48 protein-coding genes (2 of these 48 cut by a window edge) are annotated in these 57,671 nt (G+C 66.2%); 17 read left to right on the forward strand and 31 right to left on the reverse strand.

The window, feature by feature from the left end; translation table 11 throughout:
* From ACSLGO_RS14090 to ACSLGO_RS14120, 7 genes are all read right to left on the reverse strand, one after another.
* A protein-coding gene (locus tag ACSLGO_RS14090; protein ID WP_433123052.1) for a hypothetical protein crosses the window boundary here: on the reverse strand, positions 1-475 show its 5' portion. 137 nt of this gene lie to the left of the window's left edge; 475 of the gene's 612 nt are visible here — the first part of the coding sequence; the start codon lies at positions 473-475; its stop codon lies off the left edge, out of view.
* Positions 476-520: 45 nt separating this feature from the next.
* Positions 521-1,498 (reverse strand): D-2-hydroxyacid dehydrogenase, encoded by a 978-nt coding sequence (locus ACSLGO_RS14095; protein ID WP_436401329.1) that lies wholly within the window; start codon positions 1,496-1,498, stop codon positions 521-523.
* A gap of 73 nt (positions 1,499-1,571) precedes the next feature.
* Positions 1,572-2,375: an ABC transporter ATP-binding protein gene (locus ACSLGO_RS14100; protein WP_091607296.1), complete on the reverse strand. Its 804-nt coding sequence runs from the start codon at positions 2,373-2,375 to the stop codon at positions 1,572-1,574.
* Positions 2,372-3,457: a FecCD family ABC transporter permease gene (locus ACSLGO_RS14105; protein ID WP_436401330.1), complete on the reverse strand. Its 1,086-nt coding sequence runs from the start codon at positions 3,455-3,457 to the stop codon at positions 2,372-2,374. The genes ACSLGO_RS14100 and ACSLGO_RS14105 overlap by 4 nt, the downstream gene beginning before the upstream one ends.
* The gene (locus tag ACSLGO_RS14110; protein ID WP_377956059.1) at positions 3,454-4,542 is read right to left on the reverse strand and encodes a FecCD family ABC transporter permease; all 1,089 of its coding nucleotides are present in this window, start codon (positions 4,540-4,542) and stop codon (positions 3,454-3,456) included. The genes ACSLGO_RS14105 and ACSLGO_RS14110 overlap by 4 nt, the downstream gene beginning before the upstream one ends.
* On the reverse strand, positions 4,539-5,561 hold the full coding sequence (locus ACSLGO_RS14115; protein ID WP_436401331.1) for an iron-siderophore ABC transporter substrate-binding protein: 1,023 nt from the start codon (positions 5,559-5,561) through the stop codon (positions 4,539-4,541). Before ACSLGO_RS14115 ends, ACSLGO_RS14110 begins: the two co-directional genes overlap by 4 nt.
* A 185-nt stretch (positions 5,562-5,746) precedes the next feature.
* Positions 5,747-6,730: a LacI family DNA-binding transcriptional regulator gene (locus tag ACSLGO_RS14120; RefSeq protein ID WP_436401332.1), complete on the reverse strand. Its 984-nt coding sequence runs from the start codon at positions 6,728-6,730 to the stop codon at positions 5,747-5,749.
* 160 nt (positions 6,731-6,890) lie between these two features.
* Between ACSLGO_RS14120 and ACSLGO_RS14125 the strand changes: the two genes are divergently transcribed.
* The 5 genes from ACSLGO_RS14125 to ACSLGO_RS14145 all read left to right on the forward strand — a co-directional run bounded on the left by ACSLGO_RS14125 (position 6,891) and on the right by ACSLGO_RS14145 (position 11,974).
* Positions 6,891-7,712 (forward strand): ABC transporter permease, encoded by an 822-nt coding sequence (locus ACSLGO_RS14125; protein WP_263128391.1) that lies wholly within the window; start codon positions 6,891-6,893, stop codon positions 7,710-7,712.
* A complete protein-coding gene (locus tag ACSLGO_RS14130; RefSeq protein WP_263128390.1) occupies positions 7,709-8,503 on the forward strand; it encodes an ABC transporter permease in 795 nt (264 codons plus the stop codon). The genes ACSLGO_RS14125 and ACSLGO_RS14130 overlap by 4 nt, the downstream gene beginning before the upstream one ends.
* Positions 8,500-9,525 (forward strand): ABC transporter ATP-binding protein, encoded by a 1,026-nt coding sequence (locus ACSLGO_RS14135; RefSeq protein ID WP_091607311.1) that lies wholly within the window; start codon positions 8,500-8,502, stop codon positions 9,523-9,525. Before ACSLGO_RS14130 ends, ACSLGO_RS14135 begins: the two co-directional genes overlap by 4 nt.
* A gap of 117 nt (positions 9,526-9,642) precedes the next feature.
* Positions 9,643-10,713: an extracellular solute-binding protein gene (locus tag ACSLGO_RS14140; RefSeq protein ID WP_436401333.1), complete on the forward strand. Its 1,071-nt coding sequence runs from the start codon at positions 9,643-9,645 to the stop codon at positions 10,711-10,713.
* A gap of 115 nt (positions 10,714-10,828) precedes the next feature.
* The gene (locus tag ACSLGO_RS14145; RefSeq protein WP_377956054.1) at positions 10,829-11,974 is read left to right on the forward strand and encodes an adenosine deaminase family protein; all 1,146 of its coding nucleotides are present in this window, start codon (positions 10,829-10,831) and stop codon (positions 11,972-11,974) included.
* Positions 11,975-12,020: 46 nt separating this feature from the next.
* Here ACSLGO_RS14145 and ACSLGO_RS14150 read toward each other — a convergent pair whose 3' ends face one another.
* The 7 genes from ACSLGO_RS14150 to ACSLGO_RS14180 form a co-directional block, all read right to left on the reverse strand.
* Complete coding sequence (locus ACSLGO_RS14150; RefSeq protein ID WP_436401334.1) at positions 12,021-13,283, reverse strand: arginine deiminase; 1,263 nt, start codon at positions 13,281-13,283, stop codon at positions 12,021-12,023.
* 80 nt (positions 13,284-13,363) lie between these two features.
* Positions 13,364-14,614, reverse strand: coding sequence for an alpha-hydroxy acid oxidase (locus ACSLGO_RS14155; protein ID WP_436401335.1), 1,251 nt, complete (start codon positions 14,612-14,614; stop codon positions 13,364-13,366).
* 22 nt (positions 14,615-14,636) lie between these two features.
* Positions 14,637-15,629, reverse strand: a complete 993-nt coding sequence (locus ACSLGO_RS14160) for an ABC transporter substrate-binding protein (protein WP_325786862.1) — start codon at positions 15,627-15,629, stop codon at positions 14,637-14,639.
* 61 nt (positions 15,630-15,690) lie between these two features.
* The gene (locus ACSLGO_RS14165; RefSeq protein ID WP_436401336.1) at positions 15,691-16,404 is read right to left on the reverse strand and encodes a GntR family transcriptional regulator; all 714 of its coding nucleotides are present in this window, start codon (positions 16,402-16,404) and stop codon (positions 15,691-15,693) included.
* A gap of 125 nt (positions 16,405-16,529) precedes the next feature.
* On the reverse strand, positions 16,530-18,641 hold the full coding sequence (locus tag ACSLGO_RS14170; RefSeq protein ID WP_436401337.1) for an FAD-dependent oxidoreductase: 2,112 nt from the start codon (positions 18,639-18,641) through the stop codon (positions 16,530-16,532).
* Positions 18,642-18,754: 113 nt separating this feature from the next.
* Positions 18,755-18,994: a hypothetical protein gene (locus ACSLGO_RS14175; protein WP_436401338.1), complete on the reverse strand. Its 240-nt coding sequence runs from the start codon at positions 18,992-18,994 to the stop codon at positions 18,755-18,757.
* A 104-nt stretch (positions 18,995-19,098) separates the two neighbouring features.
* Positions 19,099-20,565 carry a P-loop ATPase, Sll1717 family gene (locus ACSLGO_RS14180; protein ID WP_436401339.1) on the reverse strand — a complete coding sequence of 489 codons (1,467 nt, stop codon included), beginning with the start codon at positions 20,563-20,565 and terminating at the stop codon, positions 19,099-19,101.
* A gap of 952 nt (positions 20,566-21,517) precedes the next feature.
* Between ACSLGO_RS14180 and ACSLGO_RS14185 the strand changes: the two genes are divergently transcribed.
* Both ACSLGO_RS14185 and ACSLGO_RS14190 read left to right on the forward strand, forming a co-directional pair.
* Positions 21,518-22,699, forward strand: a complete 1,182-nt coding sequence (locus ACSLGO_RS14185; protein ID WP_436401363.1) for a DNA cytosine methyltransferase — start codon at positions 21,518-21,520, stop codon at positions 22,697-22,699.
* Between the two features lie 7 nt (positions 22,700-22,706).
* Entirely contained in the window at positions 22,707-23,606 is a 900-nt protein-coding gene (locus tag ACSLGO_RS14190) for a NotI family restriction endonuclease (RefSeq protein ID WP_436401340.1), read from the forward strand.
* A gap of 490 nt (positions 23,607-24,096) precedes the next feature.
* Here ACSLGO_RS14190 and mmsB read toward each other — a convergent pair whose 3' ends face one another.
* The 3 genes from mmsB to chvE form a co-directional block, all read right to left on the reverse strand.
* Positions 24,097-25,305 (reverse strand): multiple monosaccharide ABC transporter permease, encoded by a 1,209-nt coding sequence (mmsB, locus tag ACSLGO_RS14195; RefSeq protein ID WP_386886750.1) that lies wholly within the window; start codon positions 25,303-25,305, stop codon positions 24,097-24,099.
* On the reverse strand, positions 25,302-26,912 hold the full coding sequence (mmsA, locus tag ACSLGO_RS14200) for a multiple monosaccharide ABC transporter ATP-binding protein (RefSeq protein ID WP_436401341.1): 1,611 nt from the start codon (positions 26,910-26,912) through the stop codon (positions 25,302-25,304). Before mmsA ends, mmsB begins: the two co-directional genes overlap by 4 nt.
* Positions 26,913-26,987: 75 nt before the next feature.
* Positions 26,988-28,109: a multiple monosaccharide ABC transporter substrate-binding protein gene (chvE, locus tag ACSLGO_RS14205; RefSeq protein ID WP_152274906.1), complete on the reverse strand. Its 1,122-nt coding sequence runs from the start codon at positions 28,107-28,109 to the stop codon at positions 26,988-26,990.
* Between the two features lie 949 nt (positions 28,110-29,058).
* On the opposite strand from chvE, the gene ACSLGO_RS14210 reads away from it, so the two are divergent.
* Positions 29,059-29,670 carry a rhodanese-like domain-containing protein gene (locus ACSLGO_RS14210; RefSeq protein WP_436401342.1) on the forward strand — a complete coding sequence of 204 codons (612 nt, stop codon included), beginning with the start codon at positions 29,059-29,061 and terminating at the stop codon, positions 29,668-29,670.
* Positions 29,671-29,760: 90 nt separating this feature from the next.
* On the opposite strand, the gene ACSLGO_RS14215 is transcribed toward ACSLGO_RS14210, so the two are convergent.
* From ACSLGO_RS14215 to ACSLGO_RS14235, 5 genes are all read right to left on the reverse strand, one after another.
* The gene (locus ACSLGO_RS14215; protein ID WP_436401343.1) at positions 29,761-31,197 is read right to left on the reverse strand and encodes an amidase; all 1,437 of its coding nucleotides are present in this window, start codon (positions 31,195-31,197) and stop codon (positions 29,761-29,763) included.
* A 2-nt stretch (positions 31,198-31,199) separates the two neighbouring features.
* On the reverse strand, positions 31,200-32,480 hold the full coding sequence (locus tag ACSLGO_RS14220) for an amidohydrolase (protein ID WP_436401344.1): 1,281 nt from the start codon (positions 32,478-32,480) through the stop codon (positions 31,200-31,202).
* Positions 32,481-32,541: 61 nt separating this feature from the next.
* Positions 32,542-33,267, reverse strand: a complete 726-nt coding sequence (locus ACSLGO_RS14225) for a hypothetical protein (protein WP_436401345.1) — start codon at positions 33,265-33,267, stop codon at positions 32,542-32,544.
* 29 nt (positions 33,268-33,296) lie between these two features.
* Positions 33,297-34,040 (reverse strand): DUF5058 family protein, encoded by a 744-nt coding sequence (locus ACSLGO_RS14230; protein WP_091607419.1) that lies wholly within the window; start codon positions 34,038-34,040, stop codon positions 33,297-33,299.
* Positions 34,041-34,053: 13 nt separating this feature from the next.
* On the reverse strand, positions 34,054-35,331 hold the full coding sequence (locus ACSLGO_RS14235) for a M20 family metallo-hydrolase (protein ID WP_436401346.1): 1,278 nt from the start codon (positions 35,329-35,331) through the stop codon (positions 34,054-34,056).
* Between the two features lie 332 nt (positions 35,332-35,663).
* Between ACSLGO_RS14235 and ACSLGO_RS14240 the strand changes: the two genes are divergently transcribed.
* The 5 genes from ACSLGO_RS14240 (at position 35,664) to ACSLGO_RS14260 (ending at position 41,905) form a co-directional block, all read left to right on the forward strand.
* Complete coding sequence (locus ACSLGO_RS14240) at positions 35,664-36,671, forward strand: LacI family DNA-binding transcriptional regulator (RefSeq protein WP_436401364.1); 1,008 nt, start codon at positions 35,664-35,666, stop codon at positions 36,669-36,671.
* Between the two features lie 121 nt (positions 36,672-36,792).
* Positions 36,793-37,551 carry a LamB/YcsF family protein gene (locus tag ACSLGO_RS14245; protein ID WP_152274909.1) on the forward strand — a complete coding sequence of 253 codons (759 nt, stop codon included), beginning with the start codon at positions 36,793-36,795 and terminating at the stop codon, positions 37,549-37,551.
* Entirely contained in the window at positions 37,548-39,425 is a 1,878-nt protein-coding gene (locus ACSLGO_RS14250) for a 5-oxoprolinase/urea amidolyase family protein (protein ID WP_436401347.1), read from the forward strand. The genes ACSLGO_RS14245 and ACSLGO_RS14250 overlap by 4 nt, the downstream gene beginning before the upstream one ends.
* Before the next feature lie 8 nt (positions 39,426-39,433).
* Positions 39,434-41,167 carry an acetyl/propionyl/methylcrotonyl-CoA carboxylase subunit alpha gene (locus tag ACSLGO_RS14255; protein WP_436401365.1) on the forward strand — a complete coding sequence of 578 codons (1,734 nt, stop codon included), beginning with the start codon at positions 39,434-39,436 and terminating at the stop codon, positions 41,165-41,167.
* Positions 41,168-41,230: 63 nt separating this feature from the next.
* A complete protein-coding gene (locus tag ACSLGO_RS14260) occupies positions 41,231-41,905 on the forward strand; it encodes a GntR family transcriptional regulator (protein ID WP_386886771.1) in 675 nt (224 codons plus the stop codon).
* Positions 41,906-41,926: 21 nt separating this feature from the next.
* Here the strand turns inward: ACSLGO_RS14260 and ACSLGO_RS14265 are convergent, their stop codons facing one another.
* The 5 genes from ACSLGO_RS14265 to ACSLGO_RS14285 all read right to left on the reverse strand — a co-directional run bounded on the left by ACSLGO_RS14265 (position 41,927) and on the right by ACSLGO_RS14285 (position 48,088).
* Positions 41,927-42,736, reverse strand: a complete 810-nt coding sequence (locus ACSLGO_RS14265; protein WP_091607435.1) for a putative hydro-lyase — start codon at positions 42,734-42,736, stop codon at positions 41,927-41,929.
* A gap of 53 nt (positions 42,737-42,789) precedes the next feature.
* Positions 42,790-44,007, reverse strand: coding sequence for an NRAMP family divalent metal transporter (locus tag ACSLGO_RS14270; protein ID WP_436401348.1), 1,218 nt, complete (start codon positions 44,005-44,007; stop codon positions 42,790-42,792).
* 238 nt (positions 44,008-44,245) lie between these two features.
* Positions 44,246-45,415, reverse strand: a complete 1,170-nt coding sequence (locus ACSLGO_RS14275) for an ROK family transcriptional regulator (RefSeq protein WP_377956420.1) — start codon at positions 45,413-45,415, stop codon at positions 44,246-44,248.
* Positions 45,416-45,506: 91 nt separating this feature from the next.
* Positions 45,507-46,562, reverse strand: a complete 1,056-nt coding sequence (locus tag ACSLGO_RS14280; RefSeq protein WP_436401349.1) for an ABC transporter permease — start codon at positions 46,560-46,562, stop codon at positions 45,507-45,509.
* A complete protein-coding gene (locus ACSLGO_RS14285) occupies positions 46,559-48,088 on the reverse strand; it encodes a sugar ABC transporter ATP-binding protein (protein ID WP_436401350.1) in 1,530 nt (509 codons plus the stop codon). The genes ACSLGO_RS14280 and ACSLGO_RS14285 overlap by 4 nt, the downstream gene beginning before the upstream one ends.
* 159 nt (positions 48,089-48,247) lie before the next feature.
* On the opposite strand from ACSLGO_RS14285, the gene ACSLGO_RS14290 reads away from it, so the two are divergent.
* The 3 genes from ACSLGO_RS14290 to ACSLGO_RS14300 all read left to right on the forward strand — a co-directional run bounded on the left by ACSLGO_RS14290 (position 48,248) and on the right by ACSLGO_RS14300 (position 51,606).
* A complete protein-coding gene (locus tag ACSLGO_RS14290) occupies positions 48,248-49,294 on the forward strand; it encodes a substrate-binding domain-containing protein (protein WP_091607467.1) in 1,047 nt (348 codons plus the stop codon).
* Between the two features lie 93 nt (positions 49,295-49,387).
* Positions 49,388-50,569 (forward strand): Gfo/Idh/MocA family protein, encoded by a 1,182-nt coding sequence (locus tag ACSLGO_RS14295; protein WP_436401351.1) that lies wholly within the window; start codon positions 49,388-49,390, stop codon positions 50,567-50,569.
* A gap of 35 nt (positions 50,570-50,604) precedes the next feature.
* Positions 50,605-51,606, forward strand: coding sequence for a sugar phosphate isomerase/epimerase family protein (locus ACSLGO_RS14300; protein WP_263128342.1), 1,002 nt, complete (start codon positions 50,605-50,607; stop codon positions 51,604-51,606).
* A gap of 73 nt (positions 51,607-51,679) precedes the next feature.
* Here the strand turns inward: ACSLGO_RS14300 and ACSLGO_RS14305 are convergent, their stop codons facing one another.
* The 3 genes from ACSLGO_RS14305 to ACSLGO_RS14315 all read right to left on the reverse strand — a co-directional run bounded on the left by ACSLGO_RS14305 (position 51,680) and on the right by ACSLGO_RS14315 (position 54,967).
* Positions 51,680-53,227 (reverse strand): hypothetical protein, encoded by a 1,548-nt coding sequence (locus tag ACSLGO_RS14305; protein ID WP_436401352.1) that lies wholly within the window; start codon positions 53,225-53,227, stop codon positions 51,680-51,682.
* Positions 53,228-53,426: 199 nt separating this feature from the next.
* Complete coding sequence (gene tpx / locus ACSLGO_RS14310) at positions 53,427-53,924, reverse strand: thiol peroxidase (RefSeq protein ID WP_091607475.1); 498 nt, start codon at positions 53,922-53,924, stop codon at positions 53,427-53,429.
* Positions 53,925-54,184: 260 nt separating this feature from the next.
* Positions 54,185-54,967 (reverse strand): coniferyl-alcohol dehydrogenase, encoded by a 783-nt coding sequence (locus ACSLGO_RS14315; RefSeq protein ID WP_387005656.1) that lies wholly within the window; start codon positions 54,965-54,967, stop codon positions 54,185-54,187.
* A 176-nt stretch (positions 54,968-55,143) separates the two neighbouring features.
* On the opposite strand from ACSLGO_RS14315, the gene ACSLGO_RS14320 reads away from it, so the two are divergent.
* Positions 55,144-56,580, forward strand: coding sequence for an aldehyde dehydrogenase family protein (locus ACSLGO_RS14320; RefSeq protein ID WP_436401353.1), 1,437 nt, complete (start codon positions 55,144-55,146; stop codon positions 56,578-56,580).
* A 145-nt stretch (positions 56,581-56,725) separates the two neighbouring features.
* Here ACSLGO_RS14320 and ACSLGO_RS14325 read toward each other — a convergent pair whose 3' ends face one another.
* Positions 56,726-57,671, reverse strand: partial view of an MFS transporter gene (locus ACSLGO_RS14325; protein WP_325787766.1) — the 3' portion only. The gene runs 434 nt beyond the window's last position; the window shows 946 of its 1,380 coding nt (coding positions 435-1,380); its start codon lies beyond the right edge, outside the window; its stop codon occupies positions 56,726-56,728.

A 57,671-nucleotide genomic window follows, 5' to 3' on the forward strand; every position in this document is an offset into this window, starting at 1 on the left:
CGAACACCGGGACGGGTGCCAGCAGGGCCAGGCCCACGTAGGCCGCGACGGCGGAATGGACCGAGAGTTTCCACGCCAGGTTTGCTGCCATGCAGATCATCAGCCCAATGAAGACGCCGCCAATCTCGCCGAAGAGGCCGGCGGGGGCATCCAGCAGGAGCAGGACCAGCGCTCCCACGCCCAGGGACACCGCCGACGCCGCGAGGATCGGGGCACGCTGCGAGCGCACCCCCACGTGGTGGTCGGTGACGGATCCGCGGCCCTTGAGCCAGAGAACGAGGCAGAACGGCAGGCCCACGGTAAAGACAGCCGCCGTGATGGCCTGCAGCCAGGTCACGTCCGGGCTGAGCAGCGGCTGCAGCAGCAGGAGGATTCCCACCAGCACGGCAGGGGCCGTGGTTTCGGTGACGATGCGCGCCAGCCGGGAGGACGCCTGCGCGGACTGGCCGGCTGCGGCCTGCTGGGTTTCTGGCATCCGTCGATTCTACGGGGGACGCGTTCCGGTTCGGCGGTGGCCGGGTTACCGTCCCGCGGGGGCGGCCACGAATCCCAGCTGCTTGTCCACGACGTTCTCCAGCGGCTCCCCCGCCAGGTACGCCCGCAGGTTCGCTTCGAACTGCGCAGCCATTGCCGGCAGGTGCGAGCGGGAGTCCCCGGACAGGTGCGGAGTGATGAGCACGTTCTCCAGCCCCCACAGCGGGCTGGACTGGGGCAGCGGCTCGGGGCTGGTGACGTCCAGCACCGCCCCGCGGATGCGCCCGTCCCGCAGCATTCCCTCCAGGGCGCACTGCACCACCAGCTCACCGCGGCCCATGTTCACCAGGACGGCGGAGGATTTCATGGCGGTCAGAACCTCGGCGTTGAGCATGCCGCGGGTGTCCTCGGTCAGCGGCGCGACGAGCACAACCCAGTCATAGTTCCCGGCCACAGCGGCGAAGTCCGCGCTGGCGTGCACGGCGCCAAAGTCCGCATCGCCGTCGCGCGCTGTGCGTCCCAGCCCGTCCGCTTCAATGCCGACGGCGCGCAGCAGGCGGGCGGTCGCCCGTCCAATGCTTCCGGTTCCGGCGACCAGCGCCCGGGTCCCGGCTAGGTTGGAGGTGCCGAAGTGCTGCCAGCGCCGCTCCGCCTGGTTCAGGCGCGCCTGCGGGAAGTTCTTGGCGAAGTACAGGATCCCGGCCAGGGCATATTCGGCCATGGCGGCGTCGAAAATGCCGCGGGCGTTCGTGACGGTGACGTTGGAGGCGGCGAGTTCGGGGAACAGGAGCCGGTCCACACCGGCGGCGGGCAGGTGCACCCAGTTCAGGGCATCGGCGCTCTCCCAGCCCTGCTGGAGCCCGTCCGCAAAGTAGTTCCACAGGTACACAATCTCCGTGCCAGGCAGTGCGGCGGCCATCTCATCGGCGTCGGCGGCCAGCCGCACGTCGGCGAGCTGCCGCAGAGTGTCGAGTCCCGTGACTTCGCGGTTGCCGGTAAGGATGGTCAGCACTGGTTTAGCCATGCGCTCAGGCTAGGCGATTGGCGCCGTCCGTCCTGCATCCGTTACGGCGGTGCCGCTTCCCGGTGAGACCGGTTCAGGCAAGGACGTGGTGCCGGCCCAGCGGCAGGACCAGCGGCTTTCCGGAGGCCGGGTCGGTGATGACCCGGTTTTCCAGCCCGTAGACCGCGCGCACTGTGTCTTCGGTGAGTACTTCGGCGGGCGTGCCGGCGGCGAGGATTTTCCCATCCGCCATGGCCACCAGGTGGTCCGCGTAGCGGCCGGCCAGGTTGAGGTCGTGGAGCACCATGACAATCGTGGTGCCGCGGCTGCGGTTCAGGTCGGTGAGCAGGTCCAGGACTTCCACCTGGTGGCTGACGTCCAGGAACGTGGTGGGTTCATCGAGCAGCAGCAGGTCCGTCTGCTGGGCCAGGGCCATGGCGATCCAGACGCGCTGGCGCTGTCCGCCGGAGAGCTCGTCCACGGAGCGTTCGGCCAGCCCCGCCGTTTCGGTGGCGTCCAGCGCGGCGGCGACGGCGGCGTCGTCGTCCGCGTTCCACCGGGCCAGCAGCCGCTGGTGCGGGTGCCGTCCGCGGCCCACCAGGTCCGCAACCGTGATGCCTTCCGGCGCCACCGGGGACTGCGGCAGCAGGCCCAGCGTGCGGGCCAGCGCCTTGGGCGGCATGCGGTGCACCTCTTTGCCGTCCAGCAGCACATGCCCCTTTTTCGGGGCGAGCAGCCGGGACATGGAGCGCAGCAGCGTGGACTTGCCGCAGGCGTTGGCGCCGATGACAGCGGTGACCTGCCCGGGCGGCACCAGCAGGTCCAGGGACTCGATGACCGTGCGGTCTCCGTAGCCGAGGGTGAGGCCTTCGACGGCGAGGGTGTGGGCAGCGGTCACAGTGAGGCTCCTGCGCGGTTGACGCGGACAATGAGGTAAACGAGGTAGGGGGCGCCGAGCACGCCGGTCACCACTCCCACCGGGAAGCGCGAGCCGAAGGCGTACTGGCCGCAGAAGTCGGCCACGAGCACCAGTAGCGCTCCCACCAGGGCGGCGGGGACCAGCAGCGACGGGCCGGGGCCCACCAGCCGGGCGGCGATCGGCCCGGCGAGGAAGGCGACGAACGCGATGGGTCCGGTGGCCGCCGTCGCGAAGGAAATCAGCAGCACCGCGGCAACAATGATGACCAGCCGGGTGCGGCCCACGCGCACGCCCAGGGCGGAGGCGGTGTCATCGCCCAGCCGGGTGGCGCCGAGGTTGCGGGCCTGGCTGAGCAGCACCGGACCGCAGATGAGCAGCGCGGCGAGGACGGGCAGGGCCTGGTTCCAGGAGGCGCCGTTGAGGCTGCCGGTGAGCCAGCGCATGGCTTCCTGCAGTTCCCAGTCGGGCGCCTGGTTCAGGATGTACGCGGTGACGGATTCGAGCATCGCGGCGATGCCGATGCCCACCAGGATCAGCCGGGTATCCGCCACGCCCGCTTTATAGGAGAGGGCATAGACCACCAGCGCGACAGCAAGCCCGGCGGTGATCGCGAACAGTGAAACCGAGGCGCCGCCCAGGCCCAGCCCCACAATCGCGAAGGCCGCACCCGCTCCGGCGCCGGAGCTGATGCCAATGATGTCCGGGCTGGCCAGCGGGTTGCGCAGCATGGTCTGGAACGCGACGCCGGCCAGGCCGAAGCTGGCCCCGGCAAGCACGGCCATTGCCGCGCGGGGCAGGCGCAGGCGGCCGACGGCGAAGGAGGCACCGGGCACGTCCTCGCCGAACACGACCCGCAGCACGTCTCCGAGCGGATAGAAGGTACGCCCGGCCATCACGCTGAGCGCGAAGACCGCCAGGATCAGGAGGGCCAGGACAGTGACGACGGTGCGCAGGCGGACGCCGCGGTTACGGCGTCCGCGCACGACGGCGGCGATGGTCGTCCTGCTGCCTGTTTCCAGATCCGGGGCCACGTCCGCGGCTGGAGAGGAGGGAACGTTCACAGGGCTCGGACTTTCTGCCGGCGGACAATCCAGATGAAGAAGGGGGCGCCGATCAGCGCGGTGATGATGCCGACGTCGATCTCCGCCGGGCGGGCGATCACCCGGCCCAGCACATCCGCGGCCGTGACGAGCGCGGCTCCGGCGACGGCGGAGAAGGGCAGCAGCCAGCGGTGGTCCACCCCGGTGAGCAGCCGGCAGGCATGCGGCACCATGAGGCCAACGAAGGCAATCGGTCCGGTGACGGCGGTGGACGCGCCGCAGAGCAGCACGGCTCCCAGGGCGGCGGTGCCGCGGGCCAGCGCCACACGTTCGCCCAGGCCGGCGGCCAGTTCGTCACCGAGGGCCAGGGAGTTCAGCGACCGGGCCGTGACCAGGCAGACCAGGAATCCGACGGCGAGGAAGGGCAGCACCTGCCCGATTGCGTCGAAGGAACCGCCGCCCACGCCGCCAATCTGCCAGGACCGCACTCCCCCGGCGAGGTCATTCCGCGGGAGCACCACGGCGGAGATGAAGGAGGCCAGGGCCGCGGAGATCGCGGTGCCGGCCAGGGCGAGTTTCAGCGGGGTGGCGCCGCCGCGGCCCAGCGAGCCCACGGCGTAGACAAACAGCGCGGTGATGCCGGCGCCGAGGATCGCGGCCCAGACGAAGCTGTTGGCCGCGGTCAGGCCGAAGAATGCCATGCCCACCACCACGGCGAGGGATGCGCCCATGTTCACGCCCAGGATGCCCGGGTCCGCCAGCGGGTTGCGGGTGACGCCCTGCATCACCGCTCCGGCCACGCCCAGCGCAGCGCCGGCCAGCACGGCCAGCAGCGTGCGCGGAATCCGCTTGGCTACGGCGGCTTCGCTGAAGCCGTCCGCCGAGCCGCCCAGTGCGGCAAGAATGTCCGCCCACTCGACGTCGCGCGCCCCCACCGTCACGGAGGCAAGCATCAGCAGCCCCAGGATTACGACGGCGGTTGCGAGCCAGAGGGCGCGCAGCCGCCCCGGGCGCCGCGCCGCAGGCCCTGAGGTGAGGGACTCCGGGGAGTCCTTTCCGGGTGCGGGTGCAGCGGCCGGGGCGGCTGGGCGGGACGGGGGCGTCACTTGGCGGCGTCTGCGGCTTCTGCGAGCACCGTCAGGTAATCGTCCAGGACCCAGCTGATGGCCAGCGGGGTGGGGTTGGCTGCGGTGCCCAGCGGGTTGTCGCCGGGCAGGGTGACAATCGCGCCGTTGGCGACGGCGGGGATCTGGGAGAGCAGCGGATCCGACTCGAGGGCGGTGATCAGTTCCTCGCCGCCGTAGGTGACGATGATGTCCACGTCGGCGAAGGCGTCGGCCTGCTCGGCGCTCTGGGTGAGGGAGAACTTCTCGGTTTCGGCGGAGGCCTTGGCGATGCTGTCCCCCACGCTCATGCCCAGGTCTTCGAAGAAGAGGGTGCGCGGGTCATGCGTGGTGTAGAAGCTGACTTCGCTGAGGTCCGTGGTGTCCACGTGGGTCATGAACATGGCTGACTTGCCGGCCAGGGACGGGAACTTGGCGGCGGCGTCGGTCATTTCCTGTTCCAGGTCAGCTACCAGCTGCTCGCCTTCCTCGGCCAGGCCCAGGGCGGTGGAGTTGTACTCGATCATTTCGCGCCAGGAGGTGCCCCAGGCGGTTTCCGGGTAGGCAACCACGGGGGCGATTTCGCTCAGGGTGTCGTAGTCCTCCTGGGTCAGGCCGGAGTAGGCGGCCAGGATGACGTCCGGCTGGGTGTCGGCGACGGCTTCGAAGTCGATGCCGTCGTTCTCGTCGAAGAGCACCGGTGTTTCGCCGCCGAGTTCCTCGAGCTTTTCCTCGACCCACGGGAGGATGCCGTCGCCGTCGTCGTCGCCGAAGTTCGCGGCGGCCATGCCCACGGGCACAATGCCCAGGGCCAGCGGCACTTCCTGGTTGGCCCAGTTGACGGTGGCGACGCGCTCGGGCTTTTCATCAATCACGGTGGTGCCGAGGGCGTGTTCGATGGTGACGGTTTCCCAGTCGCCTTCGGGTGCGGCCTGGCTTTCCGCCGGAGTGGAGGCGCAGGCGGCGAGGGATGCGGTGAGCAGGGCGGCGGCTGAGAGCGCAGCGAGTTTGGAGGAGCGCAAGAGTCGTTTCCTTTGATGCAGGTGCGGGCCGGTCCCGGTTGGGCCGGCGGAAGCCTTCCTGCGACGCTCCGGATACGTGCTTAGGGCAGGCTAACCAAGGTAACCCTAAGCGACGTTTGTGGCTGGTGGGAAATTTGGTGACAGAAAGATGTCCTAATTAGCTGCTGGATGGATTTACCCTGCCGCTAGGACCAGTGCACCGGCACCGCGAGCCGGCGCTGTTCCGGGCCTGCCTGCGCGGACACCGGGAGGCCGCGCACCTCCAGGGCACGCAGTTCCAGCCTCCGCAGCAGCAGCTCAACCGCCTGCCGCCCCACCTGGGTCCCATCCACGTCCACCGAGGGCACACCGGAGGAACCCAGTGCACGGGCGATTCGGGCGTCCCCGCTCACCACGAGGTCCTGCGGCACCCTGATGCCGCGCAGCTGCAGGGCATACATGAGTCCCAGGGCGATCGGTGCGGCATAGACCAGGACGGCGGTGGCGCGGGCGGCCAGCACGTCCTCGGCCAGGCGGATGCCGCTCTCGGCCAGCGGGGGCAGCGGGCCAAGGAGCGTCAGCTCAGCCTTGCCTGCCAGGGCATCCTGCACCGCCTGGGCGCGCATGCTGTCCAGCCAGGAACCATCCGGTCCGCCCACGTATACAATCCGGGCGTGTCCCCGGGCCGCGAACTCCGCGGCGAGTTCGCCGAAAGCAGCCGGGGTGTCCGCCAGCACCGAGGGGATACCGGAAAGTTCGCGCTCGATCAGCACGGTCGGCGCCAGGGACTCGGCATGGCGGACCACCTCGGGGCTGGCCTGTGACGCGTTGAGGATCAGTCCGTCCACTTGGCTGGCCAGGCGTTCCAGGCCGGCGTTGCCCGCTGGCGAGACCAGGTTGCTGACGGCGATGGTCAGGTGGTTGCCGGATTCCTCGGCAGCTGCCTGGGCGCCTTCGATGATCGGGGCGAAGAACGTGTTCTGCAGGCTGGGCACCACCAGCGCCAGCAGCCCGGTGCGGCCGCGGGCCAGGGCCCGGGCAATCCGGCTCGGCTGGAAGCCAAGGGAGTCCGCGGCGGCACGGACCCGCTCAATGGTGTCCCTGGCTACCAGTTCCGGCCGGGCGAGGGCACGGGAAGCGGTCGCCTTCGACACGCCGGCCAGCACGGCGACGTCGTCCAGTGTTGCCATCAGTTCCCCCCTCTTCTAGGCCGCAATCATAGCCGTGACGTGGGAACACGACAGCTTGTGAAGTCCGGTAACAATGCTGAAACACGATCCTACTAGGCTAGGGTGCAATCGGTTCCACAACCGGTTTCATCACTCCATTCGAATTCGGGGATATCGCCTTATGCTGCGCAGACCCAAGCTCCTGCTTGCACCGGGGGCCATAGTTCTGGTGCTGGGATTCGCCATCCCCGCACTGGTAATGCTCTTCAGTCCGCCCGGCACCGGCCCGGGTGAAGTCTTCGCCCGTCTCTGGCAGATGCTTGGCGACCCCTACGACCTGGCCATCATTGGACGCACGCTGTTCTTCGGTCTCACGGTTACGGCGCTCTGCATTCTCCTTGGCTTCCCCATCGCGTTCCTGCTGGCCCGGTCCACCTCCCGCTTCGCCGGGGTCTGGCTGGCCCTGGCCATCTTCCCGCTGCTGCTGAGCAACGTGGTGCGCACGTTCGGCTGGCTGGTGATCCTGGGCAGCAACGGTGCCGTTGGCCAGCTCATCGTCTGGCTGGGCCTCAGCGAGCGCGGACCGCAGCTGCTCTACACGCCGCTGGCGGTCATCCTGGGCATGCTGCAGCTGTTCCTGCCGCTGGCGATCATCACCTGCTATTCGGCAATCGCGCAGGTGGACAAGAACCTCGACGACGCCGCCCGCGGCCTGGGCGCGTCCCGCACCCGCACGCTGTGGAGCGTGGTGGTGCCGCTGTCCCTGCCCGGCGTCGTCGTGTCCGCCACGCTGGTCTTTGCCGGCGCGGCCACCGCCTACACCACCCCGTACCTGCTTGGCGGCACCGGACAGCGGGTGCTTTCCACCCAGCTGTTCACCTATTCCTCCGTGACCGTGAACTGGGAAGCGGCCTCGGCCACGGCCCTGATCATGACCGTGCTGGTCTTTGCGGTCTCCGGCCTGTCCTCCGCCCTCGGATCACGTAAGGGGAGGGTCGAATGAGAACCCGTCCAGTTCTGCTCAGCCTCGCGGTGGTCGGCTACCTCGTGATGATCGTGCCGATCGTGTTCGTAGTCCTGACCTCCTTTACCGCCGGACGCTCCCTGGCCTTTCCGCCGTCGGGCTTCTCCCTGCAGTGGTTCGAAAAGGCGCTCTCCTACGCCCCGTTCATGGACTCGCTTGTCTCTTCGCTGCTGCTGGCCGTGGTTGCCACCGTGCTGGCCCTGCTGCTTGGCGTGCCGGCGGCCCTGGCCATTGCCCGCAGCCGGTTCGCGGCGAAGGGCGCGGTCCAGACGTTCTTCGCCTCCCCGCTGATCGTGCCGGAGCTGGTGATCGGGCTGGCGCTGTACCAGCAGCTGGTGATCGCGCTGCGTGCGGACACCTTCTGGGTTCTGCTGCTGGGCCACGTGGTGATCCTCATGCCGTACACCGTCCGGGTCACCGGTTCCACCCTGGTGCTCAGCGACCTCAGCATCGAAGACGCGGCCCGCGGGCTGGGAGCGACGCCGCTGCACACCTTCCGGACCGTGACGCTGCCGCTGATGCGTCCGGGCCTGATCTCCGCGGCGCTGCTGAGCTTCATCACCTCGTTCAACAACGTGCCGCTGTCCCTGCTGCTGCAGAGCCGGGACTTCAGTACCTTCCCCATCACCATGCTGGATTACGTCCAGCAGTCCTACGACCCCATGATCGCCGCCATGTCCACGCTGATCATGGCTGGAACAGTCGTCATCGCCATTCTTGCCGAGCGGACCGTGGGCTTCGCCAAAATCTTCGGAGGTATCAACTCGTGAGCACGCCCGCAGCAGAATTCGTGAACGTGAGCCAGAACTACGGCTCCTCCCTGGCCGTGGACTCCATCAACCTCCAGATCGAGGAAGGCAAGCTCACCACCCTCCTGGGTCCCAGCGGCTGCGGCAAGACCACCAGTCTGCGGATGCTCGCCGGGTACCTGCAGCCCACCGCGGGACAGATCATCATCGGCGGCTCCGATGCCACGCGGCTGCCGCCGGAGAAGCGGAACCTGGGCATGGTCTTCCAGTCCTACGCCCTCTTCCCGCACCTGAGCATCGCGGACAACGTGGGCTACGGGCTGAAGCTGCGCAAGGTCCCGGCCGCCGAGCGGAAGGCCCGCATCGCCGAGTGCCTGGACATGGTGGGGCTGGGGCACCTGGCCAGCCGTAAGCCCAAGGCGCTCTCCGGCGGGCAGCAGCAGCGCGTGGCGCTGGCCCGGGCCATCGCCATCCGCCCGCGGCTGCTGCTGCTCGATGAGCCGCTCTCCAACCTCGATGCCCGGCTGCGCGTGCAGATGCGCGCCGAAATCCGCCGCATCCAGGCCGAAACCGGCCTGACCGTAGTGCTGGTGACGCATGACCAGGACGAAGCGCTGGAAATGTCCGACTCCATGGTGGTGATGCGCGCCGGCAAAATCGAGCAGACGGGTTCCCCGTCCGAGGTCTTCACCGCGCCGGCCAGCCGGTTCGTCGCCGACTTCCTGGGCTACGAGAACTTCCTGGAGCTGCCCGGCCGCGGCCTGGTGACCATCCGCCCGGAGCACCTGCACCTCGCCTCCGCGGACTCGGTGCACGACGCCGGCGGGCTGGATGTTCCTGCTGTGGTCACCTCGGTGGCCTACCGCGGAACGGACGAGATCCTCACCGTGGACGCTGCCGGAACGGTGCTGAAGGTCTCCGTGCACCGCAACTCGCAGACTGCGGCGCTTCCCGCGCTTCGCCCCGGAGACCCGGTGCGGGTCACCGCCTCCGGCGGGGACATCGTGGCACTGCCCGCCGACGTCGTTCCTTCCGCCGCCTAGACCGGACGGGAGCCGCCGGATTGTCCCCCCAACCGGCGCCTTCCGTCCTCCCCCATCCCGTATTGCCCTGAACCTACGCGGCACAGCTGTGCCGGGTACCACCGAAAGGAAATCCCCATGTCCCTCCCCCGCAACCGTGCAGCGAAATTCTCCGTTGCCGCCGTCGCCGCCGCACTGCTCCTGTCCGGCTGCGGCTCGGATTCATCCTCCGACGCCGAGTCCAAGACACTGGTGCTCAGCGCGTTCCCGTTCGGCGCGGAAGCGTTCGAGGAAGCCGTGGTGAAGCCTTTCGAGGAAAAGACCGGCATCACCGTTGAAATCGAGACGGGATCCAACGCGGACCGCCTCTCCTCGCTGGAACTGGCCGGCGGCGACTCCGGTGTGGACGTCATGCTGATGTCCGACTTCTATGCCGCCATGGGCGAAGAGAAGGACCTGTTCCAGGACGTGAACGCGGAGAAGGTGCCCAATCTGGAGAACATCGCGGACTTTGCCGTCTCCGATGACTTCTCCGGTCCGTCCTACAGCTACCAGCTCAACGGCGTGCTGTACCGCACCGGAGACGTCTCCGCTGAGGAAGCCGCCAGCTGGGACCTCTACGGGAACGCCGACTACGCCGGACGGGTGGCCTTCCCGGACATTTCCACCACCGGCGGCCAGCTTTCCGTGACCGGTGTGGCGGACACCTACGGGCAGGACCCGTATGACATCGACGCTGCCCTGGAAGCGATCGGCGGCTGGTCCCCGAACATCCTGAAGTTCGTCTCCTCCTCCACCGAGATCACCAACCTGCTGGTGCAGGGCGAGATTGTTGCCTCCCCCACGCTGAACGGTTTCGCCACGGACCTGATCGAAAACGGCGAGCCGGTGGCCTGGACCGCCACGGATGAAGGCCGCTACATGGCCACCAACCGGGTGCTGATCCCCTCCGGCGCCAAGAACGTGGACGCCGCGCATGAGTTCATCGACTACCTGCTCTCCACCGAAGCGCAGACCGCTTCGGCCGAGCTGGTGGGCGATCTGCCAGTGAACCCGGAGGCCACCGTTCCGGATTCGCTGACGGCCGTGGTGGGCGACATCGCCGAGGATCCGATCGCCGCAGGTTTCTCCACCCTGGACTTCCCCACCATCGTGGCCAACTACGACACCTGGGTTGACCGCTTTGCCCGGGAAGCTTCGTCCAAGTAATTTCCGCGGGTTCCGGTCCCGGCTTTCCGCGCCGGAACCGGAACCCGTCCGTTTTTCCCGCATTGCCGCCTTTTCCTATTTCCCGCATTCTCCGCAGCACTGAAAGCCAGGACGCATGACCACCGAGACCTCTTCCGAGACAACAGCAGCCACCGAGTCCACAGCCCTGCACGAGTTCGCTGCCCGCATTCCGAAAACGGACCTGCACTGCCACCTCATCGGCACCGTGCGTGCTTCCACGTTCGCCGATCTGGCTGCCAAGGCCGGATTGGTGCTGCCGGAGGATCCGGAGATGATCTTCGCGAACATCTCCTCGGTGATGCGGGACTTCACGCCGTATGAGAATGCCCGGATTCCGATTGTGGAGGACTACTCACTGGACCCCTCGGGCGACCGGTATTCGCTCTTCCAGGCCTCTGAGTGGGTCATGCAGGCCCTGACCGAGGCGGAAGACCTGACCCGCATCACCTACGAAGCGTTCGAAGCGGCGCACCGCACCAGCAACACCCGGCACCTGGAACTGTTCATCGATGACGTTCCCCCCGCCCTGAAGGAACTGGGATACGCCGGCTGCATCGAGGCCTACGCGGAGGGCATCCGGCAGGCCGAACGGGACTTCGGCATGAGCGGCCGGCTGATTGTCGGCATCGACCGCAGCAAGGACGGCGCCTACGCCGTGCGCCGGGTCCAGCAGATCCTGAACGCCCCGCATGAGTACGTGGTGGGCATCGGCCTGGACAACCTTGAAACGGCCGGGCCGCCGGAGCGGTTCGAGGCCGCCTACCAGCTCGCCGGCCGGGGCGGGCTGAAGCGCACCGCGCATTCCTCCGAGCACGCTCCGGTGGCTGTCAACACCATCACCTGCCTGGACGTGCTGGGCTGCGACCGGATTGATCACGGCTACTTTGTGATGGAGGACGACGCCGTCATCGCCCGGATGCGCGAGGAGCAGGTCCCGTTCACGGGCATCTTCACCACCTCCCGGCGGTCCTGGCGGCCGTGGCGCCGCGCCTCGATCAAGGCCATGGTGGACGCCGGCCTGAACGTCATCCTTGCCTCGGACGATCCGGGCATGTTCCCCACCACTCTGGCCAACGAATACCGGATCGCCGTGGACGACCTGGGCTTGGACCGGGCCTGGCTGCGGAAGTCCGCGCTGGCCGGCGTGGATGCCTGCTGGCTGCCGGAGCCGGAGAAGGCCGCGCTGAAGGCATCGATGACGGCGGAAATTGACGCGCTGGAGCGGGAGCTGTTCGGCTAACGTTCCTGCGGAGCGTTTCCGGCGGCGGTGCGGCCGCGTGCCCGGGTCAGTCCAGCCCGTCCCGGATGATCGGGCAGGTCATGCAGTGCCCGCCGCCGCGGCCGCGGCCCAGCTCCGCTCCCACAATGGGAATCACCTCAACGCCGGCGTTCCGCAGCGCCGCGTTGGTCTGGGTGTTGCGGTCATAGGTGAACACCACGCCGGGCTCCAGCGCAACGGCGTTATTTGCGCTGTCCCACTGCTGGCGTTCGGTGGCATGGTAGTCCCCGGCGGTCTCCACCAGCCGCAGCTTCCTGTAGCCCATCGCCTCCGCCACCACGTCCACGAAGCGACGGTCCCGCTCATCCCGAACTTCAAGACCGGGGGCCTTGTCCGACGGGTGGATGGTGAACGCGTGGATGCCGTCCACGATCGCCGGATGGATGGTAGCCAGGTCCCGGTCCGCGAAGGTGAACACGGTGTCCAGATGCATTGCGGCACGCAGCTTCGGCATCCCCGCCACCACGATCCGCTCCGCGGCCCCGTCCGCGAACAGTGCCTGCGCCAGCTGGGTGATGGCCTGCCGGGAGGTCCGCTCCCCCATGCCCAGCAGCACGGTGCCGCTGCCCACGGGCATCACGTCGCCGCCTTCCAGGGTGGCCTGGCTCCAGTCCTGTTCGGCGTCGCCCCACCAGATCTTCGATCCGGCGTAGTCGCGGTGGAACCGGTAGATGGACTGCATCAGCAGGGTTTCGTCGTGCCGGGCCGGCCAGTACAGCGGGTTCAGGGTCAGTCCCGAGCCGATCCAGCAGGTGGTGTCCCGGGTGTAGAGGGTGTTGGGCAGCGGAGGCAGCAGGTACTCGGGCCGCCCCTGGGACTCCCGGATCAGCCCGACGTAACCGCTGCGGTAATCCACCGGAAGGTCCGACGGCGTCAGGCCGCCAATGAGGTAGCGCGCGAGTTCCGCTCCTGAAAGCGAATCCAGGAAGGCGCGGACGCCGACAACCAGCCCCAGGCCCACGCGGTTGGGGATGATCTTGCGGTCCAGCAGCCAGGCCCTCGCATCGGGCAGGTCCATGGTCTGGCCCAGCAGGTCATGCAGTTCCACCACCTCGACCCCGCGGCTGGTCATCTTGACCACAAAGTCAGCGTGGTCGCGCTTCGCGTTGTCCACCCACAGGACGTCGTCAAACAGCAGGTCTTCCCGGTTGGTAGGAGTCAGGCGTTCGTGCGCCAGGCCCGGCGCGCAGACCAGGACCTTGCGCAGCTTGCCCACTTCGGAGTGGACGCCGTAGGACGCGGCCGCGCCTGCGGCGGTTTCGGAGGGCATGCTGAATCTCCTTGGTGCTTAGTAAGTAGACTTACGAACATCCTCGCAGAAGGAACCGCGGTCTCCGAATCGGAGGGTGCCTACCGGGCGCCGGCACCCCGCATGGCCGCGTTGGGAACGCCGGCAGGGTTCCGCAGATGCTCCGGTCCCAGCTCGGCCACACTCGTAGCGCCGATCAGCTGCATCACCAGGGTCATCTCCGTCCGCAGGATTTCCAGCGCCCGGTCCACGCCCTGCCGTCCGCCGGCCATCAGCCCGTACAGGTACGCCCGGCCGATCAAGGTGAAGTCCGCACCGGCGGCCAGCGCCGCCACGATGTCCCCGCCGGACATGATCCCGGAGTCCAGGATCAACTGCGCTTCCGGCCCGACGGCGGCACGGATCTCCGGCAGCACCTTCAGTGGAACCGGGGCGCGGTCCAGCTGCCGGCCGCCGTGGTTGGAGACCACGAGGGCGTCCGCACCGCGGGCCAGGACGTCGACGGCGTCGGACGCGGACTGGATGCCCTTCACGATCAGTTTCCCGGACCAGTTCTCCCGCAGCCAGGCCAGGTCCTCCAGGTTCAGCGATGGATCGAACATGGTGTTGACCTGCTCAGCCACCGACGTCCGCTCCCCCTCGAAGTTCGCGAAGCCCAGCGGCTTGGTGGTCAGGAAGTTGAACCACCACTCCGGCCGGTAGGACGCATCGAGGATGGTCTTCGCGGTGAGGGTGGGCGGTAGCGTCATGCCGTTGCGGGTGTCGCGGTACCGCGCGCCGGAGACCGGGGTGTCCACGGTGACGACCAGCGCCCCGAACCCGGCAGCTTCCGCCCGGCGGATCAGTTCCAGGGACCGGGGACGGTCCTTCCAGAGGTAGAGCTGGAACCAGCGGTCGGCGTCGGGCGCTTCCGCGGCGACCTCCTCGATGGACACCGTGCCCATGGTGGAGAGGGAGAACGGAATCCCGAACGACGCCGCGGCCTGCGCTCCGGCCACCTCACCTTCGGCGTGCATCAGCCGTGTCAGGCCGGTGGGTGCGATGCCCACCGGCAGGGCGGCGTGCGCTCCGGCGATCGTGGTGCGCAGGTCCACGGCCGCGACGTCGCGCAGCACGTGCGGGTTGAATTCGACGGCGTCGAACGCCTCCCGGTTCCGGCGCAGCGAGTGTTCGGCGAAGGAACCGCCGTCCACGTACTCGAACGCTGCCGTCGGGACCCGCCGTCGGGCGATGTTCCGCAGGTCCGCGATGGTGTTGGCCTTGGCCAGGCGGGCTCGCCGCCGGTCGGGGTCGAAGGCCTTGAACTGGACGAGTTCGCGGAGTTCGGAGTACTGGGGGATTCGGCGCTTCATGGCTGCTTTCGAAAGGGTGGGATTAGTCAATAACGGTGTCGGCGGCGTCGAGCATGTCCTGCGGAAGGGTGATGCCCATGCGTGCCGCAGCGGACTTGTTGAGCACCAGCAGGGATTCGGTCTGCTTTTCCACGGGCATGCCGGCCGGGTCCTCGCCTTCGAGGATCTTGATGGCCATCAGCGCGGTCTGGTAGCCGAGCTGTTCGTAGTCCAGGCCGTAGGTGGCGACGCCGCCAGCCTCCACGGACGCGGCATCGCCGACGACGAGGGGAATCTGCTTCGTTTCCGCGGCTTCCACCACGCTGTCGATGGCAGCGACCACGTGCGAGTCCGTCGGGACGTAGAGCGCGTCCACGTCCAGGGACTGGGCGGCCTGCTGCACCTCGGAGGTCGCGGAGATGGCGGCCTCCTTCAGTTCCATGCCGAGTTCTTCGGCGGCTTCCCGGGCCAGATCCACCTGGACGCGGGAGTTCACTTCGCCGGAGGAGTAGACGACGCCGATGGTCTTGGCATCCGGGGCGAGTTCCTTGATCAGCGCCATCTGGTCCTCCACCGGGCCGAGGTTGCTGGTTCCGGTGATGTTGGCTCCGGGGGCGTCCCATGAGTCGACGATCCCGGCTTCCACCGGCTCGGTGACGGCGGAGAAGACCACGGGAATGTTGCCTACGGCCTGCGCCACGCTCTGGGCTGCCGGGGTGGCGATGGCGAAGACCAGGTCAAGGTCCGACGACGCGAATCCGGCGGCGATCTGGGTGGCGGTGGCCTGGTCGCCCTGGGCGTTCTGGTAGTCGTACTCCACGCCCTCGCCCTCGGGGTAGCCGTTTTCGCTCATGCCCTTAATGAAGCCTTCGCGGGTGTCATCGAGGGCTTCGATGTCCATGAGCTGGGAGATGCCGATCTTCACCGGGCTGTCTCCCCCGCCGTCGCCGGTTCCTGCGTCCGAGCCGCAGGAGGTGAGAAAGATTCCGGTGGTGAGCAGGGTGGCGGTACCGAGGGTGCTGAGTGAACGCTTCATTGCGCTGCCTTTCGGGTGGACGGGGTGCTGGTGTGGGCTAGGGGTTTCGGGTGGTTCGGGGCTAGAGCGGTCCGGCGTTGTAGAAGGTGCGGATCATGGCTGCGTTGGCTTCAAGCAGATGGTCATGCATGAGCTGCTGCGCTGCTTCGGCGTTGCCGGTGGCGACGGCGTCGAAGATCGCTTCGTGGGCGGTGCGCTCCTCTGTGGAGGAGAAGTGGTCGTGGGCCATGGGCATCAGGTGGTAGAAGCGCATGACCTCGTCGGTGAGGCTGCGGTCCATGGCTGCGGCGCGGGTGTTGCGGGAGGCATGGGCGCAGGTGACGTGGAAGTCGCGGGCGGCGGAGAGCCGTTCTTCGAGGGTGTTGCCGTCCCGGAACTGGTCTTCGATCCGGGCACGGAGTTCGGTGACGAGTTCGGCTGTGACGTTGCGGGCCGCTGCGGCCACCAGCGGCGGCTCGAGGATGAGCCGCAGGTCCATGACTTCGCGGACGTCGTGGAAACTGAGGCTGCGCACCATGTAGCCCTTGCGCGGCAGCACGCTGACCAGGCCTTCGACGGTGAGCATCTGCAGTGCTTCGCGGACAGGCGTCTTGGAGACGCCGTATTCGCGGGCGAGATCGGGCTCCGTGAAGATCTGTCCCGGGCGCAGTTCGGCGCGGATGATCTGCCGCCGGATCATGCTGCGGATCCGTTCGGGCTGGGACTGAGCGGCTGCTTCTTTCGCGGCCGGCGCGCTGCCCGCTGGCAGCGGGTGGACGTTGTCGGCGGGCGTCATGATGTGACCTGCATGACAAAGATGCTACAGATATATCTCAGAGATACAAGAGAGCCGGGGACTGTGACGTGCCGTGAAAAAGCCGGGCCGCCCCTTCGAACGGCCCGGCTGCGTGAGCGAAATCCTTAGAGCTCCGCAGTCACCTTCCACGAGGAGTGGATGGCCCCGTGGATGTAGTTCACCGCGCCGGCGTCACCGACGACGTCGCAGGGGATGCCCGCGTTCCGCAGCTCGTCAGCGAGCGGTGCTGCCGACGTCGTGCCGTCTGCGTAGACCACCATGGCGGCGGGTGCGGAGAAGGACTCCTCCCCCACCGTCCATTCCACGGACTTCTCGGTGATGCGGGTGATCACGGCGTTGCGGTGGATCTGCACGCCGTGCTTCTTGGCGTCGCTGACCGCGGTCCAGCGGCGCGGCATGGCCAGCGGCAGGCCGAGCTGCTGCTTCTCGTGCAGCAGGGTGACGCGGCGTCCGCGTTCGGCGAGGAACTCGGCCAGTTCCAAGCCCACCAGGGAGCCGCCGATCACCACTACGTCCTTGCCCATGGGCAGCCAGAACTTGGTGAACTGGCGGACGAACTCGGGGCTCTTGGTCACGCCGGAAAGCCGGCCCATCTTGCCCAGGGTGCTCAGCACGGCACCGGCTTCCTCGGCTGTGGCGGTGCCGAGCATCATGGCGCGCAGGGTGTCGCCGGTCTGCACGATCGGCAGGTCACCGCCCGGGAAGTCCGGCTTGGGGCGGACGGCGCCGGTGGCCACGATGACGTGGTCCGGGTTCAGCGCGCGGATGGTTTCGACGGTGGCCGGAGTGTTGAGTTTGACCGCGATGCGCAGTCGCTTGATCTCGGCCTTGAACCAGCGCATCAGGCGCTCGTTGTCCGGCGTCGTCATGGTGGAGAACCACATGGTGCCGCCCAGGCGGTCGGACTTGTCGATCACGGTGACGCGGTGGCCGCGTTCGGTGAGTACGCGCGCGCTTTCCAGACCGGCAGGGCCGGCGCCGACGACGAGCACGTGCTTGGCTTGCGAGGCGGGTTTGAGCGGGAGCACGGCTTCGTTGCCGAGGGCGGGGTTGACGGCGCAGAAGGGGGTGTCGTCGAAGAAGTTCTCCGCGACGCAGAGGTAGCAGTTGATGCAGGGGCGCACCTCGCTGAACCTGCCCTCGCGCAGTTTGTTGGGCAGTTCGGGGTCGGCGAGGAGCTGGCGGCCCATGGCGGCATAGTGGATCTTGCCTTCGGCGATGGCCTTTTCGGAGATCTCCGGAAGCATACGGCCGACGGCGATGACCGGGACATTCACCGCTTCCTTGATCGCGGCGGCGTTCTCCAGGTAGGCGCCCACCTTGTTGGGCAGCGGGCCGTCGGTGAAGTTGTCGAACGGGTTCCGGCCCCAGCCGGTGACGTGGATGGCGTCTGCGCCGGCTTCCTCGAACAGCTTGGACGCTTCGATCGCTTCGGCGCGGGTGAGGCCGCCTTCCTGGCCGTATTCTTCGCCGGCGACGCGGACCAGGATGGCCAGCTTATTGCCGACGCGTGCCTTGACGGCGGCGATGACTTCGCAGGCCAGGCGGGCGCGGTTGGCGAGGGATCCGCCGTAGGCGTCGGTGCGCTTGTTGTCCCGCTGGTTCAGGAAGACACCCAGGATGTAGCCGTGGGCGGCGTGGATCTCGATTGCGTCGGCTCCAGCCTTCGCGATGCGTTCGGCGGCGTCGGCCCAGGTCTGGATCAGCCAGTCGATGTCCTCCTGGGTCATCTCCTTGTAGGTGGTCTGCTTGCCGGCGGTCGCGGCACCCATCTTGCCGAGTTCTTCCCGGGTGCAGTCGGCCAGTGCGGACATGTCGTAGGTGTAGTCCTGCGGGTTCGGCGCGAGGACCGCGCGGTCATTGGCGACGTCGACACGGGCTACCTTGCCGTGGTGCGTGGACTGGATGCAGAGCTTGCTGCCTGCCGCGTGGATCGCATCTGCGAGGGCTTTCAGACCGGGAATGTACTTGTCATCGGAGAGCCCCGGTTCCTTCATCGACGCCGCGCCGACGGGGAACGCAATGGCGCAGGCTCCGGTGATGATCAGGCCTGCACCGCCTTTGGCGCGGGCAACGTAGTGGTCAATCTCCGTCTGTTCGATTTCGCCGTGCTCGGAGACGTTCATGTCCATGGCCGGCAGAACGATGCGGTTGGGGGTTTCCATCGGACCGATGCGGCCGGTGGCCATCAGGTGCGGGAAAGCTTTGGTGCTCATAGTTCAATTTTAGTCGTGTTGTTTACGCCGTATACACGGATTCGCGGGTGCAGGGATGTGTTCTGTGCGACAGGCACGTGGGCGCCTGTGACAAACGTCGGTGCGCGGGCGCGCTACTCCTGCGGTCGGAACCGAGAGAGGAAAATGCGTTCGAGCGGGATGTCCGTGGGGCCGCGCTGCTGGGCAGGTTCACGCAGTACATCTTGCTGGATCCAGCACAGCGTCGGCGGGCTCGTCCGGTTGCCCGGGGCTGACGAGGCGAAGGAGCCATCCGGCGTGGCAGAGAGGCCGCTTAGCGGCATCACCGTCATTCCGAAGCCGAGCAGCGTCGGCGGACCGTCAACTAACGCCAAGTGTCCTGATTCCATGAGCCCAACGACACTAGAAGCCAGCTTGCTGCGGCGCTCGTCGCTCCGCCAGTTTCTACACACCCCCTTCAGTTGCCCAACCTGCCCCGCTAACTTTGACCAGCAGGCTCCCGAGCCCGATCATCGCTCCAGGGGCGGTTCCATGCTCTAACTAAGGCGTCATGGAGAAGGAACGTATACCTAGTACTGAAGCCGCCCCCGGAAGTTTGGCGGAAGACGAAGTCAGTGTGTCGCCCGTTCTGTATGCCGATTCCCCCAGTTTCGAACATCTGCTTCAACAAACTACGAATCTGACTAGGACTGAGCTCCCCATCAAGTTCTTTAGTCATATAATCAAAATTAAACCGCCTAGATGGTGCAGTCCGGAGCGCATCCTTGAAATTGCCGAGCTGTCTTGCATGGCCTGTAGGCAGTATGCCTGCGAGATTATCGAAAATCTCGCCCACAAAATACTCCGAGCAATAGGTATTCACAGCCCTTAATGCATTCGCTTGAGGAACTGGCCCGCTTCTCTTAAACTCTCGCTGAAGGTGCGTTAGTAGAGCGACAAGATCCCTGGGCAACAATCTCGTATTATCCAAAAGATACTCGGCCATCTCAGTGTGTGGCCCCTTCGAAAAAGGTTTCTTTAAATACTGACTTACAATATTTGTGACTTCCGGTTTACTCACTTGCGCTTTCCGGGTCACCAAATCCCATAGTTCATTTCTCGCACCGATACCGTTCTTGTGCCAATCAAGATAGACGGAATGGGTTTTTAGTTTGTTGATTTCTGGCCCGGGAAGAACATCAAGGATGTCGGATCGCACTGCGGTAAGAATTCTGATAGGCAGATCAACGCGACTTAGTTCTTTGTTCACGCTGCTCATAGCCTGCATCAACCCAGCCAAGGACGACCACTCATTGTCTGCTTCAAAAAAGAATGAATCCAGTCCGTCTATCGAGACAATGTGACGACTTGAGGTAGTGACTGCGAGAATCTCCGATCTGATGTAAGCACTCATCTCCAGCGGACTTATATATGTTTCATTGAAACGATTTTCAACGCTAAAGATTTTGGCATCAATCTTGAGCGTACCGCCAGTCCATCTGCTTACTCGCGATAGCCAGTCCCCCTCAATATACCCTCGCTCCTTGAGGGATTTTATCATCTTAACAAAGGAAGACTTGGCTGTTATGCCTTCATCTTTGCTAAGAGATTCAGCGATTCTAAGCCAGAGCAGGAACTCCCATGAGGACTGCGCCCTTGAGCTTCCAACCGATAGACCCGAACTGATCGTGGTTATGTCTACAATCGGGAAAGTATTTAGATTCCAGTAAGAAAAGAAACGGTCATGGCGCTCCTCCCATGACAGGCGGATATGCTCTAAGACGGCTGATTTACCGGACCCTTTTGGTCCAATCACGAGCCAAATGTGTCCTTGAGTCGCACCGTATGCAGCATTCTTATAGTCGAAGTACCCATTTGTGAGCAGCAGGGGTTCATCGTTTGCCTCTTCACCCGCATCGAGCTGACCGAAATGGAGATCTTTCAGGGGCGGGAGTTGAGTATGCATGATGGGAGTGTATCCGATGCCTCAGCTTATTCATATACACAACTTTTACGTCGCGGTATATATGCAGCTATCCTGCCAATTCTCGAATCCTCTTCCCTGGACCGTGATAGTGCTGTCCTTGATTAGTGTCAAAGCTCGCTGATCTAGTTCCTAGGAGCGCGGTAGCGTCCGGCTTTGGACGGGTTCCCCTCACGACGTGAGCATCGGCACCGAACCGCGAGACGTTCTAAGGCCTAAGTATGATGAAAAGACCAAACCAGAGCCACCACTGACCAAGCCGATAACGTGCCTGGGGACGTTCGTATGTATAGAAGGGGCCGAGCACAGGGACAACATGATTCCACTGCGCAGCACGACCTGTTCATAGCCTGGAGTTGGCTTGATGCACTCACTTCCTCTCATCGTCAGTTTCCATCATGCGACCATCGTGGCGAATCGACGTGTCTAGCGATTTTGTAGCCGGCTTCACACCCCTCGGTCGGGCGGAGTACTGCACCCGACCGAAACTCTGGGGCCAGACGATGGAGGACGCTACCGGGAACAGCCGAACATCTGCAGGAAGAGCGATCTCCCGATCAAGTGGCCACGTTGGGTCGCCGAGGACAAAACGTAGACTTCCCACTCGGCCCGACAACCACAAGCGGCATTGCGTAGCCTATGTAGTGCGGCGTACCACTTTTATCACCTCACGGTATCGGGGGATCTCATGGCGCTCTGGCTCCTAATATCGCTCTCTAGTTCGCCCAGGAGTAGCAGTCAGCCATGGCAGATGTGCGGCGAGGAGAGGGATGGCCATAGTTGCATGACATGAGAGCGTGAGCTCCCTCATGTAACGGTTTAGCCACACGCGAGCTGGACACAACACGTCTTCTACGCTAGGAAGCCGGTAGCTCTGCTGCTATACAGTTGGAGCATGCAACGCACGGTCCCCAGCTCTTCTGTCACGTACACCATGATTGACCTATTCGCCGGCGCGGGCGGACTGTCCGAAGGGTTGCGAGAGTCTGGGTTCACTAGTCTGTATGCCAACGAGGTTGTGGAGCGGTACTCAGAGACCTTTAGGGCCAACCACCCGGATGTCCTTGTAGACAATCGTGACGTCCGGCAAGTAGACGCGTCCCAGGTGCGGGAACAGCTGGGACTAGCTCGTGGAGAATTGTCACTAATTGCGGGAGGGCCTCCTTGCCAAGGGTTCAGTGTCAACGCACCAGTTCGCAGTAAAGATGACTACCGCAATCACCTCTTCCGCGACTTCCTGCGCTTTGTAGATGAATTCTTGCCGACTGCCGTACTGATCGAAAACGTCCCAGGATTGGTATCTTTCGAGAACGGCGCTACGCTCGCTGCAATCATTCAGGCTCTAGAAGAACTCGGTTATAACGCAGATGTTCGTATACTCTACGCGCCGCTGTATGGAGTACCTCAGACACGGTGGAGAACCATAATCTTGGGCTTCCTCGACGGAGATCCTCGAGACGCCTTCCCGAATCCCACTCATAGCGCTCCCATGCGTGTCAATTTCACCAGCACATTCCGAGGGCAGAATATCGTTGTCATGCCGGCAGAAAACGATTTGAAACCCCATACGAGCGTGCGGGACGCAATCGGGGATCTGCCAGCCCTCGTCAACGGAGAATCAGGGGACCCCGTGAAGGAATACGCCAGCCCGGCACAGAACCTGTACCAACAGAGACTGCGTTCGCGTTCTACCGGCGTTATGAACCATGAGGCTGCACGCTTGGGCCAGGTTAACATTGAAAGACTTCAGCACATCCCCCCAGGCGGTAACTGGACCAACATTCCGACGGAGCTATTACCAGCCGGTATGAAACGGGCACGTCGGTCGGACCACACGAAACGCTACGGACGATCACTTCCAGACGCTCTATCGTCTACGATCCTTACCAAATGTGATCCGCATTGGGGTGCCTACTTCCACTACAGCCAGGACCGTATATTCACGGTACGTGAAGCTGCGAGGATACAGTCGTTCCCTGACCACTATCTTTTCAAAGGATCGAGAATTGAACAATACGAACAGGTAGGGAACGCGGTCCCACCGCTACTCGCCGCCGCGGTAGGTGCTAGTATCCGTGCCACGATTGCTTCAAGCAGGTTGCCCCTGGCGGTATAGTGGAGGGATGTCTCATGTTTCTGAGTTTTTCGGTTTTCCGGTAACGGATGTAAGTGCGGCTGCTATTGGCGCAGCCAGAAATCTATATTGTCCGTTCCTTGACCGGACTTGCGTTAAGACGCTAAGTGACGGACTCATTTCCGGAGCATGCGCAATAAAACCCGCAAACAGTCCTGCTGTCATATGCTGCCCGAATCGACTTTACGCCGAAAACTACAGTTTTCTTCTGGACGTTGCCGCGAGGGCTTTCCCGGCTGGGCTGGAACTCGTCCCCGGGCCTGGGGCGCTGACGAATGCCCAGGAACGAGGGCAACAAGTTATAGGGGTTTTTGGAAAGCGCTGGGGAGGCGAACTGCGCCTCCCCCAACGTTCAGGAGTTGGGAACTACTTCGTGGACTGGATACTAGCGCTTGTCGATCCCGTGGAGGGGCTCACCGAATTTGTGGCGGTTGAGGTGCAGACGATCGACACTACTGGAAATTATCGGGCCAGTCGGACAGCACTCTTGGAGAACCGCGAGATTGCGAAAAGTTCAGCCGGCCTAAACTGGGAAAATGTCAACAAGAGGATTTTACCACAGCTCATATACAAAGGACAGGTCCTGCAGCGCGAAGAGGGATGCAAAAAGGGCTTGTTCTTTGTCTCGCCAACCCCCGTATACGACAGGGTCATGCGCCGCCTTGGGGGCGAAGAGGGACTAACCAAGTATCACCTTCAACCTGCGTCAATCACTTTCATGTCGTACGATTACGGTGATTCTTCTCCACAATCGTCGGGCCAACCCATGCCTCTCAACCTTGATCTCGTGCACAGTACGACTGTCTATAAAGTTCAAGAACGCTTCAACAACGTAGAGCTGCCATCACCGAATGTTTACCGGGACGCCATCATTCGCAGCTTCTCATAATGGACAATGAGCTTCACGGGTCCGCGGCTAATTTGGGCACCCGTCCCAACAGAGTTAACTGACAAACTCTGGGGCTAGAATTGTCCCCATACAATCGAACTTTATGGTGCCACCAATCGGGCAGTTAGAGCGATTCGCGAAGGATTCCTGATACGCTGCACCGATTCCCGGCACCCGCGAAACCGGTGTACCAGCGCTCTCTGCCACACCGAGGTACTTCGGAGATCCGTAAAATTGCTCTGAGCCACTGTTCTGCAGACGCTACCACCATCGTTGACGAAAAAGACCAATTACCCCTCCCGGTCGCTTGCCAGCGCCGGTAGCACTTGTGGTCAGCGCCCGTTGAGCATCTGTTCGTTCCCCTTTTCGTGAGCCCATTGAACACCGCGGTGTCGTGACTCACTTTTAGCCTGTCCCAGCGACAACTACGGCGACCGCCCTCGTCCGCAGGACGGCCGCCCTCGTTGCCCGGCAGCCTACCCGCCCCCGCCTACCGTGCGCTCCTCCCCCGCCGGGCGAACCCGACGGCCACGGCCAGCAGCAGCACCAGGCCCTTGATGACCTGCTGCCACGCGGCGTCCACGGACAGGATGGACAGGCCCTGGTTCAGCACACCCATCACCAGGCCGCCGATCACCGCACCCACCACCGTGCCCACACCGCCCTGCACCGACGCGCCGCCGATGAACACGGCAGCAATCGCATCGAGCTCGAAGCCCTGCCCGGCCGAAGCCACGGCACCGCCGGCACGCGCCGTGCTCACCACGGCAGCCAGCCCGGCCAGAAAGCCCATGTTCACGAACACCATAAAGTTCACCCAGCGGGTTTTGACCCCGGACATCATGGCCGCGTGCAGGTTCCCGCCCATCGCGTAGATGTGCCGGCCGAACACGGTCCGGTTCAGCAGGAACGAGTACGCCAGCACCAGCCCGGCCAGGATGATCAGGATGATCGGCGTCCCGCGGTTGTACGCCAGCAGGTAGCAGAGGTACATGATCGCGGCGACGGCCACGGCGTTCTTGAACACGAACGACGCCGTGCGCTCCCGCGGCAGGTCAAGCTTCCGCAGGTCATTGCGCGCCTTGAGCTGCTGCACCACCAGCGCCACGGAGGCAAGCGCCCCGATGCCGAGCGTGAGCAGGTCCGGCGTGCCGGTAGTCGGCAGCGTGCCGGAGCCAATCGCGTTGAACGGCCGCGGCAGGCCGGAAATGGTTCCACCGGTGAGCAGGATGAGCGCGACGCCGCGGAACACCAGCATCCCGGCCAGCGTCACGATGAACGCGGGTATCCCCACGAACGCCACCCAGAACCCCTGCCACGCCCCGATCGCGGCACCCACCACCAGGGACAGGATGACGGCAGCCCACCAGGGCATACCCCAGCTGTTCATCGCCAGCGCCGCGATCGCCCCCACGGTCGCGACCACCGACCCCACGGACAGGTCGATATGCCCGGCGATGATCACCATGACCATGCCGATCGCCAGGATCAGCACGTACGCGTTCTGCTGGATGAGGTTGCTGACGTTGCCCGGATACAGCAGCCGCCCGCCGGTGAGCACCTGGAACAGCAGCACGATCACCACCAGCGCGGCAAGGATGCCGTACTGCTGCAGGTCGATCCGCATCCGTTTCCGGCTGGTGCCGCCCGCAGGCGGCGGGGCAGGCGTCTTGGCCTGTTCAGGAGTTGTTGTGGTCACGTCCCTTGCGTCCCTTCACTTCCAGCGGATGTCGTTCGGACGGAGCCGGGAGCGGCGTCCGTGGCCCCGGTTCCGATCCTGGCGGCCGTCATATGCCGCATCAGTTCTTCCTGCGTTGCTTCGGCCCTTGGCACCTCGGCGGTGAGCCGGCCTTCGGCGATGGTGTAGATGCGGTCGCAAAGCCCGATCAGCTCCGGCAGCTCACTGGAAATAACGACGACGGCCTTCCCCTGCGCGGCCATCTCGTTGATGATTCCGTAGATCTCAAACTTGGCGCCGACGTCGATGCCCCGGGTGGGTTCGTCCAGGATCAGCACGTCCGGCCCCGAGTAGATCCACTTGCTCAGCACCACCTTCTGCTGGTTTCCGCCGGACAGGTTCGCCACCACGGCGGCCACGGTCGGGGTGCGGATGTTCATTTTCTGCCGGTAGTCATCGGCCACCGAGTATTCGCGGTGCTTGTCGATCACACCCAGCCGGGCGAGCTTCCCCAGAGCCGCGGCGGACACGTTCACCACCACGGAACCGATCAGGTTCAGCCCGTACCGTTTGCGGTCCTCGCTGACGTACGCGAGTCCGTGCCGGATCGCTTCCCCCACCGAGCGGGTCTGGATTTCGACGCCGTCCTTGAACACCCGCCCGGATACCCCGGTTCCCCAGGACCGGCCGAAGATGCTCATCGCAAGCTCGGTGCGCCCGGCACCCATCAGCCCGGCAAACCCGACGATCTCCCCGGCCCGCACGTTAAAGGACACGTCATTGACCACCACGCGGTCCACGTCGATCGGGTGGTGGACAGTCCAGTCCTCCACCCGGAACTTCTCCTCGCCGATCTGCGGGTTCCGGTCCGGGAACTGGCTGTCCAGCGGGCGTCCGACCATGGCCCGGATGATCCGGGTTTCAATCTCCTCCGAATCCTCCACCGGGAAGGACTCGATGGTCTTCCCGTCCCGAATCACCGTGACGGTGTCCGCGATGGCACGGATTTCCTTGAGTTTGTGGGAGATGACAATCGAGGTGATCCCGCCCTCGCGCAGCTGGTCGATCAACCCCAGAAGGTGCGCCGAGTCACCGTCGTTCAGTGCCGCCGTCGGCTCATCCAGGATCAGCAGCTTCACCTCCTTGGACAGCGCCTTGGCGATCTCCACCAGCTGCTGCTTGCCGACGCCGAGCTCGAGGATCTTCGTGGCCGGGTTCTCGTCCAGGCCGACGCGTTTGAGCAGCGCCGCGGCCTGCAGGTTGGTCTGGTTCCAGTCGATCACCCCGCCGCGCTGCACCTCGTTGCCCAGAAAGATGTTCTCCGCGATGGACAGGAACGGGCTGAGCGCCAGCTCCTGGTGGATGATCACAATCCCGTCCCGCTCGCTGTCATTGATGGAGCCGTAACGCACTTCCTGCCCGTCCAGGGAGATGGTGCCCGAGTAGCTGCCGTGCGGGTAGACGCCGCTGAGCACGTTCATCAGCGTGGATTTGCCGGCCCCGTTTTCGCCGCAGATCCCGTGTACTTCACCGCGCCGGACGGCGACGGACACGCCGTCGAGCGCGCGGACGCCGTTGAACTCCTTCACGATGCCGTCCATTGACAGGATGACGTCCTGATCGATCATTTCTTGCCTGTTCTGTCCGGAGGGTGCGGGACACGACGACGGCAGTCGCCGTCGTGCCCCGCGGGGCTGGGTGCCCTAGAGTCCGACGTCGCCGGCCTCCACGAAGCCGGAGTCCACCAGCTTCTCCTGCACCTGGTCCTTGACCACTACCTGCGGTTCGAGGATGTAGGTGGGGACCACCTTCACGCCGTTGTCGTAGGTTTCGGTGTCATTGACGTCCACCTCTTCGCCGTTGACGATCTGCTCGATCATGGTGTCCACCTGGGCACCCAGTTCGCGGGTGTCCTTCCAGACGGTCATGGACTGCTGGTCCGCGAGGATCGCCTTGATGTTCGCGACGTCGCCGTCCTGCCCTGTGATCACCGGCCAGTCGGTGCCGGGGGTGTAGCCGGCACTGGACAGCGACTGCTCGATGCCGAGCGCCAAGCTGTCATTCGGGGACAGCACGACGTCGACCTTGTCGCCTCCGGTGTAGAAGGACTGCAGGCGGTTGTCCATTTCCGCCTGCGCGTCCGCCGAACCCCAGCCGAGGATGCCGATGGACGCCCAGTCATCATTCGAGGCCGGGGACTTGCCGGAGGGAACCACCAGCTGGCCGCTCTCCACGTAGGGAAGCAGCACATCCCAGGCGCCGGAGAAGAAGAACTTGGCGTTGTTGTCATCCGGGCTGCCGGCGAACGGTTCGAGGTTGTACGGGCCCTCGCCGTCGGCCAGGCCCAGCTGCTCCTCGATGAACTCGCCCTGGAGCTGGCCCACCTTGTAGTTGTCAAACGTGGCGTAGTAGTCCACGGCGTCGGTCCCGTTGATCAGCCGGTCATAGGCGATCACGGTGACGTCCTGGCTCTTGGCGTCCTCCAGGACCGGGCCCAGGGTCTCTCCGTCGATCGCGGCAACCACCAGGATCTTGGCGCCGCCGGCCACCTGGTTCTGGATCTGGGAGATCTGCTGGTCTGTCTTGTCATCGGCGTACTGCAGGTCAACGGTGCAGTCCCGGGCCTCGAGGTTTTCCTTCAGTCCTTCGCCGTCATTGATCCAGCGTTCCAGGCTGCGGGTGGGCATGGAGATGCCCACGTTGCATTCGACGCCGTCGCCGCCTTCGCTGTCACTGTTCGTGGTGCCGGCGGGGGCGCAGGCCGCCATGCCTGCTGCCAGGCCGAATGCCAGGAAGACGGCCGAAACATTCTTTCTTCTGCTCATGGTCGAACCTTTGAAAAGGATCCTGCCGCCGGCAAGGAACTGCGCGGCGAGACTGCGGGAAACATCCTCGTGACCCGGACGGCTGGATCGAGCGGATACAACGCTGTAGCGCCCTGCCGGTACCCCTACCGACAATTTGTAGGCGAGCACAACATATGCCCGTGACGTGGATCACGGCAAGGGGTTTCCGGAACGTTATGCAAACGCAATGCGTGGGTTTGGGGAGGTTTTGCGGGCTGCGGGGTTGCAGTGTTGGGGCGCGAGCGCTCGGTGGGGCGGGCGGCGCTGGGGCTGCGGCGGTGAGCCGGTAGGATCCGGCGCGAGCGTGGGCGGTAGGGGCGGGCGGCGCGGCCGCGAGCGGGAAGGCGGGCGGCGCGCGTGGGCGGTAGGGGCGGCGGCGCGGCCGCCAGCGGGAAGGCCGAGTAATGGCATGCATGGGCTGCCGGCGACGCTGATCCCCTTCGGAGAATCCTTTGTCGCAATAACGCTCTTATCAGAGTCAGGAATTCATCCTCTGCTGCAATAACGTCCCCTCCACCGAGCGAGAGCAGCGTTATCGCCACACACGACGCCCTCGAAAAGCTCCCAAGCAGCGTTATCGCCACACACGATGCCCCCGAAAAGCTCCCAAGCAGCGTTATCGCCACACACGATGCCCCCGAAAAGCCCCCAAGCAGCGTTATCGCGACACACGATGCACCTCCACCCGCTGAAGCACTCGCCCAGCACTCGGCTTGGCTCGAGAAGGCCGCTTGGGACGTTCGTCAAGAGCAAAAACACACATTTGCCCCAAGAACCAGAGACGCAGGGAATCTCCGCCGCAGCGCCGCAGGCTAGCCCGGCCAGCCCAGCCAGCCCAGGGCCACACGGCGTAACATCCCCTGACTTCTCCCAGATTCAGCTCATAGGGTGGGTGCTTGACTCCGGCCACTCCAACCGAAGGATCCGCATGTCACCCGCTGCCACCGCAGACACCACCAAGTCCACCGCAGAGACCGCCAAGACCATCGACGCCGCCACCCTGAAGTCCCTGCTCGAGGACAACCCGAACCTCACCGTCATTGACGTCCGCAACCCGGCAGAGTTCGAGTCCGCGCACATCGCAGGTGCCCACAACATTCCCCTGCCACTGCTCTCCGCGCACACCGTTGAGCTGGCCGCCCGGCTGCAGGACGGGGTCGTGCTGATGTGCCAGTCCGGCGTCCGTGCAAAGCAGGCGCAGGAACGCCTGGCAGCAGCCGGACTGCAGGGCGGACAGGTGCTCACTGACAGCGCCGCCGACGTCGAAAAGGCCGGCGGCGCCGTGGTCCGCGGCCGGCAGGTCTGGGGCATGGAGCGCCAGGTGCGTTTTGCGGCGGGCAGCCTCGTGGGCCTCGGCCTGCTTGCCGGACGCATCGCGTCGCCGAAGTTCCGGGTCCTGGCCGGCGGTATCAGCGGCGGTCTGGTGTTCTCAGCCCTCTCCAATACCTGCGCCATGGGCAAGGCCCTGGCCTACCTGCCGTGGAACCAGGGCGCCTCGGAGCCGTCCTGGGAAGAGATCCAGGCAAAGCTGGACCGCTAAGGCCAAGAACAGCGGGAGCACGCGCCCCGGCTCCTGTTCGTTCAATGCTCGGCCGGCGGACTTACGGGCCCGCAGACACGGTCGGAACGCTCAGGCCACCGGCGGCGCCTGCCAGGCGAAGCCGGTGGCCTGCTCGAACGCCCGGGCCACCTGCAGCAGCTCAAAGTCCTCGTTGTGGTTCATCACCATCTGCATCCCCACGGGCAGTCCGCCGGAACTGAACCCGGCGGGCATGGACAGCGCCGGCAAGCCGGTGGCGGAGATGACGCAGGCCGCCCGCATCCAGTCCAGATAGGTCTCCATCCGCACACCGTTGACCGTCTCCGGCCAGCGCAGCCCAGCGTCGAAGGGCAGCACCTGTGCAGCAGGCGCCAGCAGGACGTCATAGTTCCCGAAGAAGTCCTGCACAGCCAGGTGCAGGCGTGTGCGCGCCGCGGCAGTCGCTGCGAAATCCTCCGCGGTGAGTGCCAGCCCCTGGTCCACGTTCCAGTGCACCTCCGGCTTGACCGCTTCCCCGTGCTCGCGGACCAGTGGGCCAAAAGCGTGCACAAACTCCACGGCGCGGGTTTTCCGGAAAACGGTGTCCGCGTCCCGCAGGTCCGGGCACGCCTGCTCCACCCCGGCGCCGAGCTGTTCGAAAACGGCCAGCTGCCCCTGCAGTACAGCCAGTACCTCCGGTTCCACCGGAATGCCCAGCCCAAAGTCCGGCGTCCAGGCCACGCGCAGCCCGGTCAGGTCCCGGTCCAGCGGCCGGGCGAAGGACTCCGCGGCCAGGGCTGCCTCCGGCGGACGCCGGTGGTCCGGTCCGGCGACGGCGCGGAGCATCAGCGCGATGTCCGCCACCTCCCGGGCCATGGGTCCGCTGCGGGACAGCCAGCTGTACACGTCCTTTGCCGGCCAGGACGGCACAGTTCCGGCGGAGGGACGGAACCCCACCACGTTGCAGAACGACGCCGGGATCCGCAGCGATCCACCCATGTCACTGCCGTCGCTGATGGCCTGGATCCGTGCGCCCAGCGCGGCCGCGGCTCCCCCGCTGCTGCCGCCGGCGCTGCGGTCCGGGGCGTACGGGTTGGTGGTGGTGCCGAAGACTTCGTTGAAGGTGTGCGACCCCGCCGCGAACTCCGGAACGTTGGTCTTACCCGTTGTTACCACGCCGGCCGCTTTCAGACGGGCAATGATCAGGTCATCCTCCTGGGGCACAAAGTCCCGGAACAGCGGCGACCCCTGCGTTGTGCGCAGCCCCCGCGTGGCGTGGGTGTCCTTGTGCGTCATCGGCAGCCCGTGCAGCAGCGGCAGCTCCCGTGCGTCCGTTTCCATGGTCCGCTGGTCCGCGGCCCGCGCGGCCTGCCGCGCCGCATCGGCGTCGAGGGTCACGACGGCGTTGATCGCCGGATTCGCGGACTCAATCTGTTCCAGATGGGCATCCAGGGCCTCCCGGGCGGACACGGTCCGGTTCCGGATGGCCGCGGTCAACTCAACTGCGGACATGTCCTGGATTACTGAGGTGCCTGCCGCTGCTGCCATATCTAACTCAGTTCGCCGGCACCGGCACCGGCCCCGGTGCGCCCCAGAATCGCGGCCAGGGCGGCGGTGAGTCCGGTTCCGAGTGTCGGTTCAACTTCCGGGGCGAACTCCGGCGAGTGGTTCCCTGCCACGTCTTCCCCGGCTTCCAGCCGGTCCGCCCGGGTGGAGCCGAACATCCAGTACACGGACGGCACACCGATGGCATCAGCCAGCAGCCCGAAGTCCTCGCTGCCCATCACCGGGGGCACCACGCGGACGTTCTCCTCGCCCAGCGAACCGCGGATTGCCTCGATAACCCCGGCGGCGGCGTCGGGCTCGTTGTAGCAGCGCGGGAAGCTGGAGATTTCCTCGACCAGCGGTTCGGGAGCGCCCGACGCCGCTGCCTCCGCAGCGAGGATGCGCCGCAGGGCGCCGAGCACCTGCTCGCGGACCGCGGGTTCGAAGCTGCGCACGTTGAGCGTGAACTCGGCGCTGCCCGGAATGATGTTTTCCTTCAGGCCGCCGTGGAAGGTGCCCACGGTGATCACGGCGGATTCGCGGGCGGGCACCTCACGGCCCAGGATGGTCTGGATCCGCACGATCATGTGGGCGCCCAGCACAATCGGGTCAATCGACTTCTCCGGCTGCGAGCCGTGTGCCTGCTTGCCAAGCACGGTGACCCGCCAGGAATCCGCCATGGCCATGGCGGTGCCGCTGCTGATCTCGATTCCGCCGGCGACGCCGGGCCACACGTGCTGGCCATAGATCACCTCGGGCTTCGGAGCACGGTCCCACAGTCCGTCCTCCACCATGGCGCGGGCACCGGCGGCGGTCTCCTCCCCGGGCTGGAAGATGAACACCACGGTTCCGGCCCAGGCCCCGGGGGTACGGGCCAGCAGTTCCGCGGCGGCGAGCGCCACAGACATGTGGGTGTCATGGCCGCAGCCGTGCATCACAGGCACCGCGGTGCCGTCCTCCAGGGTGCCGGTGGCGGTGCTGGCGTACTCCAGGCCGGTGTTCTCCCGAATGGGCAGTCCGTCGGTGTCTGCCCGGTAGCCCACCACGGGTCCCTCGCCGTTGCGGAGGATACCGACGACGCCGGTGCCGCCGCAGGTGAAAACCTCAAGTCCCAGCTCTTCCAGGCGTCCGGCCAGGAACGCCGCGGTTTCGGTTTCCTGCATGGACAGTTCCGGATGGGTGTGCAGGTACCGGTAGGTTTCGTGCAGCTTCTGCTGGTCTGCTGCGCCGTAGCCGAAGGTCTCCAGCAGGGCGATGGTGCCGGTGGATGCGGTGGTGGTGGTCATGGATTCGAGCCTTTCAGTTTCGGAAGAGGATGGTGCCCGGAGCACCGGGCCTGCTGGGGGGTCAGTTAACCAGTTCTGCCTTGCCGGCGGCCGCGTTGCGGTCCCGGACGAACCAGGCCAGCACCGCGGTGATCACTACGCTGATGCCGGTGGCGAGCTTGGCCAGGGCCGGAACCAGCGGTACCAGGACAAAGATCACGAGCAGCGCCACACCCACGGCAACGAGGGTGATCCGCGGCTGTTTGGCGGAAACCACCAGCTGCACCACCACGGCACCGATGATGGCCGGGAAAATGTAGATGCGGGTAACTTCCATGACCTCCGGCGGCACCAGGCTCAGCAGCCAGGTGCCCAGCAGGCCCACGAAAATCAGCATGGAGAGCACGTGCACCATGGCGGCACCGCAGATGGCCATGATCGCGGAGAAGTCCGCCTTCTTGGTGCCGGACCTCGCGCCGATGGTGGCCTGCGCAACCATCGCGGCGGGCAGCAGCTTGTTGGCCAGGTTGCCGATCATGAATGCCTGGTACATGGCGGCCGGACCCAGCACCGGGTAGTAGGTAATGGGCTCCACGAACCAGAGCACAAAGAATGAGGCGCCGACGGCGAGGGCTGCGGTGAGCACCATGGTGCCCGTGACCCCCAGGTCGGCAAAGAACACCAGGTAGGCGGGGCCGGCCAGGGACAGCAGCAGGGCTGCAAACATGGTCAGCTGGCCCCAGCGGGTGGTGGTGCGGTCGAATTCGGCAAGCGCGGTGGCGTTGGCGCCCGTGGCAGTGGTGGACATTAGCCGTTCTCCTTCGAAGATGGGAATGGTTAGGCGCCGGCAGTGTGGGCGAGGTACGCGATGACCAGGCCCAGGACAATGGAGATGCCCAGCCCCCATTCACGCAGCCAGGGGGCCTGCAGCCGCTTGGCTAGGAACAGGCACATGCCCATCACCGCTGCGGAGGCCGCAACTGTCAGTACGTGCACGCCGCTCTTGGGCAGTTCGGCTACGCCCAGGGAGGCGAAGGCGCCAAGCAGCGCTGCCGTGGGGATGATGGCCATTAGCCCCGGATTTACCTTGCGCAGCTTCGTGTCGCCGCGGCGCAGCAGGGGTGTGAAGATCAGGCAGCACACCATCCACATGGCCCCGGAAAGGCTCATGGCAGTGAATGCCACCGCGTAGACGGTCTGGGTGTAGTCGGCGCCGCCGAGTTCCGCGCCCATGGTGCCGGCGGCAATGGAGGCCGACGCCGTTTCGGTGGCGGCGGAGCCCACCAGGCCAATCCGGGTCAGGACGGCGGGGGTGCCGAACAGGGACAGCAGCGCGATGCTGACCAGCACCACCGCCAGCGACGGTCCGGTGGCGGCCACGGCTCCGGCCCGGAAGGAAGCACGCAGCTCGGTCTTGGAAATGTCCGCCGCGGGTCCGGCCTTGGCGGCAGCCTTCATGTAAATCAGGCTCTGGATGATGACGACGGCGAACACGGCGAGCGCGAACACCCACAGGATGGGGATGTTGCCGATGGCGAGGATGTCGGTGGAACTGCCGTTCCGGGCTGGGGCAAGGCTCATGGGGGTGCTCCTTTTAGGACGTGGCTGGGGCGAGGTGGGCGGTGTCCAGACGGACCAGGGTGTCCGCGAGGACCTGGACGCCGGTAGTGATCTGGCTGGTGCTGGTGAATTCCTCGGGGCAGTGGCTCCGGCCGCCGGCGGAGGGAACAAAGATCATGCCCATCGGGGCCAGCCGGGCCATGTGCACGGCATCGTGTGTGGCGCCGCTGGGGATCGGTGCCCAGGGGATGCCGGCGGCGTCGGCGGCCTGCGCGGCGAGGTCCTGCACGCTGTCTGCGGCGCGGACCACCGTGTTGTCGGTGCTCCAGCTGAGGTCCGCTTCCACGCCGTGCGCTGCGGCGCGGCCGGCGATCTCCGAGGCGAGCCGGGAGCGGGTTCCGGCCAGCCACGTCTCATCGACGCTGCGCACTTCTCCGTGCAGGCGGACCAGGGACGGCACCACGTTCGGCGCCGGCGAGGCGTTTTCCAGCCGGGTGACGGTGGAGACGCCGTGCTGCGGGGCTCCGCAGCCTTCCTGGCGGACGACGAGGACGGCTTCCGCAGCGGCCACCATGGCGTCCCGCCGGTCGGCCATGGGCCGGGTGCCGGCGTGGTCCGGGGAGCCGGTAAAGCTGGCGACCAGCCGTTCGATGCCGGTGATGGCGGTGACAATGCCCAGCGGCAGTCCGCGTTCCTCCAGGACCGGGCCCTGCTCGATGTGCAGCTCAACGTAGGCGTGCGGACGGCGCTCGCCGGTCCAGGGCGCGGCGGACAGCAGCGCCGCGGGGTCGATGCCGAAGTTCTCATAGGCCGCTGCCAGGGACCGGCCGCGGTAGTCGGTGCGCTCCAGGTCTGCGGCGGTAAGCTCTCCGGCCAGGGCCCGGCTGCCCAGGCAGCTGAGCCCGAACGGGTTGGATTCCTCCCCGAGGAAGTCCACCACCAGCAGGTCCCGCTGCAGCTTCACGCCCTGTTCGGCGAGCAGCTGCACGGCCGCCAGGGCCCCGAGGACGCCGACGACGCCGTCGAACCGGCCGCCGCCGTCCACCGTGTCGGTGTGCGAGCCGGTGACCAGGGCGGGTGCTGCCGGGTTGGTGCCGGGCAGCCGGCCCACCAGGTTGCCGGCCGCGTCCTGGTGGACTTCCAGCCCGGCCTTCCGCATCTGCCCCGCCGTCCAGGCCCGTGAGGCGCGGTAGGGCTCGCTGAACACTTCGCGGGTCCAGCCGGGCCTGTCACTGTCGCTGAAACCGGAGAGCTCGCCGACGGCGTTCTCCAGCCATGCGTCCAGGCCTGCGGCCGTTGCGGCATCGTGCATGCTTTTCCTCCAGCGCGGTAAATGCAATCGATTGCACAAACATTTCCAAAAAAGCCGGGCCTGCTGTGCCTGTGCTTGTCCGGCCCGGATGTGTTGCCACAGTTCCATGCCGGGACAATCCGCGTCCAGTGATTTTCCGGATATCGCTGAATATTTCCCGCACTATGTTGCGCCATGTAAATTCTTTTGATCAGAACGATTAACTGGCACCTGCCGGTCACCGACGCGGTTTACACTGGCCTGCATTCGGGAGCGCCGCGGGTGTCCCAGCGAGAGCCATCGGAGGCCAGGACATCAGCACCCAGAACGGTCCCGGGCAGCACCCGCCCAGCCTGCAGGACGTCGCCCGGCTCGCCGGGGTCCACCCCTCCACCGCGTCGCGGTCCCTGGCGGAATCTCCGGTACGGATCAGCGCCGCCACCGTTGCACGTGTGCGCGCCGCAGCCCGGGATCTCGGTTACCGGCCGAATGCTTCGGCAGCGGCATTGCGGACGGGCAGCTCCCGGCTGATCGGGGTGCTGGTGCACCGGCTCACGGACCTGGCCCTGTCCACCATGTACGCCGGAGTGGATGCTGCTGCCACGGCCGCAGGCTACAGCGCAGTGGTTGCGAACGGACTCGATGATCCCGCGGTCCGCCATGAACGCGTGGACGCCCTGCTGGCGCGCGGTATTGACGGGGTGATCCTGGCTGATGCGCGGCTGGATGACACGGTGGCCGAGAGGCTTGAGCGCCTTGGCGTTCCCTACGTCCTGGCCATGCGCACCCTGCCGGGCCATGCCAGCGTCAGTACCAACGATGTGGAAGGCGGCCGGCTCGCCGCACGCCACCTGCTGGAACTGGGCCACCGCACCGCAGCCGTGGCTGCCGGCGACGCGCTGACCAGCACCGGCCGGGACCGCACTGCCGGTTTCCGCCAGGCATTCGCCGACGCCGGGCTGCCGATTCCGGACCGCTATGTGGCGTCCACCGGGTTCGGCGTTGCCGCAGGACACCGGGCCGGGGAGCTGATCTGCCGGCAGGACCCGGCACCGAGCGCAGTGTTTGCAGTGGATGACCTCACCGCAGTGGGCGTGATCGGCGCACTCCGTGATGCCGGGCGCACCGTGGGAACCGACGTCGCGCTGGTGGGCTACAACGACGTCGAGCTGGCGGCGGAGCTGCCGGTGTCCCTCACCTCGGTGCGCTCGGACCGGGACCAGATGGGACGGCTTGCAATGCAGCTGCTGCTGGACCGGATCGCTGGCCGGCCAGTTCCCTCAACCCTGCTGCCTCCGTTGCTGGTCCCCCGTGCGTCGACGCTGGGGGCCTCTGTGCCGGGCGCGAGTCCGCCGGCCTGAGGGCGGGTTGGTTCGGCAGCCAGGCACCAGTTCTGAAACATACCGCCGCAGATTGTTGAACAATCGGGCGTGATCCCGCACACTTGGAGGACCCCGTTCCCGAGGCGAGTAAGGACCTGCCATGCCGATCATTGACCTGAACAGCGACGTCGGCGAATCGTTCGGCAACTGGGAGATGGGCGACGACGCCGCCGTCTTCGAGTCCGTTTCCTCGGCAAACGTGGCCTGCGGCTTCCACGCCGGCGATCCTTCCGTCATCGCCCAGACCTGCCGCGACGCCGTCGCTGCCGGCGTCACCATCGGCGCGCACGTGGGCTACCGGGATCTGGCCGGTTTCGGCCGGCGCTTCCTGGACTGCTCCCCCACCGAACTGGCCGACGATGTGCTCTACCAGCTCGGCGCCCTGCAGGCCCTGGCCCAGCACGCCGGTGCAGACATCCAGTACGTGAAGCCGCACGGCGCCCTCTACAACACGATCGTTCACCACGAGCACCACGCCCAGGCAGTCATCGACGCGATCCGCGCCTTCAACAAGGAACTCCCCGTCCTGTTGCTTCCCGGCGCCATCGCACTGGACAAAGCCGCCGACGCCGGAATGCGCGGAGTCTCGGAAGCCTTCGCAGACCGCAACTACAACCCGGACGGCACGCTGGTGTCCCGGCGTGAGCCCAACGCGGTCATTCACGACGCCGACCAGGTCACCGCCAACATGGTCCGCCTGGCCACCGAAGGCACCATCATCGCCATTGACGGCTCCGAAATCCCCATGAACGCCGAATCCATCTGCGTGCACGGCGACACCCCCGGCGCCGTCGCCATGGCCCGCGCCGTCCGCGCCGGCCTCGAAGAAGCCGGCGTCAGCATCCAGAGCTTCGTATGAGCCTCCCGCACGCCGCGGACGCGCCCGCCGGAACCATCACCGGCATCCGGCCCGCCGGAACCCGTGCGCTGCTGGTCGAGCTGGGTTCGCTGGCCGACGTCGTCGCCCTCCACACCCAGCTCAAGGCAAACCCCCTGCGCGGCCAGGTCGATGCCCTCGCCGCAGCGACCACGGTGCTGGTGCGCTTTGCCAGCCGCCGCGACGCCGTGGCCGGCCTGCCGCTGCTGCAGGCCCTGGACTTCACCCACGCGGATGCGGACGAACCGCGCACCGTCATCATTGAAACGGTGTACGACGGCGTCGACCTCGCCGAGGTCGCCCGACTCACCGGGCTCTCCGAAGAAGCTGTGGTCAATGCCCACACTGGTACCGCCTGGACCGCCGGATTCGGCGGCTTCGCCCCCGGTTTCACCTACCTCACCGGCGGCGATCCTGCCCTGAACGTTCCCCGCCGCTCCAGCCCCCGCACCGCGGTCCCGCCGGGCGCTGTCGCCCTTGCCGGCGATTATTCAGCTGTCTATCCCCGAGAATCCCCCGGCGGCTGGCAGCTCATCGGCCGAACCGCCGCCTCCATGTGGGACCTTTCCCGTCCCAACCCTGCTCTCATCTCTCCCGGCGACTTGGTCCAGTTCACCCCCATCCGAGAATTCCTCCCCACCACCTCCTCCCCTTCTTCTCCGGCCGATTCCAGGGATGCCGGGGTTTCTTCGCCAGCTAAGACGGGGCCACGAGCGAGCAGCAGCGGCGATTCCGTGAGCCCCGCATCGCCGAGCGAGGAACGAGGAGGCAGCGAAGGCTCAGGGTTCCCTCTCCGAGCTTGCGAGGAGGAGGGCGGAGGCGCAGCGCTAAGGGACAATGAGATGCCCGCGCCCACCCAAGGCGACCACTGCCACCTCGAGATCACCAACCCCGGCCTCCAGTCCCTGATCCAAGACCTCGGCCGCCCCGGCTATGCGGACTTAGGCGTCTCCGCCGCCGGCGCCGCCGATCCGCGTGCTGCCCGGCAGGCCAACCGGCTGGTCGGCAACCCGGCTGATGCCGCCGTCGTCGAGAACCTCTTGGGCAGCCTGGAACTCACCGCCCACGGCGACGCCGTCCTGGCGCTTACCGGCGCCGAACTCCCCGCGGACGTCATCGATCCCGCAGGCGTTCGCAGCCGGCCCGCGCCGCACGCCGCACCGTTCGCCCTGCTGGACGGGGAAACCCTGGTCCTGGGCACTCCGGTCCGCGGGGTGCGCGCCTACCTCGCCGTCCGCGGCGGGCTGGATGTGGACCCGGTGCTCGGCAGCCGCAGCACCGACTCGATGAGCGGCATCGGCCCGGCACCGCTGGCCGCCGGCACCCGCCTGCCGGTGGCGGTGGCGGGAAGCCTGCACGTCGGGGACCCCGAGGCTCCGGTTCTGGCCGCAGCCGGCGTCCCCGGAACCCTGGGCAACGGCATCGAACCCGCTCTGCTGCGCATCACCGCCGGCCCCCGGCAGGACTGGTTCAGCAACGGCGCCGCCGCTGCGCTGGCCGGCCAGACCTGGCTCACCACCAGCGAATCCAACCGGATCGGCGTCCGGCTCGCCCTGGACCCCCAGGACACAGCAGCCAGCCCGCTCACCCGCGCCCGCGACGGTGAACTGCCCAGCGAAGGTGTGGTGGCCGGCTCGCTGCAGGTGCCGCCGTCGGGCCTGCCCGTCCTGTTCCTCGCCGACCACCCCGTCACCGGCGGCTACCCGGTGATCGCCGTCGTGATCCCGGAGGACCTGCCGGTGGCCGCCCAGCTGCCTCCCGGAGATCCGGTGCGCTTTATCTTTGTTGACCCCGACACCCTCGCACCGCTTACCGCGGAGCAGGCCGCCGGACTGTTTCCCGAAGGAACCGAATGAACACCCGTATGAAAAAGGTCCTGATCGCCAACCGCGGTGAGATCGCCGTCCGCGTGGCCCGCGCCTGCGCCGACGCCGGCATTTCCTCCGCTGCCGTGTACTCGGACCCCGACGCCGATGCGCTGCACGTGCGCCTGGCCGACGAGGCCCTCCCGCTCGGCGGCGCCTCCGGCGCGGACACCTACCTGAACATTCCCAAACTCATCGATGCTGCCCGCAGGGCCGGCGCGGACGCCGTTCACCCCGGCTACGGGTTCCTCTCCGAGAACGCTGACTTTGCGCAGGCAGTGCTCGACGCCGGACTCACCTGGATCGGCCCGTCACCGCAGGCCATCCGCGACCTGGGCAACAAGGTCACCGCCCGGGAGATCGCCGTCCGCGCCGGTGCTCCCCTGGTGCCCGGCACCGAAGGCCCGGCTGAGAGCGCCGAACAGGTCCGCGCCTTCGCCGAGGAACACGGCCTCCCGGTCGCCATCAAGGCGGCTTTCGGCGGAGGCGGCCGAGGCATGAAGATCGCCCGCCGGCTGGAGGACGTGGAGGACGCCTTTGAGTCTGCGGTCCGCGAGGCAGTGTCCGCGTTTGGCCGTGGTGAGTGCTTCGCCGAACGGTTCCTGGACAAGCCGCGGCACGTTGAAGCTCAGGTGCTGGCGGACACGCACGGCAACGTCGTTGTCGTCGGCACCCGTGACTGCTCACTGCAGCGCCGGAACCAGAAACTGGTGGAGGAAGCCCCGGCGCCGTTCCTCACCGATGAACAGCGCACCACCATCCATGAGTCCGCCAAGGCCATCTGCCGGGAAGCCGGGTACACCGGTGCCGGAACCGTGGAATACCTGGTCTCCCCCGACGGATTGATCAGCTTCCTGGAGGTCAACACCCGGCTCCAGGTGGAGCACCCGGTCACTGAAGAGACCGCCGGCGTTGACCTTGTCCGCGAGCAGTTCCGCATTGCCGACGGCCTGCCGCTGTCCATCACCGAAGATCCGGTCCCGCACGGTCACGCCTTCGAATTCCGGCTCAACGCCGAGGATCCGGCCCGCGGGTTCCTGCCCGGCCCCGGCCCGGTGGAAGCCTTCGAGCCGCCCACTGGCCCCGGCATCCGGATGGACACCGGTGTGCGGTCCGGCTCCGTGGTTCCCAGCGAGTACGACTCCCTGATGGCCAAGCTGATCGTTTGGGGTGAAGACCGCCCGCAGGCCCTGCGCCGGGCGAAGGCCGCACTGGACGAACTGGTGATCAAGGGCGTGCCCACCGTGGTGCCGTTCCACCAGGCCGTGGTCCGCTCCGAGGCGTTCACCCGCGACGGCGAGCTGGGCGTCTACACCACATGGATCGAATCCGAGTTCGCTGAACCGCTGGCTGCCTCGCCGCACATTGCCGCGGCGTCGGACACCGCGCGGGAAACCATCACCGTGGACATCGACGGCCGTGCCGTCGCCGTCGGCCTGCCCGCTGCGCTGCTGAACGCACTGCGGTCCGGCGGCAGCGGCACCGCGCAGGCGTCCTCCAACACTCCGGACACCGCCGACGCCGCCCGGCTGGCCTCGCCAATGGCCGGGAACCTGGTCAAGTGGCTGGCGGACGACGGCGCAGAATTGGCCGAAGGCGATCCGGTGGCAGTGCTGGAAGCAATGAAAATGGAAACCACCGTCCGGGCCCACCGCACCGGAAGCTTTGCCCGGGCTTCGCTGGAGGCCGGTGCCGCCGTCGGCCGCGGGGATTCCCTGGGCGAGATTGGCTGAGCACAGCCGTAACACCTCCGGCGGGTACACCGCCGGACCCCTTCCAGCCGCTAGGTTGGATGGATGGCTCTGAACCTGGACGAGTACGCCGAACAGCGTGCCTCGCATACCAACATCACGCTGTGGGCGGCGGAAGTGCTGCGGGCCCAGATTGCTGCGGGGAAACTCCTCCCCGGCACCAAGCTCTCTGAACAGCAGCTTGCCTCGTCCCTGAACATTTCCCGGAACACGCTGCGGGAGGCGTTTACAGTGCTCAGCGGCGAGGGCGTGGTGAGCCGGTATCCGAACCGCGGCGTCTTCGTTGCCTCCCCCGGCGCCGACGCGGTGCGGCGGATTTACCAGGTGCGCCGGATGCTGGAACCGTCGGCCGCGCTGTGGGGTCCGGAACTGGACCTCGAAAGGCTGGATCGGGTGATTGCCGCTGCACGGGAAGCCAAATCCCTTGGCTCCGTGGCAGAGATGGCAGCTGCGAACCAGGCCTTCCATGAGGCTGTCATCGCGATGTCCGGCAGTACGCAGCTGCAGGACCTCATGTCCCGCGTGCTCGCCGAAATGCGGCTGGTCTTTTATGCCATGCGCAGCGAACCGGACTTCCACTCCCACTACGTGGAACAGAACGCGAGGATCGTGGAGCTGCTGCGGGCCGGAAAGCGGAAGAAAGCGGCGGAAACGCTCCGCGGCTACCTCGACGCCGCCGAGGCCGAACTGCTGGAGCACCTGGCTGCGGACGGGCACTAGCCCGCCCGCAGCAAAAGCCTGCTAAGGCACCAGGTAGGCGCTGTCCCGGGCGTCGGTGATCAGCATGTGGCCCGGCGCGTGGCCGATGGCCAGGGTCGGCTTCGACTCCATGACCGCCGCCTGCGGGGTCACACCGCAGGCCCAAAACACCGGAAGGTGTCCCGCGGGAATGTCCACCGGGTCGCCGAAGTCCGGCCGGCCCAGGTCCGCAATGCCGATCTCGGCCGGGTTGCCCACATGCACCGGGGCCCCGTGGACCGCCGGATAGCGGGAGGTGATCCGCACGGCGTCGGCCACTTGGGAGGCCGGCACCGGCCGCATTGACACCACCAGCGGACCGGACATTTCACCGGCCGGCTCACAGCGCACCGAGGTGCGGTACATCGGCACGTTGGTGCCCTGGTCGATGTGTGCAATCCGGATGCCGCCCTCCTGCAGCGCCGCCTCAAAGGTGAAGCTGCAGCCCACGATGAAGGTCACCAGGTCATCGCGCCAGTAGTCGGTGATGTCCGTCGGGTCTGCGGTCTTTTCTCCGTTCACGTAGACCGTGTACCGCGGGACGTCGGTGCGGATGTCCCCGCCGGCCAGCAGCGGCCCGCTGGTCTCACCGGCGTCGAGCACACCAAGGATGGGGCAGGACTTGGGGTTGCGCTGGGCGAAGAGCAGGACGTCGAAGGCCTGCGCCTTCGGCACGATGATCAGGTTCGCCTGCGCGTACCCGGCCGCCCAGCCCGCCGTCGGCGTCACCAGACCATCCCGGAAGAGTTCCCGGGCCTCGGCGGGAGACAGGGCAGCCCGGTCAAGTGCGGCCAGTGTTTCAGGTTTTGTCATGCGTTCATCCTTCTGTAGGCGGCTCGGGCCGGGCCCGTGCCGCGGAATGCGGACTACTGCCAGAGGGCGGCGAGACCGGAGAGCGAATTCCAGCCCAGGAACAGGGTCAGCGCCCAGGACAGGACACCGATGATCAGCAGCCACTTCGGGTAGTCGTAGCCGTTAAGGAGGTCCCGGCGGCGCCAGGCAGCCCAGAGCAGGATGCCGAAGCCCAGTGGCAGGATCAGGCCGTTGAAGGCACCGGCGAAGACCAGCAGCGTCTGCGGAGCCTGGCCAAGCAGCAGGAAGGCAACGGTGCAGACGGCGATGAACGCCACGGTCAACAGGCTGCGGGTACGGTCCTTGGTTGCGGGGGTGGTGATGAAGGAAACCGAAGTGTAGGCGGCACCGATGACGGAGGTCAGGGCCGCGGCCCAGAACACAATGCCGAACATGCGCAGGCCAATCTCACCTGCTGCGTGGTAGAAAGCATCGGCCGCGAGGTTGTCGCCGGCCAGGGTGACGCCGCTGGCCACCACACCGAGGATGGCCAGGAACAGGAGCATACGCATCACGCCGGTGACGATGATGCCCAGGAGCGAGACCTTGGTGATGTCTTTGACGTGTCCGGGGCCTGTTGTGCCGGAATCGAGTAGGCGGTGGGCGCCGGCGTAGGTGATGTAGCCGCCGACGGTGCCGCCGATCAGGGTGGTGATGGTCAGGAAGTCCACCTGCTCGGGCAGCACGGTGTTCTTCAGCGCCTCGCCGACGGGCGGTGCGGCGCTGATTGCTACGTAGAGCATCAGCAGGATCATGATGGCGCCGAGCGCCACCACGATCCGGTCCAGGGCCAGGCCGGCCTTCTTGGACAGGAAGATGAAGATGGCGACGGCGGCAGAAATGGCACCGCCCACCTTGGTGTCCATGCCGAGCATGGCGTTCATGCCCAGGCCGGTGCCGGCAATGTTGCCGATGTTGAATACCAGGCCGCCGATGAAGACCAGTACCGCGAGCAGCCAGCCCGCCCCCGGCAGCACCTTGTTGCCCAAAGTCTGGGCACGCAGCCCGGAGACGCCGATGATGCGCCAGACGTTCATCTGGACCGCGATGTCCACGAGGATCGAGACCAGGATCGCGAACGCGAACGCCGCGCCGAGCTGGACTGTGAACACGGTGGTCTGGGTGATGAAGCCAGGTCCGATGGCGCTCGTGGCCATAAGGAACATGGCTCCGAGCAGTGCCGTGCGCTTGGCGTTAGGCCGAACCTTCACCTTCGTCGGCTTGGTTTCCATGGTTTTTCCGATCACTGGAGAATGTGGGGGGCGCCACAGGGGCTTCCAGCAGTCTAAAGGTTGTTGAACAATCCGCCAGTCTTTTTGTTGAACAATCGCGGGTTCTTTACATGCTTTTTACATGGAAGGTGTGTTTGGGGCCGGCAGCTTCGGTGCGGACACTGACCCGCCCGCTGATCCGGTGGCCTGTCGCCAATGCGTCTCCAGTGATGGCTGCCCGCAGTCCGGGCAGTTTGCCCTACGGTTTTACCCGGGCCAGCAGCATCCGCTCGATGCTCTCCGCGGACAGCGCGTACTGGATGGCCAGCACCCCGGCCCCACGCATCCCGGCGTCCAGCCCGGACACGGACTGCACAATCCGCAGGTGCTGGGTGGCCAGGGGCATGGTGCGGGAGTAGACAACTTCCCGCACTCCGGCGATGAAGTGCTCACCGGTCAGGGCCATTGACCCGCCGATCACGATCACCGCCGGGTTGATCATGGACAGGCAGGCGGAGAGCACCTCCCCCACATCCCGGCCGGCCTGGCGGACAGCATGCACGGCCTCGTGGTTGCCCTGGTTCACCAGCTTCACTACGTCCCGGCCGTCCCGGGCGTCCAGCCCGGCGGCCTGCAGCTTTTCCGCTACGGCGTTGCCGGAAGCCAGCGCTTCCAGGCACCCGTAGTTCCCGCACCGGCAGAGTTTGTCCCCGCCCCCGCTCACCCGGATGTGGCCAATGTCCCCGGCCACGCCGTCGGCGCCGCGGAGCAGCTCGCCGTTGCAGATGATGCCCGCGCCAATGCCGGTGGCGACCTTCAGGAACACCAGGTCAGCGACGTCGGGCCATGCCGCCTCGCGTTCACCGACTGACATCACGTTCACGTCGTTGTCCACCAGCACGGGCACGCCGAAGTGTGATCCCAGATAGGCCGGAACGTCGAAGCCGTTCCAGCCGGGCATGATGGGCGGGTTGATCGGCCGCCCGGTCCGGTGCTCCACGGGTCCCGGAACGCCAATGCCGACGGCGAGCAGGTCACGGGAGGCTCGGCCGGCCTCTTCGAGGAGCCGGTCCCCCAGCTTCGCCACGGTGTCCAGGACCGCCTCCGGCCCGGCGCTGACCAGGAGCTCCTCGGTGGCCGCGGCAAGTGTGTTGCCCGCGAGGTCGCAGACTCCCAGCCGCAGATGGGAGGCCCCGATGTCCACACCGAGGACCACTTGGTTTCCGGTGTTCAGGGCGAACCGCGACGACGGGCGTCCGCCGGTGGATACGGCGTCCTCCACGGGAGCTACCAGGCCGATCTCCATGAGGGCCTCGAGCCGGAGCACGATGGTGGACCGTGCCACTCCCACAATCTCCGCCAGCTCCGACCGGGTTCGTGGCTGCCCGTTCCGGAGCAGCTGGAAAAGTTCACTCGCTCCGGAGACCACGGAGGCATTCCTTATATCGACCACCGGGCAATTCAAGCACAGGAATCGGCGTTACTCTGCCGGACGAGGTTGCAGCGGGCACCGGGGAACCTCATATCGCCCCCTTGCGCCGGGTACCCCGCACGGCGAAGCGCTGCTGCAGCAGCACCGCCACCACGATGATGACGCCCTTGGTGACGTTCTGCACCGAGGTGTCCAGGTTGTTCTGGACGAAGACGTTGGTGAGGGTGCTGAACAGCAGGACGCCCAGGATGGTGCCCACGATCGTTCCGCGGCCGCCCACCAGCAGTGTCCCGCCCACCACGACGGCGGCAATCGCGTCCAGCTCGTACAGGGTTCCGTGGGTGGAGGTTCCGGCGGTGGTGCGGCCCATCATCATGATCGCGGCGATGCCTACCGTGACGCCGGAGAGTACGTAGAGCCAGACGATGTGCCGCTTCACTTTGATCCCGGCGAGCCGGGTGGCCTCGAGGTTGCCGCCGATCGCCACCGTGCGCCGGCCGAAGGTGGTGCGGTTAAGCAGGAACCATCCCGCCGCCGCCACGATCAGGAAGATCCAGACCAGCAGCGGCACGCCCAGGAAGTTGGAGCGCAGCACGGAGGTGAAGTCCCGGTTGGTGACAATCTGCGTGCTCCGGCCGGAGATCAGCTCCGCCAGGCCGCGCGCGGCCACCAGCATAGCCAGGGTGGCAATAAACGCCACCACGTTTCCGTACGCGATGATCACGCCGTTGATCAGCCCGGCGAGGGCACCCACGGCCAGGGCCACGGCCACCATAAGCAGCCAGCTGCTGTTGGTGGCCGCAGCCTGCACCGCTGCGAGGCTCGCCACCACGCTGGCCAGGCCCATCACCGAGCCGACGGAGAGGTCGATGCCGCCGGCGGTGATGACGAAGGTGACCCCAATGCAGATCACCCCGATGATCGAGGCCAGCCGCAGGATCGTGAGCATGTTGTCCACGCTGAGGAACTGCGAGCCGCCGGTTGCCGCGCCCACGGCGATCAGCAGCCCCAGGGCAATGATCAGGCCGAGGTTGCGGACGCCGGATCCCCCCATCAGCTGCCGCACGCCCCGCTGGCCGGAGGCAGCGGTGGCTCCCCCGCCCTCGGAGGAGGGCTGGAGCGTCGTTGTGTTTTGGTCGCTCACTGGGAGTTTCCTTTCAGGACGAGGTCAAGTACGGAATGCTCATCGATGTCTTTCGCGTCGCTGACGGCCAGCATGCGGCCGGCGTCGAGCACCAGCACGCGGTCAGCGAGGCCAATGACTTCCTCGATTTCGCTGGACACCACCAGGATTGCCACTCCCCGTGCGGCGAGCTGGCGGATCAGGGCGTAGATCTCTGCTTTGGCGCCAACGTCCACACCGCGGGTGGGTTCATCCAGCAGCAGGATCCGTGTGCCGTGGATCAGCCAGCGTGCCAGCAGGACTTTTTGCTGGTTGCCGCCGGAGAGGGTGCGGGCCGGGCGTTCAGTATCTGCCGGGGTGAGCTGCAGCGCCGCGGTTTGTTCCTGCGCTGCCTTCCTTTCGCCGCGTTCGTTGAGCAGCCCGCGGCGGGCAAACCGGGCGAACGTGGACAGGGTGGCGTTCTTGTAGATCGGCTCGTCCAGGAGCAGTCCCTGGCTTTTGCGTTCCTCCGGTGAGAGCCCGATGCCGGCGCGAATGGCTGCCGAAACCGATCCCGGCTGCAGCCTGCTGCCGTCCACGCTCACGCTGCCGGCGGTGGCCTTGCGGGCACCGTAGATGGTCTCGAGGATCTCCGAGCGGCCGGACCCCACAAGCCCGGCGAGGCCGAGGATTTCCCCGGGCCGGACCGAGAAGCTGATGTCCCGGAAGGACCCCGCCAGTCCCAGCCCGTCCACCTCGAGGAGCGGTTTGCCCTCTGCGACCGCTGCCCGCAGCGGGAACACGTTGCTGGTTTCCCGGCCCGTCATCAGCTTCACCAGCTCGGACCGGGACACGGACTTGACCGGCAGCGAGGACGCAGTACTTCGTCCGTCCTTGATGACGGACATCCGGTTGCCGATCTGGTCAATCTCCTCCAAGCGGTGCGAAATGTAGACCACCGCAATTCCCTGCCCGGTGAGCTGGCGGATCACCCGGAAGAGGTTGGCCACCTCTCCGGTGTCCAGGATGGCGCTGGGCTCATCCATGATGATCAGCCGCGCGTTGCGGGACAGCGCCCGGGCCATGCTCACAATCTGTTTGCCGGCGGCGGACAGGGTGCCAACCTCGGTTCCCGGGGAAAGGTCTTCATGGCCAAGCCTCGCCAGCAGCTTGCGCGCCTTGTCCTTCGCATCCCGGACGCGCAGCACGCCGGCACGGGCGTCCTCGTGTCCCAGGAAGATGTTCTCGGCCACGTTCAGGCCGTCCACCACGTCCAGTTCCTGGTACATGGTGGCGATGCCCAGCTCCAGGGCATCGGTGGGGGACGTGAGCTGCACCGGCTCACCCAGCCAGCGGATCTCGCCGCCGTCCGGCTGGTGCACCCCGGAAAGTGCCTTGATCAGCGTGGATTTCCCGGCGCCGTTCTGCCCGAGCACGCAGTGCACCTCTCCGGGCACCACCTCGAGGTTCACCCCCTGCAGTGCCCGCACTCCGGCGAAACTCTTGCTCAGGTTGCGGACCTCAAGCAGCGGCTGGAGGCGTTCTGGGACATCGCTGGCCATCGACATGGAACGGAGCTTACACACTTATGTCGATCACTGACAGTATCTTGCAGTATTTTCGACAGACTTCTGTTAGTGTGACGGCCATCACGATGAGGTGCGGGGCATGCAAGGTGCCAACAGGCCTCTTGGAGAAGGAACACCGATCGATTAGAGGAGACAACCATGCAGGCACTACGCATGCCGGGCCGGAGGCAGCTCGTAACCACCGCGGCGTTTATCGCCGTTGGCGGGCTCGTCCTCACCGGATGTTCAAGCGGCGAAGAATCCAGCAGCGAACCCACCAACAACTCGGTGGACGGCAACCAGGCCGAGGGAGACACCGTAGTCATCGGTTTCTCCGGTCCGGCCGCAGACCACGGCTGGCTCGGGGCCATCAACTCCGCTGCACTGGCCGAAGCGGAGAAGTACCCGGACGTTGAACTCCGGGTGGCGGAAGGCACCAATGACGCCAACCTGCAGATCAGCCAGGTGGAGCAGTTCATCAACGAAGGCGTGGACGCCATCGTCCTGCTGCCCACGGACGGTGCGGCACTGACCTCAGTGGCCACGCAGGCGATGGAGGCGGGAATTCCGGTGATCAACGTTGACCGCGAATTCTCCAGCCCCTTCGCTGCCCGCACCACCATCCTGGGCGACAACTACGGCATGGGTGTCAGCGCCGGAACCTACATCTGCGAGCAGGTGGGAGACAATCCCGACGCCGTCGTTGCCGAGATTGCCGGGATTGACTCCCTGCCGCTGACGCAGGACCGCAGCGCCGGCTTCAAGGACGCGCTCGAGGGCTGCGGACTGGAGGTCAGCAACCGGGTTGCCGCTGACTTTACGGTCCAGGGCGGCGAAGCGGCGACGTCCCAGCTGCTCTCCGCGGCTCCGGAAATCGACGCACTGTGGAACCACGACGACGACCAGGGCATCGGCGTCCTGGCCGCCATCGATGCGGCGGGCCGCGACGAGTTCATCATGGTGGGCGGCGCAGGATCCGCCAACGCGATGCGCGAGATCCAGGCCGGCGACAGCGTCCTGAAGGCCACCATCATCTATCCCTCCACCCAGGCCGCGGATGGTATCCGCCTCGCCCGCCTGCTGGTCCAGGACAAGGCGATGAGTGACCTGGTGGAGATCGAAGTGCCCAACCGTGTGGTCCTCTACGCACCGGTGGTCACCAGCGAGAACGTGGAGAAATACCTGCCCACCGCGTTCGAGTCCTAGATCTGTCCATCTGCGGGGCGTGGTGGGGCGCCCCGCAGATGGACCCAGGAACCATTCCCGCCGCGGTATACCCGCGGCAGCTAGGAGAGAAACATGCACAAACCGCTGAGGATCGCACTGGTGGGACACGGGTTCATGGGTGCGGCGCATTCCCAGGCCTGGCGGGTTGCGCCGCGCTTCTTCGACCTTCCGCTGCAGCCCGAAATGTCCCTGCTGGTAGGGCGCGACGCCGGCCGGACGGCCGCGGCGGCCGCCAAGTGGGGCTGGACGGAGACATCCACCAACTGGCGCGAAGCGGTGGAGCGGGAGGACATCGACGTCGTGGACATCGTGACTCCGGGCGCTTCCCACGCCGAGATTGCCATCGCCGCCTTGGAGGCAGGCAAGCACGTGCTGTGCGAAAAGCCGCTTGCCAACACCGTTGAGGAAGCAGCCGCCATGGCCGACGCCGCTGCCCGCGCTGCGCGGAACGGCGTCCAGGCGATGGTGGGGTTCACTTACCGGCGGCTCCCCGCGACTACCCACGCCCGTGACCTGGTGGCGGGCGGGGCGATTGGCGACATACGCCAGGTTCGCGCCGCCTACCTGCAGGACTGGTTGGTGGATCCGGAGGCACCGCTATCCTGGCGGCTGGAACAGGACAAGGCAGGTTCGGGCGTGCTGGGAGACCTGGGCGCCCACATCATCGATCTGGCCCAGTACGTCACCGGCCGCAAACTGACCGAGGTCAGCGGAACTCTGGAAACGCTGGTGGAGAGCCGTCCGCTGCCGGATTCAGCCGGGGCCGACGGCGGACTGGGCGGCCAGCGTGGCACCGGAACTGCGCGCGGGGCGGTGACGGTGGACGACGTCGCACTGTTTACCGGCCGCTTCGAGGACGGTGTCCTGGGCACGTTCGAGGCAACGCGGATGGCCACCGGACGAAAGAACGCGCTGCGCCTGGAGGTCTCCGGCACCCGCGGAGCGGTGAGCTTCGACCTGGAGGACCTGAACTTCCTGGAGTTCTACGACTTCACCGGCCCGGCGGACCGGCAGGGTTTCACCCGCATCATGGTCACCGAACCGGGCCACCCCTATGTTGGTGCGTGGTGGCCCGCCGGACATTCGCTGGGCTATGAGCACGGGTTTGTCCATCAGGTGACCGACTTCGTTACCGCTGTGGCCGCCGGAAGCCCGCCGTCGCCGTCGTTCGCTGACGGCCTGCAGGTCCAGAAGGTCCTGGACTCGGTCACCCGCAGCGCCGCCGCATCAAGCAGCTGGACCCCGGTGGGTTAGGGCCCGCCCCCGATTCCTAGGCGAAGGAGCCGAACATGTCACGACCGATCACCCTGTTCACCGGCCAGTGGGCCGACCTGCCGTTCGAGGAGGTGGCCCGGCTCGCGTCCGAGTGGGGCTACGACGGCCTGGAGATCGCCTGCTGGGGCGACCACCTGGATCCATGGCGGTGGGATGAAGACGGATATGTCCAGGGCAAGAAGGACATCCTGGAGAAGTACAACCTGCAGGTCTTCGCGATCTCCAACCACCTCAAGGGCCAGGCCGTCTGCGACGATCCCATCGACCAGCGGCACCGGGACATCCTGCCCGACCAGGTGTGGGGCGACGGCGATCCGGAGGGCGTGCGGCAGCGCGCCGCGGAGGAAATGAAGCATACCGCCCGGCTGGCGGCAGCACTGGACGTGAAGACGGTGGTGGGGTTCACCGGTTCATCGATCTGGAAGTATGTGGCGATGTTCCCGCCGGTTTCAGCGGACGCCGTGGAAGCCGGCTACCAGGACTTCGCGGACCGCTGGAATCCGATCCTGGACGTGTTCGACGAGGTGGGCGTCCGGTTCGCCCACGAAGTCCATCCCAGCGAAATCGCCTACGACTACTGGACCACGGTCCGGGCGCTCGAAGCGATCGGACACCGCCCCGCGTTTGGCCTGAACTGGGATCCCAGCCATTTCGTGTGGCAGGACCTGGATCCGGTCAGCTTCCTCTGGGACTTCCAGGACCGGATTTACCACGTTGACTGCAAGGACACGAAGAAGCGGATGTCCAACGGGCGGAACGGCCGGCTGGGCTCCCATCTGCCCTGGGCGGATCCGCGCCGCGGCTGGGATTTCGTGTCCACCGGCCACGGTGATGTGCCGTGGGAAGACGCGTTCCGGATGCTGAACAGCATCGGTTACGACGGCCCGATTTCGGTCGAGTGGGAAGACGCCGGCATGGACCGCCTGGTCGGCGCCCCGGAGGCACTGGCCTTTGTACGTTCCCTGGCCATGGATCCGCCGGAGGCCGCGTTCGACGCCGCCTTCTCCTCCCGCTGATTCCTGTACAAACGCAAACGGTCCCGCGGCACTTTGCCGCGGGACCGTTTGGTGTGTTCGGCTTTCGTGCCGGTTACGGCAGGCGCCAGTACACCTCGTCGTTGTTCTCCTCGGCGAGGATCATGCGCATGGCCAGCCGGGAGTCCTCTCCCAGCGCGCTGTCCGGAACGTCGAAACACCGTTCAACGGTGACGGAGTCCCCTCTGCCCAGCAGTTCCTGGTCAACGCTGAGCTCTCCGAGGTTGCTGGAGCAGCCAAGGACGCTGTAGATCCGGTTGTCGGTTCCAATCAGTTCTGCCGGCAGGTCGAGCCAGGGCCGGCCGTCGCCGCTGCCGTTGTAGACCGCAGAGAAACGGGCCATCACATAGTTGTGGTCCGGCGCGCCGGCAGTGGTGTCACGTTCCTGCACCTGGGCAGCGGCGTCGCGGTCCAGCTCGGTCAGGGTGACCGTGTAATCGCCTACGGTAACTTCGTCACCGGCGGAATTGGCCGGTTCGGAGACCAGGCCGCTGATGTAGCTCTCCGAGTACTCGTAGGAGTAGTCCTGCTCTTCAGCGTCCAGGAGCTCTTCGGAATAGTCCTCGGTGGAGGACTCCGTACCGGCTTCGGTTCCGCTTTCCCAGTAGCCTGCGTCCTGGAGCGACCCGACGACGAGGGTGTTCACGACGATCCCGACGACGATCGACAGCACTGAAACGGACAGTCCGGCGATGGCCAGCGGCTTGGCGATGTTCTTCGATTTGATGCCCTTGACGAGCGCAGGAATGCCCAGGCCCACGCCAACGATTGCCAGCGGGAAGGCAACCACGTTCACGAAGGGAATCCAGCACACCAGCAGGGCCAGGATGCCCAGCACCAGGGCTGCGATTGCCAGCCCCTTGCCCGGGGTGGACGGCGGCGGCATGTAGCTGGGGTAGCCGGGCTGGCCGGGATAACCGGGCTGGCCGGGGTAGCCGGTTTGGTAGCCGGGGTAACCGGACTGGCCGTGGTTTCCGTAGGGGCCGGGCTGTCCCGGGTAGCTTGGCTGGCCGGAGTAGCTTGGCTGGCCAGGCTGGCCCTGGTGACCGGGCTGACCGGGCTGGGAAGGCTGACCGGGCTGGCCCGGGTAGCCCTGGCCCTGGTACTGCGGATTCGGGCCGGCATTTTCCTGGCTTCCGGCTCCCTGGCCGGCGAAGCCCGGGTAGTCGCCGGGGTTGGTGAACGGCGGCTGGCCGGGATAACCGCCTCCGGACCCCGCGGGAGCGCCGGGAACCGAGGCGTAGGGGTTGTGCGGCGGTGCCGGCGGTGCCTGGTCCGTTCCGTAGGGAAGGGACGGGCCGCCGTCGAATCCCCCAGGAGCTGCAAAGCCTCCCGGCTGCGGGAGCGTTGGCTCGCCGTCGGGTGCCTTCCCGGCTTCCGGCGCCTGTTCACTTTCGGGCGCCGGTTCACGTGCGGGCGTCGGCTCGTCTTCGGGCACCGGCTCGCCTTCGGGTGCCTTCCCGGCTTCCGGCGGAAGCGGCGCCGTCGGCATGCCGTCCCGGGTGCCGCCGTCGTCAGCCGCGTTGTCCCCGGTGCCGCTGGCAACTCCTGTGTCCTCGCTGCCGGCGTCCTGGTCCTCGGGCCGTCCCTGGTCCCTGTCCATTCTTTCCCCCATAGATTTGTTCGTCGTGCGTTCAGGCGGACCGTCCGGGAACCGCCGCAACCCATCCTAGTCAAGGCCTGCCCCGCATAAGGCCTAGTCACGGCCTCCCAAGGCCGCTATCCACCCGGCCCCAGCACTCCGGGTGCACGCCAAAGGCCCGCCCCGCAGGCGCGGAACGGGCCTTTCAGTGAACGGTAGGCTACGCCAGGGCGGCCACCGCGGCGTCGTAATCCGGTTCGGTGGTGATTTCGGGAACGAGCTGCGTGTGCAGCACGCTGCCGTCCGCGTCGATCACGACGACGGCGCGGGCCAGCAGGCCCTGCAGCGGACCTTCGGACTGGGTCAGGCCGAAGTCCTCGCCGAAGCTGCTGCGGAACGCCGACGCGGCAACAACGTTCTCGATGCCCTCTGCACCGCAGAAACGGCCAAGCGCGAACGGCAGGTCCTTCGAGACGCAGACAACTGCAGTGTTCTCGAGCCCGGCAGCAATCTCGTTGAAGCGCCGGACGCTGGCGGCGCAGACGCCGGTGTCCACGCTGGGGAAAATGTTCAGGACTACCCGGCGTCCGGCGAGCGCTTCGCTGGAGACCTCGGACAGGTCTGTTCCCACCAGCGAGAAGGCGGGTGCGGAAGTTCCCTCAGCGGGGAGTTCACCGGAGGTGCGGACAGGATTTTCTTTGAATGCGGTAGTTGCCATGCTTTGTGTCTATCACGTTCGTCCTGCCTGGCACGGCTCGGTGACCTGCGGAACATCGAGCACCGGAAATCTGGCGAGAAAATCGCCGCGAGGGGGTTCCTTCCGGCGCCGCCGGTGTTTTACTGAAAGAGGTTCCTTAAGGCGGGACCAGAACAGGTCCACTTGGCCGGGACCAGTAGGTTCATCGGCCGGACCTTGGAACGACTCCCTGGCCATGGCTGGGGAGCCGTTCCATGTGCGGCTATTCCGGGCGGGCCGGTTTAGGAAGCAGTCAACAGCTGCTGCGAACCGCGGTGAGCGGCAAGGCCGCCGTCCACCCGAATGTCCGTGCCGTTGATCCAGCCGGCCGGCGCGGAGGCCAGAAACGTCACTACCGCGGCGATGTCCTGAACGGATCCGGCCCTGCCCAGGAGCGCCACCGCCCCTTCCACCTTGTCCACGCCGTGGTCCTTCTTGAAGTCAGCCAGGATCGGCGTCTCAACCGGCCCGGGGCTCACCGAGTTCACCCGGATACGGCCCAGGTTCCGGCTCGCCTGAAGTTCGGTCAGCAGCCGGACGGCTTCCTTGGAGAAGCGGTACGAATTCTGCGTCACCTCAGGATCGCCCTGGACCGCGGCGAGCGCCTCAGCCCAGTCCGCTGTGGAGACAAAGGAGGCGAGCTGCGGCTTGCGCTCTGCCCAGCCGGCAGCAACTGAGGAGGCGAGGTTGGTGATGAAACCGCCGTCGGCAATCTGGGGCAGCAGCGCCTCGGACAGATCCCGCAGCCCGAGGACGTTCACTCCGAGCACCAACTCGAACGGGGCGGTTCCCGGTACACCAGCAATGTTTGCCAGGCCGTGGATGGTCCCCGGGACCTGCCCCGCAGCCGCGCTAACACCCTGCGGCGACGACAGGTCAGCGCGGATGAACTCTCCGTTGAAGCTCTCCGGCTGGTTCCGGTCCACCCCGATGACCTCTGCCCCGGACGCACTGAATGCCGCCGCGGCCGCGGCGCCAATGCCTGACGCCGCTCCGGTCACTACGATCCTCTGTCCTGCAAACATGCCCCTGCCTTCCCTTGCCTGCGTGCTCCGCGGCACCAGCCGCGGCTACACCCATCTTCTCCGGCACTGCGGCGCAGGCAAGCTCTGCTTTCCACTGGGCGAACAAGTGAACTTGTCCGTTTGGGGGCTGCGGACAACGCTGGGAGCATCAGTAATATCGCGACAAAGGACGGCCTGTGACTGTTTCCCCCTCGACGTACGAGATCCATGACCCGGCCACCCTTGAAGTGGTGGACGCCGCTCCCCTGCATACAGCAGCCGACGTCGAGCTGGCCGTCGCCCGGGCCGGCACCGCCGCCGCGGCCTGGGCCGCCGACCGCGAGGCCCGCCGCGACGCCCTGCGGTCCATCGCCGGGGCCATCCGCACCGAAGCTCCGCGGCTCGGCGAAATCCTCAGCCGGGAACAGGGCAAGGTCCTGCGCGAAGCCGTCATGGAGTTCACGGTGGCGGCCGGGTTGTTCGACTACTACGCAGACCTGGAGTGGGATCAGACCGAGTACCTGCCCGAGCGCGACGGACGCCGGCTCGCCGTGCAGTACCAGCCGGTGGGCCTTGTTGGCGCCATCACCCCGTGGAACTTTCCCATTTCGCTGCTCGCAGTGAAGCTGGCTCCCGCGCTCGTTGCGGGCTGCACGGTCATCGCCAAGCCGTCCCCCAGCACGCCGCTGTCCACCATTGCCCTGGTGGAGCTGATAAACACCATCCTTCCGCAGCACGTTCTCGCCTGCGTCACGGGGCGAGGTGTCCTGAGCAGGGCGCTCAGCACGCTCCCGGGCGTCCGGAAGATTTCCTTCACCGGTTCCACCGAAGTGGGAACCGCCATCATGGCCCAGGCGGCACCCACAGTGAAGCGGGTAACCCTGGAGCTGGGCGGCAATGATCCCGCAATCGTCCTGCCCGACGCCGATCCGTCCTTTACGGCAGCAGGCATCATCGGTTCGGCTTTCCGCAACGCCGGGCAGGTCTGCATGGCGGTCAAGCGCGTTTTCGTGCCGCGCAGCAGGGCTGCCGAGTTCACGGAAGCACTCGCCGCCGCTGCGGCAGGGCTGGTGGTTGGCCGGGGGCTGGACGCCGGCACCGGGATGGGCCCCATGCACAACGCGGCGCAGCGTGACCTGGTTGCCGGGCTGGTGAAGCAGGCAACGGCCGACGGCGGGCGGCTGGCTTTCGGCGGCGGCACCGGCACTGAACTTCCCGGGTACTTCATGCAGCCAACCATCGTTGCCGATGCCCCGTATGACACTCCGCTGGTCTGTACGGAGCAGTTCGGTTCGGCGCTGCCTGTCTCTGTCTACGACGACGTTGAACAGGTCCTGGCGCACCTCAACGGACAGGAATTCGGCCTGGGTGCATCGGTCTGGACGCCGGACCTGGAGCGCGCGGACAACCTGGCCTCGCGGATCGAGGCCGGAACCGTGTGGATCAACCAGCACACCCAGGTGGAAGTCGACGCGCCTTTTGGCGGGTGGAAAGCCTCCGGCATGGGACGTGAACGCGGTTCCTGGGGTCTCTCCGAATACCTGCAGACCCGGACCATCAACGCCGTGGCAGGCGCCCACGGGGCCGGCGGCTCCGCGGCAGGTGCCCACGGGGCCGGCGGCTCCGCGGCGTAGCCCCGTCCTGCCCGTCCTGCACACAACCGGCTTGCTGCCGGCTTACCTGAGGACAGCCAGCAGGGAACGCTAAAGGTCCCCTTCCGAATGCTGGAAGGGGACCTTTCGCGTTCGTGCTGCGGGTCGTGCGCCTCTGCCTGGACTTCTACGGGGCCGCGGCTGCGGCAGGCGTAATGCCAAGCCTGCGGGCGTCGCGCTGCTGGTTGATAAACAGCAGCGCCAGGATGCCCATCAGGAGCATCAAACCGCCTGCCAGGGCGAATGCTGCGGTGTAGCCGGCGGCGGGGGACGTGCCTCCGCCGATCAGGAAGCCGGAGACTGCCGGGGCGAAAATACCGCCGGAGGAGAGCACCGCGTTGGCGATGGTCAGGTTGGCTCCGCGCTGGGCAACAGTGGTGAGCTCGGAGACGATCAGGTAGGTGATGGCGAACAGCGCAGGTGCCGTTCCCAGGCCGATCACCAGCAGGGCCATCGACAGCGCCGGCGAAGCAACCATGGTTGCCCCGAGCAGCGCTGCTCCTGCAATGGTGGCCGCGCCGCCGAGGACGAAGGACCGTGCCTGGCGGGTTGGAAGTCCGCGAAGGTGCAGGCGCTGGGTCAGGGCGCTTAGGGAGATGGTGGCGACCGCACCCCACGCTGCGGGCAGCGCGATCATGCTTCCGGCGGACTGGCTGGAGAAGCCGAGAACCGTTTCGAAGTACGCCGGCCCCCAGGACATCGCCAGGGTGAAGGTCCAGTAGCCAATGAAGGACGTCAGCACCGCGATGATCCAGCTGGCCGTGAAGATGGTGCGCCGGTAGCTGATCTTGGTATCGACCGAGTGCGTGTCCTCCGACGGGCTCAGCTCTGCCGGGTCCAATCCCTCGATTTCCGCTTCCACCCTGCGGCTCGTGTAGGGGCCTTCCTTGCCGGCGATCACCCAGAACACGGACCAGACAACGCCGACGACTGCCAGCACGGCGAACGCCGTCTGCCACCCAAATGATCCGACGATCCATGCCAGGACGGGTGCGAAGGCAACCACACCGAGGGTCACACCCGCCGACGCCACTGCTGCCGGGGTGGCTCCCTTCTTCTCCGGGAACCACTTA

It is taken from the genome of Arthrobacter sp. IK3, from assembly GCF_051337705.1.
GTDB classification, from domain to species: domain Bacteria; phylum Actinomycetota; class Actinomycetes; order Actinomycetales; family Micrococcaceae; genus Arthrobacter_B; species Arthrobacter_B koreensis.

Coding starts and splice junctions, on each gene's coding strand:
- ACSLGO_RS14095 (WP_436401329.1), bottom strand. CDS start 1,498: ATGGCTAAACCAGTGCTGACCATCCTTACCGGCAACCGCGAAGTCACG.
- ACSLGO_RS14120 (WP_436401332.1), bottom strand. CDS start 6,730: ATGGCAACACTGGACGACGTCGCCGTGCTGGCCGGCGTGTCGAAGGCG.
- ACSLGO_RS14125 (WP_263128391.1), top strand. CDS start 6,891: ATGCTGCGCAGACCCAAGCTCCTGCTTGCACCGGGGGCCATAGTTCTG.
- ACSLGO_RS14130 (WP_263128390.1), top strand. CDS start 7,709: ATGAGAACCCGTCCAGTTCTGCTCAGCCTCGCGGTGGTCGGCTACCTC.
- ACSLGO_RS14140 (WP_436401333.1), top strand. CDS start 9,643: ATGTCCCTCCCCCGCAACCGTGCAGCGAAATTCTCCGTTGCCGCCGTC.
- ACSLGO_RS14145 (WP_377956054.1), top strand. CDS start 10,829: ATGACCACCGAGACCTCTTCCGAGACAACAGCAGCCACCGAGTCCACA.
- ACSLGO_RS14150 (WP_436401334.1), bottom strand. CDS start 13,283: ATGCCCTCCGAAACCGCCGCAGGCGCGGCCGCGTCCTACGGCGTCCAC.
- ACSLGO_RS14155 (WP_436401335.1), bottom strand. CDS start 14,614: ATGAAGCGCCGAATCCCCCAGTACTCCGAACTCCGCGAACTCGTCCAG.
- ACSLGO_RS14160 (WP_325786862.1), bottom strand. CDS start 15,629: ATGAAGCGTTCACTCAGCACCCTCGGTACCGCCACCCTGCTCACCACC.
- ACSLGO_RS14165 (WP_436401336.1), bottom strand. CDS start 16,404: ATGACGCCCGCCGACAACGTCCACCCGCTGCCAGCGGGCAGCGCGCCG.
- ACSLGO_RS14170 (WP_436401337.1), bottom strand. CDS start 18,641: ATGAGCACCAAAGCTTTCCCGCACCTGATGGCCACCGGCCGCATCGGT.
- ACSLGO_RS14180 (WP_436401339.1), bottom strand. CDS start 20,565: ATGCATACTCAACTCCCGCCCCTGAAAGATCTCCATTTCGGTCAGCTC.
- ACSLGO_RS14185 (WP_436401363.1), top strand. CDS start 21,518: ATGATTGACCTATTCGCCGGCGCGGGCGGACTGTCCGAAGGGTTGCGA.
- ACSLGO_RS14190 (WP_436401340.1), top strand. CDS start 22,707: ATGTCTCATGTTTCTGAGTTTTTCGGTTTTCCGGTAACGGATGTAAGT.
- mmsA (WP_436401341.1), bottom strand. CDS start 26,912: ATGATCGATCAGGACGTCATCCTGTCAATGGACGGCATCGTGAAGGAG.
- chvE (WP_152274906.1), bottom strand. CDS start 28,109: ATGAGCAGAAGAAAGAATGTTTCGGCCGTCTTCCTGGCATTCGGCCTG.
- ACSLGO_RS14210 (WP_436401342.1), top strand. CDS start 29,059: ATGTCACCCGCTGCCACCGCAGACACCACCAAGTCCACCGCAGAGACC.
- ACSLGO_RS14215 (WP_436401343.1), bottom strand. CDS start 31,197: ATGGCAGCAGCGGCAGGCACCTCAGTAATCCAGGACATGTCCGCAGTT.
- ACSLGO_RS14220 (WP_436401344.1), bottom strand. CDS start 32,480: ATGACCACCACCACCGCATCCACCGGCACCATCGCCCTGCTGGAGACC.
- ACSLGO_RS14225 (WP_436401345.1), bottom strand. CDS start 33,267: ATGTCCACCACTGCCACGGGCGCCAACGCCACCGCGCTTGCCGAATTC.
- ACSLGO_RS14230 (WP_091607419.1), bottom strand. CDS start 34,040: ATGAGCCTTGCCCCAGCCCGGAACGGCAGTTCCACCGACATCCTCGCC.
- ACSLGO_RS14235 (WP_436401346.1), bottom strand. CDS start 35,331: ATGCACGATGCCGCAACGGCCGCAGGCCTGGACGCATGGCTGGAGAAC.
- ACSLGO_RS14245 (WP_152274909.1), top strand. CDS start 36,793: ATGCCGATCATTGACCTGAACAGCGACGTCGGCGAATCGTTCGGCAAC.
- ACSLGO_RS14250 (WP_436401347.1), top strand. CDS start 37,548: ATGAGCCTCCCGCACGCCGCGGACGCGCCCGCCGGAACCATCACCGGC.
- ACSLGO_RS14255 (WP_436401365.1), top strand. CDS start 39,434: ATGAAAAAGGTCCTGATCGCCAACCGCGGTGAGATCGCCGTCCGCGTG.
- ACSLGO_RS14260 (WP_386886771.1), top strand. CDS start 41,231: ATGGCTCTGAACCTGGACGAGTACGCCGAACAGCGTGCCTCGCATACC.
- ACSLGO_RS14265 (WP_091607435.1), bottom strand. CDS start 42,736: ATGACAAAACCTGAAACACTGGCCGCACTTGACCGGGCTGCCCTGTCT.
- ACSLGO_RS14270 (WP_436401348.1), bottom strand. CDS start 44,007: ATGGAAACCAAGCCGACGAAGGTGAAGGTTCGGCCTAACGCCAAGCGC.
- ACSLGO_RS14285 (WP_436401350.1), bottom strand. CDS start 48,088: ATGTCGATGGCCAGCGATGTCCCAGAACGCCTCCAGCCGCTGCTTGAG.
- ACSLGO_RS14290 (WP_091607467.1), top strand. CDS start 48,248: ATGCAGGCACTACGCATGCCGGGCCGGAGGCAGCTCGTAACCACCGCG.
- ACSLGO_RS14295 (WP_436401351.1), top strand. CDS start 49,388: ATGCACAAACCGCTGAGGATCGCACTGGTGGGACACGGGTTCATGGGT.
- ACSLGO_RS14300 (WP_263128342.1), top strand. CDS start 50,605: ATGTCACGACCGATCACCCTGTTCACCGGCCAGTGGGCCGACCTGCCG.
- ACSLGO_RS14305 (WP_436401352.1), bottom strand. CDS start 53,227: ATGGACAGGGACCAGGGACGGCCCGAGGACCAGGACGCCGGCAGCGAG.
- tpx (WP_091607475.1), bottom strand. CDS start 53,924: ATGGCAACTACCGCATTCAAAGAAAATCCTGTCCGCACCTCCGGTGAA.
- ACSLGO_RS14315 (WP_387005656.1), bottom strand. CDS start 54,967: ATGTTTGCAGGACAGAGGATCGTAGTGACCGGAGCGGCGTCAGGCATT.